This is a genomic window from Bartonella harrusi, assembly GCF_024297065.1.
GTDB lineage: Bacteria > Pseudomonadota > Alphaproteobacteria > Rhizobiales > Rhizobiaceae > Bartonella > Bartonella harrusi.
Genome location: NZ_CP101114.1, coordinates 345352 through 403022 on the forward strand (window position 1 = coordinate 345352; position 57671 = coordinate 403022).

At 37.3% G+C, this 57671-nt stretch carries 43 protein-coding genes, 1 tRNA gene and 3 pseudogenes (2 of these 47 only partly in view); 35 read left to right on the top strand and 12 right to left on the bottom strand.

What is annotated here, in order from left to right; all coding sequences use genetic code 11:
• Positions 1-156 carry the final stretch of an adenylosuccinate synthase gene (locus NMK50_RS01630; RefSeq protein WP_254770612.1) on the top strand. 1134 nt of this gene lie to the left of the window's left edge, so only the last 156 of its 1290 coding nucleotides appear in the window; its start codon lies beyond the left edge, outside the window; the stop codon is at positions 154-156.
• Between the two features lie 240 nt (positions 157-396).
• Positions 397-1824, top strand: a complete 1428-nt coding sequence (locus NMK50_RS01635; protein WP_254770613.1) for a hypothetical protein — start codon at positions 397-399, stop codon at positions 1822-1824.
• A 147-nt stretch (positions 1825-1971) separates the two neighbouring features.
• On the opposite strand, the gene rpoH is transcribed toward NMK50_RS01635, so the two are convergent.
• The 3 genes from rpoH to NMK50_RS01650 form a co-directional block, all read right to left on the bottom strand.
• On the bottom strand, positions 1972-2865 hold the full coding sequence (rpoH, locus tag NMK50_RS01640; RefSeq protein ID WP_254770614.1) for an RNA polymerase sigma factor RpoH: 894 nt from the start codon (positions 2863-2865) through the stop codon (positions 1972-1974).
• A gap of 162 nt (positions 2866-3027) precedes the next feature.
• The gene (locus tag NMK50_RS01645) at positions 3028-4026 is read right to left on the bottom strand and encodes an RluA family pseudouridine synthase (protein WP_254770615.1); all 999 of its coding nucleotides are present in this window, start codon (positions 4024-4026) and stop codon (positions 3028-3030) included.
• Between the two features lie 26 nt (positions 4027-4052).
• A complete protein-coding gene (locus NMK50_RS01650) occupies positions 4053-5483 on the bottom strand; it encodes an aldehyde dehydrogenase family protein (RefSeq protein WP_254770616.1) in 1431 nt (476 codons plus the stop codon).
• Positions 5484-5916: 433 nt separating this feature from the next.
• Between NMK50_RS01650 and NMK50_RS01655 the strand changes: the two genes are divergently transcribed.
• Positions 5917-8445 (top strand): DNA translocase FtsK, encoded by a 2529-nt coding sequence (locus NMK50_RS01655; RefSeq protein ID WP_254770617.1) that lies wholly within the window; start codon positions 5917-5919, stop codon positions 8443-8445.
• 1088 nt (positions 8446-9533) lie between these two features.
• Positions 9534-10913, top strand: coding sequence for a sensor histidine kinase (locus NMK50_RS01660; protein WP_254770618.1), 1380 nt, complete (start codon positions 9534-9536; stop codon positions 10911-10913).
• 2 nt (positions 10914-10915) lie between these two features.
• Here NMK50_RS01660 and mscL read toward each other — a convergent pair whose 3' ends face one another.
• Positions 10916-11329 carry a large conductance mechanosensitive channel protein MscL gene (gene mscL / locus NMK50_RS01665; protein WP_241438199.1) on the bottom strand — a complete coding sequence of 138 codons (414 nt, stop codon included), beginning with the start codon at positions 11327-11329 and terminating at the stop codon, positions 10916-10918.
• A 590-nt stretch (positions 11330-11919) separates the two neighbouring features.
• On the opposite strand from mscL, the gene NMK50_RS01670 reads away from it, so the two are divergent.
• The 9 genes and pseudogenes from NMK50_RS01670 (at position 11920) to edd (ending at position 23410) form a co-directional block, all read left to right on the top strand.
• Positions 11920-13005, top strand: a complete 1086-nt coding sequence (locus NMK50_RS01670) for a quinone-dependent dihydroorotate dehydrogenase (protein WP_254770619.1) — start codon at positions 11920-11922, stop codon at positions 13003-13005.
• A 136-nt stretch (positions 13006-13141) separates the two neighbouring features.
• Positions 13142-13218 (top strand) — tRNA-His (locus tag NMK50_RS01675).
• Between the two features lie 1523 nt (positions 13219-14741).
• A complete protein-coding gene (locus NMK50_RS01680) occupies positions 14742-15026 on the top strand; it encodes a hypothetical protein (RefSeq protein ID WP_254770620.1) in 285 nt (94 codons plus the stop codon).
• 670 nt (positions 15027-15696) lie between these two features.
• Positions 15697-16084: pseudogene (locus NMK50_RS01685) on the top strand (Arm DNA-binding domain-containing protein); the annotation flags it as partial.
• A 369-nt stretch (positions 16085-16453) separates the two neighbouring features.
• Complete coding sequence (locus tag NMK50_RS01690; protein WP_254770621.1) at positions 16454-17881, top strand: glutamine synthetase family protein; 1428 nt, start codon at positions 16454-16456, stop codon at positions 17879-17881.
• 11 nt (positions 17882-17892) lie between these two features.
• Entirely contained in the window at positions 17893-19176 is a 1284-nt protein-coding gene (locus NMK50_RS01695; protein WP_254770622.1) for an NAD(P)/FAD-dependent oxidoreductase, read from the top strand.
• A 118-nt stretch (positions 19177-19294) separates the two neighbouring features.
• The gene (gene zwf / locus NMK50_RS01700; RefSeq protein WP_254770623.1) at positions 19295-20770 is read left to right on the top strand and encodes a glucose-6-phosphate dehydrogenase; all 1476 of its coding nucleotides are present in this window, start codon (positions 19295-19297) and stop codon (positions 20768-20770) included.
• A gap of 10 nt (positions 20771-20780) precedes the next feature.
• Positions 20781-21518, top strand: a complete 738-nt coding sequence (gene pgl / locus NMK50_RS01705) for a 6-phosphogluconolactonase (RefSeq protein ID WP_254770624.1) — start codon at positions 20781-20783, stop codon at positions 21516-21518.
• 68 nt (positions 21519-21586) lie between these two features.
• Positions 21587-23410: a phosphogluconate dehydratase gene (gene edd, locus NMK50_RS01710; protein WP_254770625.1), complete on the top strand. Its 1824-nt coding sequence runs from the start codon at positions 21587-21589 to the stop codon at positions 23408-23410.
• 39 nt (positions 23411-23449) lie between these two features.
• On the opposite strand, the gene folD is transcribed toward edd, so the two are convergent.
• On the bottom strand, positions 23450-24349 hold the full coding sequence (folD, locus tag NMK50_RS01715; RefSeq protein WP_254770626.1) for a bifunctional methylenetetrahydrofolate dehydrogenase/methenyltetrahydrofolate cyclohydrolase FolD: 900 nt from the start codon (positions 24347-24349) through the stop codon (positions 23450-23452).
• Positions 24350-24668: 319 nt separating this feature from the next.
• Between folD and NMK50_RS01720 the strand changes: the two genes are divergently transcribed.
• Positions 24669-26549 carry an AsmA family protein gene (locus NMK50_RS01720; protein ID WP_254770627.1) on the top strand — a complete coding sequence of 627 codons (1881 nt, stop codon included), beginning with the start codon at positions 24669-24671 and terminating at the stop codon, positions 26547-26549.
• Between the two features lie 93 nt (positions 26550-26642).
• Here the strand turns inward: NMK50_RS01720 and NMK50_RS01725 are convergent, their stop codons facing one another.
• A complete protein-coding gene (locus NMK50_RS01725; RefSeq protein WP_254770628.1) occupies positions 26643-26786 on the bottom strand; it encodes a hypothetical protein in 144 nt (47 codons plus the stop codon).
• A gap of 226 nt (positions 26787-27012) precedes the next feature.
• Here NMK50_RS01725 and NMK50_RS01730 point away from each other — a divergent pair, with 226 nt between their 5' ends.
• Complete coding sequence (locus tag NMK50_RS01730) at positions 27013-27759, top strand: 16S rRNA (uracil(1498)-N(3))-methyltransferase (RefSeq protein WP_254770629.1); 747 nt, start codon at positions 27013-27015, stop codon at positions 27757-27759.
• Between the two features lie 68 nt (positions 27760-27827).
• A complete protein-coding gene (locus NMK50_RS01735; RefSeq protein ID WP_254770630.1) occupies positions 27828-29201 on the top strand; it encodes a glutamate--cysteine ligase in 1374 nt (457 codons plus the stop codon).
• Positions 29202-29277: 76 nt separating this feature from the next.
• Here NMK50_RS01735 and NMK50_RS10415 read toward each other — a convergent pair whose 3' ends face one another.
• Complete coding sequence (locus tag NMK50_RS10415; RefSeq protein WP_256481480.1) at positions 29278-29403, bottom strand: hypothetical protein; 126 nt, start codon at positions 29401-29403, stop codon at positions 29278-29280.
• A 1359-nt stretch (positions 29404-30762) separates the two neighbouring features.
• Between NMK50_RS10415 and NMK50_RS01740 the strand changes: the two genes are divergently transcribed.
• Both NMK50_RS01740 and NMK50_RS01745 read left to right on the top strand, forming a co-directional pair.
• Positions 30763-30981: a hypothetical protein gene (locus NMK50_RS01740; protein ID WP_254770631.1), complete on the top strand. Its 219-nt coding sequence runs from the start codon at positions 30763-30765 to the stop codon at positions 30979-30981.
• Between the two features lie 518 nt (positions 30982-31499).
• Entirely contained in the window at positions 31500-32855 is a 1356-nt protein-coding gene (locus NMK50_RS01745) for an L-cystine transporter (RefSeq protein WP_254770632.1), read from the top strand.
• Positions 32856-32869: 14 nt separating this feature from the next.
• Here NMK50_RS01745 and NMK50_RS01750 read toward each other — a convergent pair whose 3' ends face one another.
• Positions 32870-33754: a methyltransferase domain-containing protein gene (locus NMK50_RS01750; protein ID WP_254770633.1), complete on the bottom strand. Its 885-nt coding sequence runs from the start codon at positions 33752-33754 to the stop codon at positions 32870-32872.
• A gap of 187 nt (positions 33755-33941) precedes the next feature.
• On the opposite strand from NMK50_RS01750, the gene NMK50_RS01755 reads away from it, so the two are divergent.
• Complete coding sequence (locus tag NMK50_RS01755) at positions 33942-34727, top strand: ComF family protein (protein ID WP_254770634.1); 786 nt, start codon at positions 33942-33944, stop codon at positions 34725-34727.
• 44 nt (positions 34728-34771) lie between these two features.
• Positions 34772-35026, top strand: a complete 255-nt coding sequence (grxC, locus tag NMK50_RS01760; protein ID WP_254770635.1) for a glutaredoxin 3 — start codon at positions 34772-34774, stop codon at positions 35024-35026.
• A 19-nt stretch (positions 35027-35045) separates the two neighbouring features.
• Here grxC and ubiG read toward each other — a convergent pair whose 3' ends face one another.
• Entirely contained in the window at positions 35046-35789 is a 744-nt protein-coding gene (ubiG, locus tag NMK50_RS01765) for a bifunctional 2-polyprenyl-6-hydroxyphenol methylase/3-demethylubiquinol 3-O-methyltransferase UbiG (protein ID WP_254771151.1), read from the bottom strand.
• A 199-nt stretch (positions 35790-35988) separates the two neighbouring features.
• Here ubiG and NMK50_RS01770 point away from each other — a divergent pair, with 199 nt between their 5' ends.
• Together NMK50_RS01770 and NMK50_RS01775 are read left to right on the top strand one after the other, a co-directional pair.
• Positions 35989-37245, top strand: coding sequence for an aspartate kinase (locus tag NMK50_RS01770; protein ID WP_254770636.1), 1257 nt, complete (start codon positions 35989-35991; stop codon positions 37243-37245).
• Positions 37246-37547: 302 nt separating this feature from the next.
• The gene (locus tag NMK50_RS01775; protein ID WP_374112190.1) at positions 37548-37676 is read left to right on the top strand and encodes a hypothetical protein; all 129 of its coding nucleotides are present in this window, start codon (positions 37548-37550) and stop codon (positions 37674-37676) included.
• Positions 37677-38409: 733 nt separating this feature from the next.
• On the opposite strand, the gene nhaA is transcribed toward NMK50_RS01775, so the two are convergent.
• Both nhaA and NMK50_RS01785 read right to left on the bottom strand, forming a co-directional pair.
• Positions 38410-39768, bottom strand: coding sequence for a Na+/H+ antiporter NhaA (gene nhaA, locus NMK50_RS01780; protein ID WP_254770637.1), 1359 nt, complete (start codon positions 39766-39768; stop codon positions 38410-38412).
• Between the two features lie 150 nt (positions 39769-39918).
• Positions 39919-41610, bottom strand: coding sequence for an aq_1923 C-terminal domain (locus NMK50_RS01785; RefSeq protein WP_254770638.1), 1692 nt, complete (start codon positions 41608-41610; stop codon positions 39919-39921).
• Between the two features lie 371 nt (positions 41611-41981).
• Here NMK50_RS01785 and NMK50_RS01790 point away from each other — a divergent pair, with 371 nt between their 5' ends.
• The 10 genes and pseudogenes from NMK50_RS01790 (at position 41982) to NMK50_RS01835 (ending at position 52639) form a co-directional block, all read left to right on the top strand.
• Positions 41982-43754, top strand: a complete 1773-nt coding sequence (locus NMK50_RS01790; RefSeq protein ID WP_254770639.1) for an SLC13 family permease — start codon at positions 41982-41984, stop codon at positions 43752-43754.
• Between the two features lie 616 nt (positions 43755-44370).
• Positions 44371-45042: a tetratricopeptide repeat protein gene (locus tag NMK50_RS01795; protein ID WP_254770640.1), complete on the top strand. Its 672-nt coding sequence runs from the start codon at positions 44371-44373 to the stop codon at positions 45040-45042.
• A 4-nt stretch (positions 45043-45046) separates the two neighbouring features.
• A complete protein-coding gene (der, locus tag NMK50_RS01800) occupies positions 45047-46474 on the top strand; it encodes a ribosome biogenesis GTPase Der (protein ID WP_254770641.1) in 1428 nt (475 codons plus the stop codon).
• A 1115-nt stretch (positions 46475-47589) separates the two neighbouring features.
• Positions 47590-48020, top strand: a pseudogene (locus NMK50_RS01805) (integrase arm-type DNA-binding domain-containing protein); the annotation flags it as partial.
• Positions 48021-48173: 153 nt separating this feature from the next.
• Positions 48174-48599 carry an AtpZ/AtpI family protein gene (locus NMK50_RS01810; protein ID WP_254770642.1) on the top strand — a complete coding sequence of 142 codons (426 nt, stop codon included), beginning with the start codon at positions 48174-48176 and terminating at the stop codon, positions 48597-48599.
• A 7-nt stretch (positions 48600-48606) separates the two neighbouring features.
• Positions 48607-49365: a F0F1 ATP synthase subunit A gene (locus NMK50_RS01815; protein WP_254770643.1), complete on the top strand. Its 759-nt coding sequence runs from the start codon at positions 48607-48609 to the stop codon at positions 49363-49365.
• A 60-nt stretch (positions 49366-49425) separates the two neighbouring features.
• Positions 49426-49656, top strand: coding sequence for a F0F1 ATP synthase subunit C (locus NMK50_RS01820; protein ID WP_006589457.1), 231 nt, complete (start codon positions 49426-49428; stop codon positions 49654-49656).
• A gap of 126 nt (positions 49657-49782) precedes the next feature.
• Positions 49783-50348 (top strand): annotated as a pseudogene (locus NMK50_RS01825) (F0F1 ATP synthase subunit B).
• Positions 50349-50359: 11 nt separating this feature from the next.
• Positions 50360-50854: a F0F1 ATP synthase subunit B gene (locus tag NMK50_RS01830; protein WP_254770644.1), complete on the top strand. Its 495-nt coding sequence runs from the start codon at positions 50360-50362 to the stop codon at positions 50852-50854.
• A gap of 924 nt (positions 50855-51778) precedes the next feature.
• On the top strand, positions 51779-52639 hold the full coding sequence (locus tag NMK50_RS01835; RefSeq protein WP_254770645.1) for a phytoene/squalene synthase family protein: 861 nt from the start codon (positions 51779-51781) through the stop codon (positions 52637-52639).
• 642 nt (positions 52640-53281) lie between these two features.
• Here NMK50_RS01835 and NMK50_RS01840 read toward each other — a convergent pair.
• Positions 53282-55171: a peptidyl-prolyl cis-trans isomerase gene (locus tag NMK50_RS01840; protein ID WP_254770646.1), complete on the bottom strand. Its 1890-nt coding sequence runs from the start codon at positions 55169-55171 to the stop codon at positions 53282-53284.
• Between the two features lie 154 nt (positions 55172-55325).
• Here NMK50_RS01840 and tpiA point away from each other — a divergent pair, with 154 nt between their 5' ends.
• The 3 genes from tpiA to pyrG form a co-directional block, all read left to right on the top strand.
• Positions 55326-56090, top strand: coding sequence for a triose-phosphate isomerase (gene tpiA / locus NMK50_RS01845; RefSeq protein ID WP_254770647.1), 765 nt, complete (start codon positions 55326-55328; stop codon positions 56088-56090).
• 81 nt (positions 56091-56171) lie between these two features.
• Entirely contained in the window at positions 56172-56621 is a 450-nt protein-coding gene (gene secG, locus NMK50_RS01850) for a preprotein translocase subunit SecG (protein WP_254770648.1), read from the top strand.
• Positions 56622-56747: 126 nt separating this feature from the next.
• Positions 56748-57671, top strand: partial view of a CTP synthase gene (gene pyrG, locus NMK50_RS01855; protein ID WP_254770649.1) — the 5' portion only. It continues 705 nt past the right edge of the window; 924 of the gene's 1629 nt are visible here — the first part of the coding sequence; it begins with the start codon at positions 56748-56750; its stop codon lies off the right edge, out of view.

A 57671-nucleotide genomic window follows, 5' to 3' on the forward strand; every position in this document is an offset into this window, starting at 1 on the left:
GCAACAGCGCATGCATTAAGATGGGAAGATTTACCGGTTCAGGCTATCAAATATATACGCTATATTGAAAAACTAACCAATACACACGTGGCTTTATTATCTACGAGCCCTGAACGTGAAGATACAATCCTGATTACGGATCCTTTTGAAAAATAATTATTATTTTTTAATTGCTGTATAGAGTGTAGATTTCGCTCTGTGCTTTTCTATAAAGAAAGGCTTGAGAATGAATGAGAGAAAGAAACAGAAGAGCATTGTTTATTTTTCATATTCACTTTAGAAGATTATTATGAGTGTTGTACCATGTAAATGGCAATTAATTAAAAAAGCTAAAATAAAGGTATTTTGGGCCTGAGAGCTGGGGTTTTTCTCAGTTTGAGAAAGATTATAGAGGATATGGTAGATTTCGTTGGAATCTTAAAAAGGGCAATTAATGCGCAAAGTAATGTTACACTACAAGTGCGTAAGCGGATTTATGAGCGGGCTATTGAAACACTTGAACATCAGTTTGCAACAGCAAAAGTACCACAAGAAATAGCCGATGGGCAAAGGAAGATTTTACAGAGTGCTATTGCAACTGTTGAAGAGGAATATTTAGCTCTTGAAAAGAATTCACTTTCTTCAGTTATTGGATGGAATCCTACAAAGAGTGCTAAAGTTAATAAGTATACACAAAGTTCTATCTTACAGCGAGATAAAACATTTTCAGAGATGAAAACGGAAGAAAGACAGGTTTCTATTACAAGTGCAGGGGACAATAAAGCACTTGATAAGTCTTATGTATCAGTTACACCAGACGCAGAGCCTGTCAATATCGACACTTATTTAGCTTCTCAGCGTATTGATGACAATATATTAAAAGCTTCTCCTTTAGCTTCTGTTTCGAAAGGAGATAATCCGTACATTGTTTCACATATTTTTTCTCAGGCTTTGCGTCGTGCTAATCGATCGTCAATGCAAAAACGTATTGTGATAACTACTGCTGTTATTGCAAGTCTTGTCATCTTAACGATAGGTATCTATTTCGTTTGTATCCGTATGTTTGTCTTAGATGATCATCTGTTGTCTGAAGAAAATCAGCAAGTTTCTCATCCTTTACCAAAGGCATTTTCGGTTAATAAAAAGTTAACGAAACGTTTATTAGAGGACGGGAGAGAAGTTGATGTTGGTTTAAATCAAGCAGCCAATTCTTCTCATAAAGAAGGAAATTCAACAGTTGTTTCTAGGAGCTTGCAACCGTTTGAAAAACGAGGGGAAGCTATTTTTTATCAAGCGCGTACAAATTACGAGGCAGAAAAAGTGGCAACAGGGAGTGCTCATTGGACACTTATAAAGGAATCGCGTGAAAAGGAGGGGGAAGAGGAATCAACTATACAAGGTGATATAACAATTCCAGATGAAGGGTTATCATTACGATTAATTTTACGTCGTAATACCGATGTGTCTTTTCCTGCTGCGTATATTATGGATCTTATTTTTATTTCTTCTGATAAGTTTTCCGGTCAAGCGATAAGCAAAGTCCAAGCATTTACTTTTAAAGCAAGTGAGCAATCCATTGGACAGGCATTCACAAGAGCTATTGCCGCAAAGATTGACGATAATCTCTTTCTTGTTGCTTTAAGCGGCAATCAACCATTTCTTGAGCGAAATTTACAATTGATGCGAGAATTGGATTGGATACGTGTGGTATTAACTGATAAGAATGGACGTATAAGTGAATTAACCTTTACAAAAGGACAAATAGGGAAGTCTATTTTTAATGAAGTTATTGGACAATGGCTTACGCAACCAGATAAGCGAACAATTCTTGGTCAGGAAAAATAAAACATCGATATATTGGCAGACGAAAATGTTACGTCAAGACTTCCTTTCATCAAAACGGTTTTCGCTCTAATTTAACAATGTGGGGCAAACATACTCCTGTTGCCCCTTTTAAAGAATGCACAAATAAAATTGGATGTATATTTAACTTTAAAGGCTTTCTATTTGATTTTGGGATAAGACAGAAGCTTTGATAGCATTTTGTACTTTTTCAAATGCACGCATTTCAATTTGTCTTACCCGTTCTCGACTAATATTAAATTCACTAGAGAGTTCTTCTAATGTTAAAGGTTTATCGTTTAAACGACGTGCTTTGAATATACGCTTTTCACGTTCATTCAGATTATCCATAGCATTTACGAGCATAGAGCGACGATTTTCCAATTCACTTTGTTCTAGTAAAACCTGTTCCTGATTATTGGAGTCATCGACCAACCAATCTTGCCATTCACCATTTTCACCTTCTTTTGTGCGAAGGGGCGCATTGAGTGAAGTATCACCGCCAAGTCGACGATTCATTGAAATAACTTCATCTTCTGTGACATTTAATTTTGTTGCAATCTCTTTTACGTGTTCTGCATTAAGATCACCACTGTCAAGTGCTTGAAGTTTGCTCTTTAATTTACGAAGATTGAAAAACAGACGCTTTTGATTAGCCGTTGTCCCCATTTTTACCAAACTCCAAGAGCGCAATACATATTCTTGGATAGATGCTTTAATCCACCATATTGCATAGGTTGCAAGACGGAAACCACGTTCTGGATCGAAACGTTTAACAGCCTGCATAAGTCCAACATTGCCTTCTGAAATGACTTCGCCAATAGGCAATCCATAGCCTCGATAGCCCATTGCGATTTTGGCTACGAGACGTAAATGACTGGTTACCAACTTGTGTGCAGCTTTGAGATCATTATGTTCATGATAACGCTGAGCCAGCATATATTCTTCTGTGGGCTCAAGCATTGGAAAACGACGAACTTCCTCCAAGTAACGATTCAACCCTCCGTCACCTGTCGTTATGGATAGTAGATTTACGTGGGCCATAGAGCACCCTCCTTTTATATGAATTCCCTGATAAGGCAAATTCCATTTGCAGATATTATAAACATCCCTCTCACTTTTTATACTAGCATAATTTTTCATTTTATTCAAAAAGAGATTTGGATCGTCTAATTGTGAAATCCTGAACAGGTTAAAAGTTTCAATTTATCTTTTAAAATTCTTAATAAGTTCAGCCATATCTTGAGGAAGTGGTGAAGAAAAAGACATAATTTGACCTGTCGTGGGATGTTCAAAAGTAAGGCTAGCTGCATGAAGTGCTTGTCGGTTAAATTGATCGATTGCATTTTTAATAATGGGATTAAGCGTATTTGATTTTGTTTTAAAAGCATTTCCATAAACGGTATCACCTATAAGAGGATGGCCAATATAAGCCATATGAACACGAATTTGATGTGTGCGTCCAGTTTCCAGACGACATTCCAGAAGACTAGCAAAAGGTGTTGTATCTACGCAGGTTTGATATTTTTCAAGAAGAGAAAAATGTGTAACAGCATGACGTGCATGAGTGTTTTTGTGATGGATGACAGCTTGTTTTATCCGATTATGGGGGGAACGACCAAGGCATGCATCAATGGTCCAAACATTCCGACTAGGTCTGCCCCAAATCAAGGCTTGATAACGCCGATCTAATGCGCTGGTACGTCCATGGTCAGAAAATTGGCCACTGAGGCTTTTGTGAGCAAAGTCATTTTTAGCGACAACCATGACACCAGTTGTGTTTTTATCGAGACGATGAACAATACCAGGGCGCTTAAAACCGCCGATACCAGATAAACTATTCCCACAGTGATGGATAAGAGCATTCACCAATGTTCCGGTCCAATGACCATTGCCGGGATGAACAACAAGACCAGCAGGTTTATTAATGACAATAACGTGATCATCTTCAAAGAGAATGTCTAATGCAATGGCTTCACCGCTAGGTTCTGCATCACGAAGGAGTGGCATTGTGAGTTCGATAATTTGATGAGGTTTTAGTTTTGTTTTTGGCTCCTTTATGAGTTGACCATCAATTTTAAGATAGCCTTCACGGATAAGAGTTTGCAGGCGTGAACGTGACAGCGTATCGTGGTATTGTTGTGCAAGCCACTGATCAAGTCGTTTCCCAAGAGCACTCTCATCCGTTTTTCGCTGTGTTATCATACAATCCCTATTAAATTGTAATATCTTTACCAGTATGAAATTGCTTTGGTATCAAGAAACTCTTTAATTCCCCAGTGACCGCCCTCACGCGCACGTCCAGAAAATTTCACGCCTCCAAAGTAACTACCACTCGGTAATCCATATCTATTAACTTCTACCATACCAGACCGTATTTGTGCCGCGATACGGCGACATTTACTACGATCTTGTGATTGTATATAGTTTGTAAGGCCGTATTGTGTGTCATTAGCTAAAGCGATGGCTTCTTCTTCTGTTTTAAAGGGAATAATCGAGAGAACTGGACCAAAGATTTCTTCTTGAAAAATACGCATATGAGGTTTCACATCAGCAAAAACGGTTGGGCGTACATAATAACCGCGTTCCATTCCCATTGGTAAACCAATGCCGCCTGCAACAAGAGTTGCCCCTTCATCAATTCCAGATTGGATAAGATCTTGAATTTTATCGTATTGCTGTTTTGAAACGACTGGACCAATATGATTTCCTGCTTGATGGTTTGGTCCCACTTTTGTTTGTTCAGCAATATCTTTCGCCGTTTGAATGGCTTTTTCATAGAGGGCTTGTTCCACAAGCATACGTGTTGGTGCATTACAGCTTTGTCCACTGTTATAAAAGCAATGTCGTACACCACGTTGAACAGCCTCTGTATCAGCATCGGCAAAGACGATATTCGCTCCCTTACCTCCCAGTTCCAGACAAACCCGTTTTAAAGTATTGCTCGCATTTTTAGAAATATCTTTTCCTGCTCTCGTAGATCCGGTAAAACTGATCATTTCTAGCTCTGGATGAGCAGAAAGGTAAGAACCAACGTTGGCTCCATCACCATTGATTAAGTTAAAAACGCCAGCAGGCAAAGCAGCTTCATCTAAAATTTCAGCAAAGAGCATAGCGGAAAGAGGAGCAATTTCAGAGGGTTTTAAAACCATTGTACAGCCAGCCAAGAGAGCAGGTATAACTTTAAGAGTTACTTGATTCATGGGCCAATTCCATGGAGTAATCAATCCTACAACGCCGATAGGATCATAATGAAGAATTGCTTCTTCATTTCCTTCTACTAAAATCTCTTGAAATGAAAACTCTTTATAAGCTTTGATAAAGTTGCGAATATGGGAAGCGCCCGCTGCTGTCTGTGCATTGAGAGCCATATCAATCGGAGCTCCCATTTCCATTGAAATAATCTTTGCCATCTCTTCTGAGCGTTTTTCATAGATTTCTAAAATTTTTTCAACGAATTTAAGACGTTCACTAGGCTGAGATGTTTGCCAAGTTTGAAAAGCTCTTTTAGCCGCATTAATGGCTTTATCCGCATCTTTTTTGCTTCCAAGGCTAATAACAGCACAAGCTTCTTCTGTTGATGGATCAATGACATGAAAATCATGAGGAGTGCTTGGATCGTCCCATAGACTATTGATATAAAATTTCTTCTTATTCAACATGATGAGCTCCCTTTATTTCTCTGTATGTTATTAAATTTTATTCTATTTGAACCTTTTTAAACCAGAATAACAAGGGTAATTTTATTAAAAATAAGCAATTGATTTATTTTATAACAAAAAGGCATGAAGAATTAGAAAGAGTTCATATGAGAGTAACCGTTTATATTATTGTGCTTAAAAAGAGGCAGAAAAGAGAAGTACGGGCAATTTTTCGTAATTTTTTATCATAGAGTTTTTTTCACGAAAAATGACGTATAGCTGCATGAAATCATGATTTTGTAATTTATCCAATATTGATGGAAAAAATCTCTGTGAGAGAAATAACGACATTATTTTTTGTTAAAAAATGACAGTTAGCAAAAGGTTATTAACCTTCATATTATATTCTTTTTGAAGAATCCCTTTTTCCATTGCTATAAGTTTGTTGGATACCATGCATAATTTGAAAACAAAATCTCTTTCGACGTCTTCTTCTGATAAGAGTACACAAAGTGCATCAGAAGAGGATTTATCTACCAAGATTGCTGAGATATTTTCTTATCCGGAAGTATGGAAAAAGGCATTCACTCTCGGAAAAAACGTGCGTTTTACGCGAACACCAGAGGTTGAGATTTTACGTCGTCGTATAGAAACAGATCCAGTTTTTGCCAAGCAATTTCAAGCTTTTACAAAGAAAGAGCAAAAAAATCTTACAAATATTGTAGACAATAAAAACACAACAAGCCCCCACTCCACAAAGAGGGTTATTAATTCTCAATCGCTAGCAAATAAAGCGTCCGTTTGTTATGCAGCTGTTTTGAAAGAATTGTCACAGCAAGCTGTTTGTAAGCCGTTTGAGGAGGGAGAAGGCAAACAGACATTACAAGCAGAAAATGTGGTGCAAAAGATAAAGCCTGCTTTTCATCTTTCTGACGACGCATTTTTTGAGTGTGGATCCTTTATATTAGAACAGGTTGATGCTAAAATTTTAGGAGAGGATACAATATCGATTGATTGCATTAGTAATGAGATTATCCCCGATACAACTTCCACCTTTAATGAGTCTATTACTGCTCTTTATCGTGTTCTTGAATACCGTTTTCCGCAATTTTACGATTCCATTACATCAGAATTGCCAGCGGAGAAGATTCAGGGAATAGAGCAAATTTCTCATTTAAGGCATGCAAAGAATGATACTGTTAAAGAGAATCAAAAATGGCATTCTAAGCTTGTGGTTGAAGATTCTGCTGATAGGTTAAACAATATTGAAGCCCCTATAAAAAGACAAAGTACCAATGAGATTGTTGCCAATGAGATTGTTGATTGTACAACAGAAAGTCTTGCCAAAGATTCAAAAGACTTTTCTATAATGCAACCTAAAGGAAAAGTTTTTCGATCCGCTCGTGCATCATTATGCAACTATGATTCTGCTTTGACATCAAATATTCAATCTTTTGATGAAGGTACTTATGAATTTCCTCCGATAAATTTATTGCAGGAACCTGTTTTGCATGAAGAGACGCTGATATCGCAAGAAACATTAGAGCGTGGTGCTGGACTCTTGGAAAATGTTTTGGAAGATTTTGGTATTAAGGGTGAAGTTATCCATGTTCATCCAGGACCAGTGGTGACAATGTATGAATTTGAACCTGCCGCTGGTGTGAAATCATCACGGGTTATTAATCTTTCTGACGATATTGCACGTTCTATGTCTGCTATTTCTACACGCGTTGCTGTGATTCCTGGACGCAATGTTATTGGGATTGAGTTGCCAAATGCAGTTCGTGAAACTGTTTATTTACGAGAATTAATCCAAACAAGCTCTTTTCGTGAAAGCCAGTTTAAACTTGCTCTTGCTTTGGGGAAGGGGATTAATGGTGAACCTGTCATTGCAGAATTAGCAAAAATGCCTCATTTATTGGTTGCGGGAACAACGGGATCGGGAAAATCTGTTGCGATTAATACAATGATTTTATCAATTCTTTATCGCATGACTCCTCAACAATGCCGTTTGATCATGGTTGATCCTAAAATGTTAGAACTTTCTGTTTATGATGGTATTCCACATCTCTTAACGCCTGTTGTAACTGATCCCCAAAAAGCTGTAACAGCTTTAAAATGGGCGGTTCGTGAAATGGAAGAGCGTTACCGTAAAATGGCTAAATTAGGTGTACGCAATATTGATGGTTTTAATGCACGTGTTGCTCTTGCAGCACAAAAAGGCGAAACAATCATGTGCACTGTACAGTCAGGTTTTGATAAAGAAAGTGGGGAAATGCTTTATCATGAAGAAGCAATGGATCTAACACAACTTCCTTATATCGTTGTCATTGTTGATGAGATGGCTGATCTCATGATGGTAGCAGGGAAAGAAATTGAAAATGCCATTCAGCGTTTAGCACAAATGGCTCGTGCTGCAGGTATTCACCTTATTATGGCCACACAGCGTCCTTCTGTTGATGTTATTACAGGTACCATTAAAGCAAATTTTCCTACCCGCATTTCTTTTCAGGTAACATCAAAAATAGATAGTCGTACAATTTTAGGAGAACAAGGAGCTGAAACACTTTTGGGTCAAGGCGATATGCTTCATATGGCTGGTGGTGGGCGTATTGTACGTGTTCATGGTCCTTTTGTTTCTGACGAAGAAGTTGAATCCATTGTTGCGCATCTTAAAAGGCAAGGAAAACCTGAATATTTAGCAACAGTAACAGATGGTGAAGATGAAAATAAAGAGGATGGAGCGGCTGATTCAGTTTCTGGAATTTTGAGGGAAGAAAACCTTGGTGAAGATGGTGAAGAACTTTATATGCAAGCTGTAAAAATTGTTATGCGTGATAAAAAATGCTCGACATCTTATATTCAACGTCGGCTTGCAATCGGTTATAATAAGGCTGCTTCTCTTGTGGAACGTATGGAAGAAAGAGGTATTGTGGGAGCCGCTAATCATGTTGGAAAACGTGAAATTCTAGTTACTGAATAGAATAATAAGTAAGACATTTTAAAAATGCATAATTTTAAAATGTCTGATGATCGTTATTTAAATGGTTGATGCTTGTTTTATTTTATGAAAGCAGCTGTTATTTTGTGCTTATTTTCAAACGACGAAATATTAAAATATGAATGAGAAATGACAAAACAAAAGCAATATTTCTCGTATGAAGACGACTGATATGTAATATAAGACCATACAAAGAAGAGATGAAAATATTTTTTACATTTTTAGATTATCTGAAATGTAAAAAACTACATATGATTGAGAGAGGGCTTTGTGTTGTTTCTCTGAGTGTAGAGATCTTCTTTGATTCAGCGGAGATGGAGCGTATTTTTTGAGCTTTTTTTTATGTCCGCACAAAAGAAAAGAAGTTTTTTAGATCAAAGAAATGATCACAAGAGAGTGAAGAATACGAGAAGTGCAAGTTTCATTGCATTGGATGGTTTAAAGGCGTGTTATTGAATTTTCTGTAGTCTCTCTTAACATTATTGGTTGAGGGAAGGTCTTTATTATTGGAAATTTTTTGGGAAAATATTTCCCTTATTGCTAGCTTAGGTGAGATACGAATGTTCGTTACAATAATTGATGAACATGCAATAGTTTTGAAGGCTTCTTCTCTTTTTTCTTTTCATGGTGAAACGGTCAAAATTCTGCTACAGACGGTTGATAGTAAGGTGACAGTCAAAATATTTATTACATAGCAGGTGTATGTATACAGGTTGGTATTATTAGCTTAAAAATAAAATCAGTCATTTTTTGATTTTGTGCATAGCATGAACAGCAGATCAGTTGAAGAATAAACAGAAACTTTTTCATTTTATGCCGAAACATTTGCTAAAATGGTTTTGCTTGGAAAATGAATAAGAATGTTTAATTTAGAGATGTTTCTAAAGGATAGCCTAAAAGGGAGGCTTCTATTGGTCTAATTTTGGTAAGCTTACCAGTAGATTTAAGAATGAATGTTATCAAATATAGGCAGTTTGATTGAAGACGCTTTACTTTGGAGAGAATAGGCCGCTTAGTGGAGTGTTGATGATATCCAGAAAGGTTTAAATGTTGAATGATCTGCTGTGCCAATGTTTGATGAAAGAGTGTCGCTTGAGAGATTTCATGGCTTTGGTGTTTTAAAGATGCAAGAAAAAGAACAAGAGAAAAAAGATGAAAATTCGGATGCAAACAGATCAAGTCTTTCGGAAATAGAGTGTTCAGCTTTTCATGAAATTGCACAGCGATTGCGTGGAGAATTGCATTCATCTTTAGAATGTGAGCATTCTGATAAAAAAGCGATAGAGCTATTGCCAAATACACAGGATTTGTCGGAAAATACTATAGAACAAACGCTTATAAAAGAACCAGCAGTTGTTTTATCATTATTGGATACAGCGACTGATGGTATATTTTGGTTAGATGGACAGGGCTTCATTCAAGCGGTCAGTAGAACTGCTTTGACATTAACTGGCTATGAGATCAAAGAATTGCAGGCACAATCATTCTCATCATTACTGACTTTGCAAAGTCGCTCTTTGATTGAGGAGTATTTTAAATTAATCCGTGTGAAAGGAAAAAATCCGATTTTTAATCGTGGGGAGACAGTTGAGTTAGTAACGAAAAGTCAGAAAAATATAACGGTTTCTATAACGATTGTGCCTTTGGCACGGCAAGACAATTATGCTGTTATAGTGCATAATTTGCCACGAGCAATTCTATCAGTGGATATAAAAACAGAAGAGAATGAAAAGGTTGGAATTGTTCATGAAATGCGAACGCCTTTAAATGCTCTCATTGGTTTTGCAGAAATTATGAGAGAGGGGCGTTTTGGGACGATCGACAATGAACGGTATCGTGGGTATTTATGCGATATTATTGCATCTGGAAAACATATATTATCGCTGGTGAATCAGTTACTAGAATACTCAAAAAAAAATTATTCTGATTTAAATAAGCAGAATAAAAAACCTCTTATAACTGAAGCATTTGATGTGATAGCGTGTTTACGAACGAGTGTGGCTTTTCTTGAAACACAGGCTAATCATAATGGCATTATCATGCGTATTGCTGCTCCAGTTCATGTACCATTTATTGGTGTATCACAACAGACATTTCGGCAAATTATATGGAATCTTCTGTCTAATGCCATTCGTTTTACCCCATCGGGAGGGCAAATTATTGTTCACGTTTCTTATAGAAAAAAACAACGTGTAAAGATTTCAGTGAGTGATAACGGTATAGGAATGAGTGATGAAGAGATTATGCAGGCATTGCAACCGTATGGTCAGGTAAAGCGCAAAGACGGACGATCTGGTGATAGCGCCTTTAGGGGAACGGGTTTGGGACTTCCAATGTGCAAGGCAATGGTAGAAGAAAGTGGTGGTCAATTTTTGTTATTTTCAAAACCCAATCATGGAACAACTGTGGAAATGTTTTTTCCTGTGTTCCATGAGGAGAGTCAAGAATAAATTCATTTTTTCTTGGCTAAAAGATCTCTGATTTCTGATAGAAGCTGTTCTTCTAAAGACATTTTTTTTGAACTTTCCTCTTCTTCTTGTTTCCTGCGTATTTTATTCATACCTTTAACAAACAGGAAAAGGACCCAAGCGATAATAAGAAAATTGATCAGCAAAGTGATAAAGTTGCCGTAGCTAATGGTTGCTCCCGCTGCTTTAGCGGCACTTAATGTCGCTTGTTTTTCACCGGCAAGCTGGATAAACATGTTCGAAAAATCGATTCCGCCTGTAATAAGTCCAATGATTGGCATAAAAATATCATTGACAATTGAATTGACTAAGCTACCGAAGGCTCCCCCTATAATCACACCGATGGCAAGGTCAATCATATTACCTTTTAGGGCAAATTCTTTGAATTCTTTAAGCATTACATCTTCCCCTTCATATAAAAGACATATGATAATTTTAATTACCGCTTTTGATAAAAAAGAAAAGAGCGATTTTTATTTTCTTTCTAACCATTATATTACAAAAATTAAAATTCCTGCCCAAAAATATTTTGGCATATTAAAAAGTCTAAAATCTATTGCATGGGTCAGTCCTGTTTGGCTTTAAAATGAAGGGGATCTTCAGAGAGAGCAAAGTGATGGAACGCTTCTCGTAAAAAAGTTCTAACTCCTTTTTAAACAAAAGGAGGGAACCGTTTTTGATTGATAAAAATGTTATCAATTTTTTATGACAACATATTGAAAAAAAGAGATCTATTTTGCGGGATTCTTGTTTTTTACAGATTTAATATTTGAACAATTTTGAGAGAGTAAGAAAGTTTTTTCAAAGACCAAAAGGCTCTTTTTTGTTCAATGTACGCAAAAATAAATGTAATGGCGAAGGTATTATAAATTCTCTTGTCGTATGATAAACATTCTTGTTTAGATGATATGCTATCTTTATTGGCGATCTTTTGTGTTAAGAGTTTATATGAGGTGCAGCGGATGAGTTTTATTTTGGAGAAGGATTGATGAGTTTCTTTCGTTGTATTGGTCGTTCTGCTTTATTTATGTTAGACCCAGAATATGCACATCGTTTAGCGATTATGGGATTAAAAAGTGGGTTGAGCAGTTGTCAAAAGGTTTTTGATAAGCGTTTGTGTGTGACTGTTGCAGGTCTTGAATTTGAAAATTTTATCGGTCTTGCTGCGGGGTTTGATAAGAATGCAGAGGTTGTTGATGCTGTTTTTCGCTTAGGATTTGGTTTTACTGAAATTGGTACCGTTACACCAAAGCCCCAAGAGGGAAATCCTAAACCGCGGCTTTTTCGCTTAAAAGAAGATGAAGCGATTATTAATAGAATGGGTTTTAACAATGATGGGCATAAAATTGTTTATGGTAGACTTCGCACGTATAAAAAGACAGGCATTATAGGAATCAATATTGGCGCCAATAAGGATACGATTGATAAAATTAGCGATTATACTTCTGGAATTGCTCATTTTTATGATATTTCTGATTATTTTACGATTAATATTTCCTCGCCTAATACACCAGGTTTACGCGCTTTACAGGCTCGTGATAGTTTACATTTTTTGATAAATGCGATTTCACAGGCACGTGATGAACAAAAGAAAAAGCATGGATTTTCCGTTCCCATTTTTTTAAAAATTGCGCCTGATTTATCAGAAAAAGAATTGGATGATATCGCTGAAGAAATGAAGCTTTCTGATTTTGATGGTCTGATTGTTTCCAATACCACTCTTTCACGCCAAGGACTTAAAAATAGTCTACTAAGTGGTGAGGAGGGGGGGCTTTCTGGGCGTCCACTTTTTGAGCGCTCTACTATTGTGCTTGCAAAAATGCGTCAAAAATTAGGTAAGGAGATTGCAATCATTGGCGTTGGTGGTATAAAGGATGCACAAACGGCTTTGGAAAAAGTGAAAGCTGGTGCGGATTTGGTCCAGTTATACAGTGGAATGATTTATGAAGGACCTAGCCTTGTTATAGCGATTCTGAAAGAGATTGTGCAATTGATACAACAAGATGGGGTTGAAAATATAAAAGCTTATCGTGATCATCGTGTTGAACATTGGGCAAAGCATGCTCTTCCTTAGTAAAGGATTTTTTTTGATAAAAAATGCAGGATTTTTTCAAAGGGGCTTGCAAACTCTTTTGATCTTCCTTATGTCACACAAACAGAGAATAAGTGTTTATGAAATAGTAAACAGTTATGGTATATTTATTTTTTATGCGGTTGTAGCTCAGTTGGTTAGAGCGCTGGTTTGTGGCACCAGAGGTCGTAGGTTCAAATCCCACCAACCGTACCATTTATCTTGTTACAACTTTTCTCATTCTCATTTAGTGCGATTTTTGCTGTGGTTAGAAGCCGCAGTTATTGGCTTTTGTTGCGTTTGAGCCGTCACAGAGCAAAGACCTTGCGCGGGTGATTTTATGCGTTTTTTTCCAAAAATGACCAATTTGTCTAAAAGAGCGGAGACTTTTTTGCAGAAGGTCTCGGCTCATTTCCCCCTTTTTTTTCAATCTGTTATAAAAATAGCACTTTCTGAAGTTTGAATACACCTCATGGGGTGCAGATAAGAGACGAACCGACGAACTTTATTGAGAAGACACTAGAAGTCGCATATAACCAACTGTTTATTAAGCATAAATTTATCATTATGGCAGAATATAGCATCTTATCTTTATTCTAGCGTAGGGGAGCACCAATATGACGATTATAGCGGATGAGAAGAAGATAGAGGGCTTGAACCAAAGCCCACAAGAGCAAGACATAGATAAGTTAAAGGCCGCCTTTCCGCAATGTTTTAGGGAGGGCAAGCTGGATATAGATTAGCTTTTAAACCTATGCCGTGAATATATCGACAATGATTTTGAGAAGTTTAAGTTTGAATGGAAAAATGCATTGAAGCAGTTTATCTGGGAAATACCTATCAGTTGACCATTAAACAGGATACAGAGTGTGAACTAGGTGGCGTTTTATTCATACGGAAACTAAAAAAACGAAGCACTTGCGGTAAGTTTTCTATCAAATATAAAAGGAGGATGCACCATGTTTAACATAATAATCGCTTTTATTTTGTGGAGTATTTACTCTTGAAGTTATCAATGGAAACGTTTTAACTCTGGTCGAACGCTTTCTCGTCTTAACTGTGATTTTATTGCCCATTATTGCTGTGAATATTAAAATCGTCCGACAGGGACAACCTGTGATCATTACTAAAATTCTGACAGTGATTGTCTTGTTTGTTAATTGTTTCGCTGGATGGTCTACACTTTTACTGAACTACCCCACAGTTTTTTACTATCTGTCACTTGCTCTGGTTTCATTGATTAGCTTGCTGGTAAAGAAACCCTTTACCATTTTTTATTCCAGTGCTGGTGTTTTTGAAGAAAAACGCAAACATATCTTATTTTATCTCATCAATAAATATATTCCATAGATTCGGGTAATCATCTTTTTTGCCAATGCTCTTATAGCGGCTTTTTTTGCATGAATCCCCCAGCTTTGGTGGGGCACTATGGGTTTAATTTGTGCTGGTATTCTTTTTTCTAAATATCTTCCTCACATCATGCAATATTTTTATCGCGTCAAACATCATGGAGCGTAATATGTCATTATTTAACATTCTGACCGGAACTCCTTTATGGGCCTAGGTTTTGCTTATTTTTCTCATTACGAAGGGAATAAGCGCATTGAAAGATAGGGAAATGAAGGTTAACCGACTTTTTCTATTGCCGTTAATCTTTCTTTTTTTGGGCGGAAGCGATGTGATTAAAAAGCTGGCGTTCCTAGGCTGGTGAGCAATCTCAATGTTGGCGGGGCTGATAATTGGCTTTGGCGTTGGCTGGTTTTGCTCTGGCGTGCCGCTCCGCGTTTAAAAATCAAAGAGGGAACGAATTTAGTTATTTGGCCTGGTACGCCGTTGACGCTGATATTTATTCTTATCGCTTTTTTCATCAAATTCCATTGATTGTTTTTCTCAATGTTGAACATGATTTGAAATATGCATTTGATTTTAAACTTCTTTTTGGTTTTTTAAGTGGATTCACTGGTGGTGTGTTGTGGGGAGGCACATTAAATTTATATATAACATTTCGAAAGAATCCAAATTAATCCCTATACCATTAGCTGTGGATGCCTCCTATCAGAACTATCTCAATAGAAGCTTATTCCTAACAACAACGCTGCATATAAACGCAGTGTTGCCTCATAGTTTCAGATTTTTTTGTCCTAGCGCGTGAATGTGACGGAAGTGATATATCTGACTATGCCCCCTTTGGGAGCAGAGCGAGCCTAAAGGTTTAGAATGCTATGAGTTTAAGCTAGCTGGGCTTTGAGCAGATGGTTTATCGCTCATGGTAAATCATTTTGTTTCACGATTCAAAAAGAGGAGAGTGATGACCTCATTGGTGTAGGTGGGCAAGAAAACTCTTAGCTTAGCAATGTGTCAACGTTTGTAGAACTATGTTGTGGAACCCATACGCAAAGCGGTCGCTATGATGGCATGATGCTTTTGTCAAGCATTATGATATATGGTCGGGACCTGTGTTTAAGGGTGCAACTGTGGTCACTGTACGACCCTGTAGAATTGCGTCTGAGTATTTAGACAATGCATTGATTTATAAAGATAAACAATGTTTTTACAACTTGTGTCATCTTCCCAAATATTGTAAGATTCTCTCATCTCATCTCAAATCCTCTTATGTTGAACCAAGTGAAATTATGTTTGCACATCATAAGCGGGGTTGGTGTATGGGGTGAAAACTGTTTGGAAAGGAGCAAAATGCCTTTAATGAATCGTCTCAATACCAAGGGTTGTTGCAACATTGGGGGCTGGCAAAGAATATGATGGCGCTAGTTTGCACCTTCATAAGCGTAAAGATGGTGATGCTCAACGGCTTTTACGTTATATCATCCACGGGCGGCGCCGTGAAATGAGCTTGGGTAGTTTAAAAGATGTCTCTTTAAAACAAGCCCGTGAATGTGCAACCCAATGGTGTTCTGTTCTCCGTGAGGGCCGTGATCCCATTAAAGAACGTGACAAACAAAAGCGTGAGGCTATGCGTAATCTCCATTATCTAAAAGATATTGCTTTGGATGCTTTCGAAAGCCGTAAAGCTGAATTAAAAGGAGATGGTAAGGCTGGAGATTGGTTTTCACCTTTACGTCTTTAGGAGCTGCAGACTCCATACAGGCTATGCGTACAATATGTGAAGCATGCTTGCGCGATCAGTGTGTCATTATTGCGTTGTGCACGCAACCCTCTAGCTAGTACTTCATTGGTAAGGCTTTTTAAAACGCTGGTTGTAATTATCTGTGTGTTTTTAAAGAGAACGTTAGCACCGATGTATCGCGTGCAGTACCAATTTTTCCACTATATTTGATATGGTAAGCAGCTTATAATAGTCTCAAGGTCTCTTTTACCTTGATAGGATTTGTGGCATTCTTTAAAAATGAAGTTGATAGAGTTTTTTCATAACGTTCATGTATGGGGTAATACCTAATAGTGAGGCTTGAATGTTTTTTTGAGTTGGTGTGTTATGGCTGTAAAAAATGGTAAACAAATAAAAAATAAGGCTTCTAAACCTGTTTCTGGTTTTCTCAAAAATTTACGTGGTGTAGACAATTGGAATCAAGTTTCGCAGTGGCTTGCTTCTCGTAATGTCGAAGATATTGAATGTATTACACCTGATCAAGCAGGTGTACCGCGTGGCAAGATGATGCTTTCTAAAAAATTTACCTCAGAAACATCATTGGCATTGCCTTCAGCTGTTTTTGTTGCAACAATTTCAGGAGATTATCCTGAAGATGGTCATGGTTTTGAATATCCTAAAACAGATGGGGACCTGCGTCTTGAGCCTGATCTTTCTACGTTGAGCATTGTACCATGGGAAGAAGCTCCTACCGCACAAGTGATTTGTGATCTTGTCTATCAAAATGGGCAGGTTGTAGATTATACGCCACGAAATGTTTTGCGAACAGTGCTTAATCTTTATAAGGAAATGGGTTTAAAGCCGGTTGTTTCACCAGAAATTGAGTTTTATTTAGTACAGAAAAATCCTGATCCTGATTATCCTTTAGTTCCTCCAGTTGGCCGTTCTGGCCGTTCAATTGGTGGGGGGCAGGGGTATTCGATTGCGGGTGTCAATGAATTTGATGAGTTCATTGATGATATTTATCATTTTTCAGAAGCGCAGGGGCTGGAAATTGATACGCTCATTCATGAAGAAGGAGCTGGTCAGTTTGAAATTAATTTACGTCATGGTGATCCGATTGAATTAGCTGATCAAGTCTTTATGTTTAAACGCACAATTCGTGAAGCAGCACTTAAGCATGATATGTATGCCACTTTTATGGCCAAGCCTATTCAAGGGCAACCAGGTTCTGCTATGCATATTCACCAATCGGTTGTTGATAAAAAGACAGGTATGAATATTTTTACACAAGAAGATGGTGAGGAAAGTGTTTTTTTTCGTCATTTTATTGGTGGATTACAAAAACATATGGCGGGGGGACTTGTAATGCTTGCACCTTATGTGAACTCTTATCGGCGTCTCATGCCTGATGTTTCCGCACCTGTTAATTTGCGATGGGGGTATGATAATCGTACCACAGCTTTTCGTGTCCCTCGCTCTGCTCCACAGGGACGGCGCGTTGAGAATAGACTTCCTTCATCAGATGCTAATCCTTATTTAGCTCTTGCAGTCTCTTTGGCTTGCGGTCTTATTGGATTACAGCAAAAGCTTGAACCTGATGAACCAACAACAAGTAATGTGAATGCTGATAGCATTGAATTACCACGTGGTCTCATTGAGGCAGTTAATTTATTTGAACAAAATACGGCAATACGTGCCATTCTAGGAGATGTATTTGTCAGTACCTATGCTGCAATCAAACGACAAGAGTTTGAAACTTTTATGGAAGTCATCAGTCCGTGGGAGCGCGAATATCTCTTGCTTAATGTTTGAGGTTTATCACGATGATTGATTATAATCCGATTTCTCCAGGAATTTCTTGGTATGAGGATACTTTAGAGGAGCGTCCCTCTTATCCGTTTTTTGACGGTCAGATACAGTGTGATGTGGTTATTATCGGAGGTGGGTTTACTGGGCTTTCAGCGGCCTATCATTTGGCTAAGGCTGGAGTGCATGTTGCTTTGTTTGAAGCTTCACGGTTTGGTGATGGTGCTTCAGGGCGCAATGGTGGGCAGTTGGGAACTGGGCTAAGACAATGGGTAGAATCATTAGAGAAAAAATATGGTTTTGAGCGAAGTAAGACATTATTTGATTTAGCTGAAGAAGCCAAAAGAGATGTTCTATCTTGGTGTGCAATATCCGATTGTCAGTGTGATTTTATGGCAGGGCATCTCTCTGTTACCCATAAAAAACGCGAATTAGCATCTTATCAACGGCATATTGAAGTGATGCAGCGTTATGGCTATTCCGGTCTCACTTTTATGGACAGGGATGAAACAATTAAACGACTTGGTTCTTCTTTTTACCATGGTGGTATTTATGATGCGGAGACTGGTCATATCAATCCTTTAAAGCTCGTTATTGGGTTGGCCAAAAACGCCAAAAATGCTGGTGCTACACTTTATGAGAAGACACAAGTAACTGCGATAGAGCGCAATGGTAGCCATTATAGAGTGATAACAGAACGGGGGAATATAAGGACTGAGCATGTTTTATTAGCAACGAATGCGTATAAACTTGGGCTTCAGCATTTTGTTGAGAAAAATATTTTCTCTATTCGCTCTTATATTGGAGCAACAGAACCTTTATCAAAAGAGTGCCCTATTCTTCAGGGGGGCGAATCGGTAGATGATTCTCGCTTTATGATTCGTTATTTTCGCAAAACTACTGATAATCGCTTATTATTCGGTGGGGTAGAAAGTTACGATAGTCAATATCCTGCAAATTTAGATAAACGCATAAGACGGCAGATTTTTGAAATTTATCCTCATTTACACTCTCTAAATCTAACCCATCATTGGGGGGCAACGGTTGCTATCACGGTTGAACGTATGCCTTATGTTCGTCAACTTTTTCATGGGATCACTTATTGTGGTGGTTATTCGGGGCATGGGGTTATACTTGCTCCTTTTATAGGAAAATTATATTCTGAATGGTTAACAGGTAAACGTGAGCGTTTTGCATTTTTTCAAGATTTAAAGATTTCACCTTTTCCAGGTGGAAAAATTTTACGTTACCCGCTGGTGTTTTTAGCAATGCACTGGTTTTCTTTGATGGATCATTTTTAACTGAGCACTGTTTGAAATAACGAAAATTAATAGCTTATTTAATATCTATCTGTTTTAATGATTGGAATTTCTATAAATTTTAAAAACTGTTATATGAACAAGGAAGAGAGACAAGTTCATGGTGAGTAAAATTATTCCAGTCTCTCCCTTTGACTGTATTGTTTTTGGCGGCAATGGCGATTTAACATCACGCAAGCTTATACCTGCTCTTTACCATTGTCAGTGTGTTGGGCAATTGAGTGATCCGACGCGTATTATTGGGGTTTCACGCTCTTCATTAAGTCGTGAAGAATATCAAAATTTTGTTTGTGCTGCCCTAGAGAAACATGTTCAACCAAAAGATCTCAACCAAATTGAAGTGGACCGTTTTCTTGAACGCTTAACCTATGTTTCTGTTGATATTACATCAAATCGGGGATGGAAAGATCTTTCTCTTGTTCTGTCAAAAGATCCTGCTGATATTCGGGCCTTTTATTTAGCGGTTGGTTCACCACTTTTTGGTGATATTGCTGTGAGATTAGGGCAAAATGATTTAATAACGCAGCAAACACGGATCATTATTGAAAAACCTATTGGTCGTGATGCAAAAACAGCAGCTGAACTCAATGATATTTTTGCAAGAGTATTTGATGAAGATCAAATCTTTCGTATTGATCATTATCTTGGCAAGGAGACAGTGCAAAATTTAATGGCCTTGCGGTTTGTGAATACACTTTATGAACCGTTATGGAATTCCAATTATATTGACCATGTTCAAATAACGGTTGCTGAATCGTTAGGATTGGAAAGGCGTGCAGAATATTACGAAAGTGCAGGTGCGCTACGCGATATGGTCCAAAACCATATGCTACAATTGCTCTGTTTGGTTGCTATGGAAATACCCTTTACCAATAGGGCAAATGCTGTACGTGATGAAAAACTGAAAGTTTTGCATTCTTTAACGCCTCTTGATGTTCATAATGTAGGGCAATATACTGTACGTGGGCAATATCTTTCTGGTCTCTTAAATGGTCTCTCTGTAAGATCTTATTGTGATGATTTGGGAAAAAAAGTCAGTGAGAGCGAAACATTTGTGGCGCTGAAGGTTAAGATTAATAATTGGCGTTGGGCAGATACACCTTTTTATTTACGAACAGGTAAGCGCATGTCCACGCGGATGTCTGAAATTGTTATAGTTTTTAAATCCATCCCGCATAATATTTTTGAAGCGAATGCAGATGAGATTTTTTCTAACCGGCTTGTTATTCGTCTCCAGCCTGATGAGGGGGTCAAGCAATGGTTGATGATTAAAGATCCAGATCCCAGTGGTATGCGATTTCGTCATATTCCATTGGACATGCGTTTTGCATCTGCGTTTTCTCAGCGTAATCCTGATGCATATGAACGCCTCTTAATGGATGTGATTCGTGGAGATCAAACTCTGTTTATGCGTCGTGATGAAGTTGAGGCGGCTTGGCGTTGGATTGATCCTATTCTTGAGGGATGGCAAGCAATAAAGCAGCCGATTCATGGATATAGAGCTGGTTCATGGGGGCCATCTGCTTCAACATTTTTGATGGAACGTGATGGGCGTATATGGAACAATTTAGTTTAGAGCAATAAGTGTGTATAGAATGAATATTGATCGTTTAAATTTTGAAACACCCACGGATTTAGCGTTAGCATTGGCTGATCGTGTTGCAGCAGAGCTTAGTATTGCTGTTCTTGAACGCAAACGCGCGATTTTAGCAGTCTCTGGTGGTAAAACACCGGAACTATTTTTTCATTATTTATCAAAAGCTGATATTGATTGGCAAAATATTATCATCACGTTAGTCGATGAACGCTTTGTTCCCACGCATGATGAGCGTTCAAATGAACATATGGTACGCTGTCATTTGCTACAAAACTTTGCTTCTAAAGCACATTTTGTAGGACTTTATCATAAAGCAATTACTGTTGAACTTGCTGCTTTTTCGGCTGCTAGTCGTATTAATACTTTGCCTAGACCCTTTGATGTTATTGTTTTAGGAATGGGAAGTGATGGGCATACAGCGTCCTTTTTTTCTGATGCCGATCGTTTGAGGCAAGCGCTTGATCTTCACACTCAGGCACTTGTTTTACCACTTCATGCAAAAAGTGCTCTGGAGCCAAGACTTACACTGACTTTGCCAGTCATCATGCAATCTCGTTGCATACTTCTTCATTTTGAAGGCTTTCAGAAACGCGATTGTTTTGAAGTCGTTTGTCAAGAGGGCTCTGAAATGGAAATGCCTGTTCGTGCGGTTTTACGCAATGCGCATCACCTTGTTCAGGTTTATTGGTCTCCGGGTGAAAATGAAATAAGTGAAGCGGAAACATGATACAAAGAGAAATGATACGCAATTTCTGCGTTAAAAGTGGGAAGCGTAAATGAAAGGGGGAAATAAAGATGGCATTTTCCAAGACAATTGCTACGGTTACACGAAGGATTTATGAACGTTCTCTTCCAACGCGAGATATTTATTTAGATCGTATTGCTCAGGCGCAAGAAAAGCGTCCTAAGAGAAGTTTTTTGGGATGTGCTAATCAAGCGCACGGTTTTGCGGCTTGTGGTCAAAGAGACAAAGAGCGTTTGAAGCATAATATTGTTGGCAATATTGGTATTATTACTGCGTATAATGATATGCTTTCAGCACATCAACCTTTTGAATCTTTTCCTCACTTAATTAAAGAGGCTGCTCGTATGTTTGGTGGTGTAGCACAAGTCGCAGGTGGTGTTCCTGCGATGTGTGATGGTATAACACAAGGAAATACGGGGATGGAGCTTTCTCTTTTTTCACGTGATGTCATTGCAATGGCGACGGCTATAAGTTTATCACATGATATGTTTGATGCGGCTCTGTATCTTGGGGTGTGCGATAAGATCGTACCTGGTTTAGTGATTGGAGCGCTAACATTTGGTCATTTACCAGGAATTTTTGTTCCAGCAGGTCCCATGACAAGTGGTCAAGGCAATGATGAAAAAGCAAAGATACGCCAGCTTTATGCAGAAAATAAGATAGATCGTCAAACATTACTAGAATCAGAAGCTCGGTCTTATCATGGACCTGGCACATGTACATTTTATGGGACTGCTAACTCAAATCAGGCGATACTGGAGATGATGGGGCTCCATATGCCGGGAAGCTCTTTCATCAATGCCAATACACCGTTGCGTGATGCTTTAACACGAGAAGCTACGCAGCGCGTACTTGAAATGACCGCACTTGGCAATAGTTATAAACCACTTGGTATGATAGTCGATGAGCGTTCTTTCGTAAATGCTATTGTAGGATTAAATGCGACAGGAGGGTCTACCAATCATGCTATTCATTTAATTGCTATGGCTGCTGCTTGTGGTATTCAATTAACATGGCGTGATATTGCAGAAGTTTCATCAGTGGTGCCTCTTTTAGTACGAATCTATCCTAATGGTTTGGCTGATATAAATCATTTTCATGCTGCTGGTGGAATGGGATTTGTTATTCGAGAACTCATTGAGGCAGGGTTAGTGCATGAAGATGTTTGTACAGTTTTTGGTAAAGATCTCAATGCTTATGCAATCGAAGCAAAGCTTGGCACTGATGGTAGTGTGGTGCGTGAGCCTGCTCTCAATGAAAGTGGGAATGATAAGATATTGGTGGGGTGGAAAAAACCGTTTCAAGCTGATGGCGGTATTCGCCTTTTATCGGGAGATTTAGGCACAGCGATTATTAAAGTATCCTCTGTTCGATCTGAGCATTGGCGCATTGAAGCTCCCGTCTTTGTCTTTAATGATCAAGAGAGACTACAAGAGGCTTTTAAATCTGGTGCATTAAATGACAAAGACTTTATCGCTGTTATTCGCTATCAAGGACCAAAAGCAAATGGGATGCCAGAGCTTCATAAATTAACGACAATTTTAGGTCTTTTACAAGATCGAGGCCAAAAGGTCGCATTGGTAACGGATGGACGTATGTCAGGTGCATCAGGAAAAATTCCTGCTGCAATTCATGTAACACCAGAAGCGTTGGATAATGGTCCCATTGCGCGTTTGCAAGATGGCGATATCGTTTGTCTTGATGCTCATGTGGGTAAATTAACTATTTTGCAAGATTTATCAAAATTTAATGCACGAACAATCATCTCTCCTGACCTTTCAAAAAATGAATATGGTGTTGGGCGTGAGCTTTTTCATCTTTTTCGCCAATCAGTTAATCGTGCAGATCAAGGGGCATCTGCCCTTATGGCGTGAGTAAAATGATATTTTTATAGTGAAGATACACCAAACTTCTTAGAATTTTGGTACAGGAAGATTATGAGCTCGAGCGGCAGCTTTAAGCGTATTAACCATGAGCATGGCAATCGTCATAGGTCCAACCCCTCCTGGAACAGGTGTGATTGCGGCAGCCTTGCCTTTTACTTCTTCAAAATCGACATCACCAACAAGGCGCGTTTTATTTTCACCTTTTTCGGGAGCCGCAATGCGATTAATACCAACATCAATAATAATCGCACCATTTTTAACCCAATCTTTTTTAACCATTTGTGGGCGACCTACCGCTGCTACTAAAATATCGGCACTACGACATACATCATCAAGATCACGGGTACGGCTGTGAGCAATTGTCACAGTAGCATTGGCTGCTGTTAAAAGAGAGGCCATAGGTTTTCCAACAATATTAGAGCGCCCAATGACAACAGCATCAAGACCAGATAAATCCTGTCCACATTGTTGTTCAATCATCATCATGGCACCAGCTGGTGTACAGGGAATGATAGCATCTTCAAGGTCATTAGCGGCAAGTTTTCCTACATTGATATAATGAAAGCCATCAACATCTTTTTGGAACGCAATGGCTTGTGTTATACGATTTGTATTAATATGAGGCGGCAAGGGAAGTTGTACTAAAATACCGTGGATTTTAGGATTAGAATTTAAGACAGCTATGCGTTGGAGGAGTTCTTGTTCTTGCGTTTCTTTTGAAACCATATGTTTGATTGAAAAAAAACCACATTCTTCGGCTTTTTTACTTTTCGATGCAACATACACCTGGCTTGCAGGGTCATCTCCGACAATGACAACAGCGATACCAGGTTGTATATTATAATTGTTGCGGAGTTTTTCTGTTTCAGCTTTCACTTTTACAATAATCTCTTCAGCAAGCTTTTTTCCATCGATAATATTATTCATTGAGAGAGATCCTTTCGGTAGAGAGCTGTTTCTTTTGTAAAGCATTTGCTGACAATACAATAGTGTTTAATAGCAATATTCATATGAGAGTGGTAAAAATAGTTTGATAATATTACGTATTTTATAATTTTTGAAAGTCTTAAAGATAATTGTTTTGTTAGGAAGCAGCAATATTGCTGTTCCAATAAACTTTGGATAAGAACAAGAATAATGAAATTATTAAATGAGATATAACGGATTTTAGAATGATAAGAATTTTTTAACGATCATTTAAGTTTGCTTTTAATCTGTTATAGGGGCGAAAATATAGAGGAATATTGTGCGCGCCAGAATAATAAAATTTTTGATCGGTTTTTTTGTTGCAATTATTTTTTTGTTTGGAACTGGTATTCTCATTTTACCTTATCTTGTGTCAACAGATACGATTCGCATTCGTTTGTCACAAGAGTTGAGTGCGTGGACGGGTTATAATGTGCAATTACGTGATCCACCACGGTTGAATCTTTTTCCTTACCCTAAAGCGTTTCTTTCCGGTGTTACTTTAACAGCAAAAATGAATAATGTTGCTCCATTGATGGAAGCAGAATCAATAGAAGTTGATCTTTCCTTGGTAGAACTTCTTTGGGGACATGTTTCCTTTTCAGAGACGCGAATTGTGCGCCCCCAATTCGTTATGGAAAAGCCTATTAAAACAGTTGTGGATTTTTTTGATAGATTTTCGCGGTCACAAGGTGCATTAGGATTAGCGATACGCAATGCTCGTGAAATATTGAAGCATAATCCTGATCATCCAGATATAGAGCATCTTTTAAAGCAACCTTTTGGACGGATTGTAATCGAAAATGGCATATTCGTTTATCATGATAGCATTTCTGGTGTACCAGAAAAAATAACAGGATTAAATGCAACTTTAGACTGGCCCGAATCGACGCAGGAAGTACAGTTTCACGCAGATGCGCGTTGGCGCGGAGAGTTTACAAAATTATCAATTGATGCCGATCAAGCATTATTGCTTTTAGCAGGAGGGAAAAGCAAAGTTAAGGCAAGTCTCAATTCTGTACGTGGTGGTATAACTTTTATAGGGCAGGTACGATTATCTGAATATTACATTTTTGATGGAAAAGTATCGATGCGTTCTCCAGGGTGGAACCAAACATTAGTATGGATTGGAGGCAATCAATTTTGGGGATATGGATTAAACGCACCTATTGTATGGGAGTCTCATTTTTTAGCGCAGCCAATGCACATTCAAATGAATAATGTTACCTTTACAATGGGAACAGCAAATGCACGTGGTGCTTTAGAAGTTGATTTTCAGGACGATGTACCAATTGTTATTGGATCTTTAGCATTTGATAACCTAGACTTTAACATTTTTGGATCTATGTCTTCTTCAGTTAAAGAGCAGAACGCCTTGCTTGATACGACAGTTTTTGATCGTATTGGGGTGGATCTCCGGCTTTCTTCGCCACAAGCAAAAGTAGGAAATATTGCGTTTACGAATTTAGCTGCTGCTATGCAAATAAGAAAAGGGCATGGCATTTTTGATCTTGGACATGCAAATGTTTTTGGTGGATCTCTTCAAAGCAATATTGAAATTGTATCGGATGATAAAAAAGTTCAACTTGAAGGACGTGCTTCTGGAACTTCCATTGATATAAAAACTGCTTCAGAAGCTTTGGGAATAACGCCCTTTGCACAGAGTAAAGCAAACTTTACCATGACGGTACGAACACTTGCCAATTCTTGGTCAGAAATTTTTGCGAAAATGCAGGGTGAATTAACACTGAAACTGTCTTCTGGTCGATTATTAGGATATGATTTGAATGATTTACAGATAAGGCTTTCAGAAAAGGAACAATTTCCTTTAACAAAGAGCGATGTTCTTGCAACAACTTTTGCTTTCTGGAATATTCAAACAATTTTTTCAAATGCTACAATAAAGATAACAGAATCACTGATGCATACGGCAGACTGGAATTTATCCATCTGGGGAATAATTCCTTCTGCTATTATGCAAGATCAACAGAATGGATTTACATTACAAGCACAATTGCGAAAAAGCCATAGCTCAGAAACGCTCTGTAGAGATATCCAATGCCTTACGAACAGTCTTATGCGGCCCTTTACTTTTTCTTTGAGCTCTAATGGACAGGAAGGTGGTAATTTTTGGGTAAAGAAAAATATCGATACAGATTGATCATTATTTTCATTTTGCATTGGCAAGAATTTTAGAAAATAGCTAAAAAATTATCATCTTTTTATGAAATTTTAAGAGTAAACGAGCCATTGCTTATTGAAGCTCAGCAGAAATTCCGTAGCCATCTTTGGTGATTGTATGTTTCCCATCTGCTCCAACAGAGCCAATTCCTACAGTAATAAGAATAAAAGCCAAAAGGGCAGTAATAGTAATAATTGTTGCTTTTTTAGCAGACATACTTTTTCTCCATTCATGCAATCAATGACTGAATGCAATGCTAAATAGTGTATTTTTATAAAATTGTAGAGAGTAGAATCAATTAGTATTCCATTTGTTCCCGCTCTTATCTCATAAAGATAAAAAACTCCATAATTCTTTATATGTGATAGTTCTATAGATATATTTTTTTCTTTTTGTTATATATTTTTCCCGATCATTATAGTTAGATTTGGCACAATTTTTAATGCGTATAAATTATAAACTGAAAAGATTATTTATTCGTCAGCCACTTATTTTGAATGAAGAAATAAAGATAGAGGGAGCGCAAGCTTCTTATCTCATACATGTTTTGCGGATGAAAGAAGGAGCCGAAATTTTACTTTTTAATGGACAGGATGGCGAGTGGCTTGCTAAACTCATCGTTGTTAAGAAAAAAAGTGTTGTGGTTCAGCTTCTCCATCAAGAAAGATTACAAACGACGCATTCGAATTGCATTTATTGCTTTGCTCCACTCAAAAATGCACGTTTGGATTATATGGTTCAGAAAGCTGTTGAAATGGGGGTATCGGTTTTGCAACCTGTTATGACGCATCACACACAGGTTACACGTATCAATATGGCGCGTATGGAAGCGAATATTATTGAAGCTTCTGAACAGTGTGGTATTTTATCTTTGCCTAAATGCGTCTCTCCTGTTTTGTTAACAGAATTTTTAGCAGGTTGGGATGAGACTCATCCTTTATTCTTTTGCGATGAAGCACACAAATCACATAATCCATTATATTTTTTAAAAAAGTATAAAACGATTACAACGTTTGGTATTCTCATTGGACCAGAAGGTGGGTTTAGTGAAGAAGAACGGAACTTATTAAAAAAGTGTCCTTTTGTGATTCCGATATCTTTAGGACCGCGTATTTTGCGCGCTGACACCGCTGCTGTTGCTGCTTTGGCTCTTCTTAATGCTAGTGTGGGGGATTGGTCAATTCATTGAGAAGTTTGTAAAATCATTCTAATCAGCTTATTTAAAATGATAGAACTCATGATAGGATAAAATAAGTTATGGCGCTTGATATAACTGATGAAAGTGAAATTTATAACTTAGATTCCCTGGTTAGCTATTTCCAGGGGGGGTGTAAAGCAGAAAATGATTGGCGTATTGGTACAGAACATGAAAAATTTCCATTCTATAGAGATGGTTTCCGTCCTGTTCCATATAATGGTACAAGAGGAATCCGTGCACTTCTAGAAGGAATGCAAGAAGTTTTAGGATGGACACCCATTTTAGATGAGGGAAATATTATAGGACTCGTAGGGTCGGTTAATCAAGGTGCCATTTCTTTAGAACCTGGGGGGCAGTTTGAATTATCTGGTGCACCGTTGGAAACAATTGGTCATACTTATTGCGAGGTTATGGAGCATTTAACGCTTCTCAAGAAGATTTCAGAGCCATTGGGTATTGGTTTTCTCGGTATGGGTGCGAGCCCAAAATGGACATTAGCTGAAACGCCGCGGATGCCCAAGTCACGTTATCAAATTATGACCGATTATATGCCGAAAGTTGGCACAAGTGGCCTTGATATGATGTATCGCACATCAACCGTTCAGGTTAATCTTGATTTTTCTTCTGAAAGTGATATGCGGCGAAAAATGCAAGTGTCAATAAAATTACAATCCATTGCAACAGCATTATTTGCTAGTTCACCTTTTACAGAGGGGAGTCCGAATGGTTTTTTATCTTGGCGCTCTGAAATTTGGTGCGATACTGATAATCAGAGGTCCGGAGTTCTCCCCTTTGTATTTTCTGAGCGTTTTGGTTTTGCAGATTATGTTGAATGGGCACTTGATGTACCAATGTATTTTGTCGTGCGTGATGGCCGTTACTATGATTGTACACATATAACTTTTCGTCAGTTTATGAAGGGGGCATTAAAGGGAAAAGTTGCAAATTCAATACCCAATATGGGAGATTGGATTAATCATCTATCAACTTTGTTTCCCGAAGTACGCTTAAAACGATTTTTAGAAATGAGGGGTGCTGATTGTGGTTCTTGGCAGCATATTTGTGCGTTGTCTGCTTTTTGGGTTGGGATTCTTTATGACAGTGAAGCACTGAATGAAGCAGAAGCTTTAACAAAAGATTGGTGTTTTGAAGAAGTTTTAGATATGCGTAACCGTGTTCCTAAAGAAGGGTTAAGGACACCTTTTCGTCGCACCATGATTTTAGAAATCGCTCGTCAAGTCGTTGCTATTTCGCGCAAGGGGTTAAAAAATCGCAGACAGTGTGATGCTGACGGTCTAGACGAAACAAATTTTCTGGTTCCCTTAGAAGAGGTAATTGCGTTGGGTCAAACAGATGCGGATAGGTTGTTATCTCTGTATCATTCTATTTGGAATGGAGCTGTGGAACCTGTATTTTTAGAATGCGCCTATTAAATTTTTAAACAAAAAATACCACTTTTCATTTTCGAATAAGTGCGTATGGTTTTTGCTGCTCATTTACAAAATTTCTTTAGAGAGCTATCTTATTTCCCATCATAATCTCTTGATACTCTTTATGAAGGGGATAATGCAATCCAGCACCATACTCTTTACCAGCCCCCAAGGTTGCAATAGCCCTTGCATTTAAACGATTCATGAAAGGCATTTTTATTTCTTTCCTAAAGGTTTTTCATCCACACCATAATCCCATTTGTGATGTGCAAGGCGAGGGTTTGACCCAACATAAACAGGTTTGAAATGAGAGAATCTTAGGATATTCCATTCAAAATGCAATAAAATAAATTATCATTATAAATCAATTTGTTATTTGCGTACTTATCAGTGCGTTTATCTTTATTTATGCAAGAAAAAAGATCAATATCATCATGATTTTCATAATTTAAGTGATATTCATTTTACATTAAGAGGATTTATGAGAAGAACATTTGTTTTTTTTAAATGGTTTTACATATGCCCATTCTGCTTGTGATGCACGCACAAACACTCTTTGTTGTTTACGAGAGATATTATACTGTTTTCATTTTTTTAATGGTAATGACATTTGCTCTTATTCCTCCTTTCATATCCGTGATATGGTATATCTGTATAGCAAGAGCGTAAACAGGAGCTATCTTTTAAAAATGCGTTATAGAATGATGGGTTATTATTTCTCTTACATTTTTACTTTGCTCATTTTGGTTAACGCCAATGGGAAAATCTTATTTTCTGATGTATTCAAACATCGAGTTGTGAAAATTTTTTAAGTTTTTACGAGGGAAAAATTCCTTCTAAATTATTCCAATTGGTTTCGTATTTGATTATATTAACTTGAAAAAGTTTAAGTTTTATTTGTTCACTTTAGCTCTGATATTTCTTTATTTTCTTGCCAAAAATCGGCAATTCGTCCATAAAAAGAAAGTTGTTACACTGATGTATGAAAATATCTAATTTGGAATGATCACTTTGTAATTCTACTAAGTTATCCGCAAAACTGCTTGGTGCTCTATTTTGTAGAGGGAACAGGCTTTATTTTTCTCTTGAGAGTTTTTAATATACTCTTCAGTTGGCTTTGCCTTCTTGTTGCGCTCTGGTTTTTGTGGTTTTTAGATACATATAACAAATAATAAATCTTATGGTATGGATTTAGATTTTCTATTTAAGTGTATTCAAAGCAGATGCATATATGAAGATAAAGCTTTAATATTATTAAACTCTGTATCCTTTCGCATTTTAGCATGATGTTATAAATTTGAAAAATTTTCGTATTTATGTTTTTTTGGTTTAGAAGAGCTATTTTGTAATAGTCAATAAAAAAGAAGTCTTTATCAAAAAACCTGGAAGATTTTGTAAAGATCATTTTAATAAGATAAAACGTCTTAAAAAGAAACGGTGATCAAAGCGTTTGAGGATGTCGGGAATAAAATTGGCAAAAATCGTTTAATTGGCTGTCGTATTTTTAGAAAAACAAGCTATGCAATTATTTTAGCATTCTATTTATTATTTTTGCAAGGATTCTATGACTCAAAAGAGCAAAACAGAACGCCATTGGGTTGCACATTCACGGGCTTTTTTAAAGAGATATTTCTTAAAGCATCCCAGCCCATTTCACGACGGCGCCTGTGAATGGTATAACAATAAAGCCATTGAACATCACCATCTTTACGGTTATGAAGGCGCAAGCCGCCCCATCACACTATTTGCCAGCCCTCAATGTTGCGCAGCCCTTGGTATTTAGACGATTCATAAAAGGCGTTTTTACCCCTTTCTTTAGAGTTTTTACCCACACACCAGCTTCGCTTATGACGTACAAATAAATGATAATGATTGATTCAAAATAAGAGAATCTTACAATATTCGGGAGACACATTCAACGTGCAAAACGATGAATTATTGTTATAAATTAAAGCGTTATAGTAAGAAAGAGTGCTTGCGTTATTCAAATGATAATGCATATTGAAATTGTTTTTTGTGATTGAAATTCAATGGCAGCATGTTGATATTTTGATTCCTTATTAGAAATATTTCTCTTGAGAATAAGATTTTATAAATAATTGGAAAATGAACGCATCATTTAATTTTTTATTTCCTTTAAATCGCTATTAATAGACAAAAAATTCTCTCCTAGCCTATAAATTAAAAATAATGATTTTGTAAAAGCGTTGTAAGATTTATATTTTATATTCAAATAGCATACATTGATTTTGAGCTATACGTATTATTCAATCTCAAGCATAACAATAGTGAGCATAAACAATGGCATTTAATTTTTTCATCAATTTATTTCTATTTGTTATTCTCTTGTTATCGATTGCTCAAAGTAACAGAATGAAATGGAGCCTTTCATTACGTGTTATGCTGGGGCTTATTCTTGGCATGGTTTTTGGAAGTGCTTTACAGATTATTTATGGAGAAGGTGAAGCCACTTTGTTGAAATCCGTTGAGTGGTTTAACATTGTTGGTAATGGCTATATCTTATTGCTACAAATGATTGTTATGCCATTGATTTTTGTCTCTATCGTTTCAGCCGTTGCTCAGTTGCATTCTGTCTATGCTGTTGGAAAAATGAGTATAATGACCATTTCAATATTGCTTTTCACAACGGCTCTTTCAGCGTTGGTCGGCATTTTTGTGGTTAATTTCTTTGGATTAACAGCGAATGGTTTGTTACATGAAGGGCAAGATATTTCTGCTCTTTTGGGAGAACGTATTTCGCAACTTGGAGATATGAATATTCCGAAGATGATTTTATCCTTGATTCCTAAAAATCCATTTGCTGAATTAAGCGGAGCCAAGCGTACATCAATTATCAGTATCGTTATTTTTGCATCCTTTTTGGGAGCTGCGGTTCTTCTTTTAAAGAAAGATGATTCAGAAAAAGGGGAACAAGCGCTTTTATTTATTCAAGTAGCACAAGCGTGGGTTACGCGGTTAGTCCGTATAGTAATTTCTTTGACACCTTATGGTATTTTTGCGCTTATGACGAAGGTCGGAGCGACTTCACGCGTTACGGACATTTTAGATTTATTGATTTTTATTATAGCTTCCTATGTTAGTATTATTTTTATGTTTGGAATTCATAGTGTGTTGCTTGTCATATCAGGAATTAATCCATTTCGTTTTTTCAAAAAGGTTTTGCCTGTCTTGACATTTGCTTTTAGCAGCCGTTCAAGTGCGGCAAGTATTCCTTTAAATATTGAGGCGCAAACGCAATGGATTGGTGTTCCGCAATCAATTGCGAGTTTTGCGGCTTCTTTTGGAGCAACGATTGGGCAAAATGGTTGTGCAGGTATTTATCCAGCGATGCTTGCAACCATGATAGCACCCTCTGTGGGGATTAATCCCCTTGATCCTACTTGGGTTGCTACTCTTGTTGGTGTTGTAACGTTGAGTTCTATTGGTGTTGCGGGTGTTGGTGGTGGTGCTATTTTTGCTGCATTGATCGTATTGCCAATAATGGGGCTACCTGTTTCTTTGGTTGCTGTACTTATGTCTATCGAACCCTTAATTGATATGGGGCGTACAGCTCTCAATGTAAGTGATTCAATGTTGGCTGGAACGATGACGAGTCAAATGTTACGGGTAACGGATAAAAACATCTTTGAAAAATAATTGTCATGTAAAATCTAAGGTTTCGGAGACTTTTTCCCTAAAACATCTGCAAGAGATATTTGTGCCGAACCAGGCTGGATAGGCTTTTGCTGATTTGGGTGAGGACTCCAGCCAGAGAGCCAGATGAAAGAAAACTGCGCGCGAATGCGTCCATCGGGATCACTAAATCGTTGTGCATAAATTTCAGCTGCGCGAAGAAAAAAGCGTTTAGATACAGGCCTTCGTGAGCGATTGATAAGCGCATTTTGCATTCCCATCGCTTTAAGATCATGCATAAGATCAAACATTGTATTGTAGCGTATAGTAATATTTTCAATATCTGCAACAGGGAGTGCAAAACCAACACGCTGTAAAAGAGCACCGACCTCACGAATATCGGCAAAAGGATAAATTCGAGGACTTGCGCCGCCATAGATTTCAATTTCAGCTTGGAGGAGACATTCACGTAATTCTACGAGTGTGCCAGCTCCAACCATAACAGCTAGGAATAAGCCGTCTTGTTTTAAAATATTTTTGATCTGGCTCAAAACACCAGGGGTATCATTGGTCAATTGTAATGAAAGAATTGAAACGATAAGGTCACAATAGTTTTGGGGAAAGTTTAGAAATTCTCGAGGACGCAAATGAAACTTTTTGTCACGACTTTGATAAAGTATATCGGTTTCAACGCGTTCTACGGAATGAACTTTTTTAGAGTACAGTAAAGTTTGCGCTACCAGATCTGTATGGCTGTGTAAATCTAGCGCTAATAGAAAGAAACGATCAACAGTACTGAGACGTTTATAAAGATCCTCGGCCATGTAGGACAATAAAAAGTCACATCCTTCTTTTGCTTTTTTGAAAGCACGTTTTCGGAATTGCTCAATACGATCATGATCAAAAATTAAAGGATGCGACATATTGTTAAAGACTTTCACTCTATTATTAAAAGTATATTTTACAAAGGTTCATTTTGCGCAAGATCTGTCAAGCTTATGAAGTGAAAGAAAAACAAATTTATAAAAAGTAAGAGTTTTTAAAGGAATTAAAATTAAAAAAGAGAAAAGATTTTTTCATACAGGGAAGCTGTAAAAGCCTGAATTAATAATGTTATGCTTTCAAGGAACGGCTTTAAATAGCGGAAATATATTAAGCAAGTTGATTGAATGCTTGCTAACAATTTTGTATCCGCCGATTTGTCCTGGATGTAAGCGAAGCGTTTCTGCTTATGGTACGATTTGCTCTGAGTGTTGGAAAGGTCTTCAGTTTATCACAAAACCTTATTGTCCTGTTATGGGAATTCCTTTTGTTTGTGATATGGGGGAAGGTTTTCTCAGTGGTGAAGCTCTCAAAAGTCCTCTTCCTTTTTCGCGTGTTCGCTCGGCTATTGTTCATAAAGGAGTAGCGCAGGCGTTGGTAACGCGATTGAAATATAGTGATCATATAGAATTAGCGTCTTTTATGGCCAATTGGATGATATCTGCTGGGCGCGAGATTATTAATGATTGTGATGTTATTATTTCCATTCCCTTGCATTTTCGTCGTTTTTTGAAACGACGTTATAATCAATCTGCAGAGCTTGCTCGTTATATTGCAATGGCGCAGAAAAAAGTTTTTAAGCCCGGCTGGCTTGTCCGTTGTCGACATACCCGTCCGCAGGTGAATTTATCTGCGAGAGAGCGAAAAATAAATGTATTGAATGCTTTTGAGGTGCCACATAAAGTTAAAAAATATTTAAAGGGACGTTCTATTTTGTTGATTGATGATGTTTTCACAACAGGCGCGACTGTTACAGCAGCGGCTGTAACATTAAAACGCGCAGGTGCACGACAGGTTGATGTGTTAACATTTTCGCGTGTCCTAAAAGAAGCCTCTATACTTCCTAGTTCTTGAAAGAAACTTAAAATTAACTTAGAAAAAAACATGGGAGAATAACTATGAAACAGATAACAATTTATACACGTCCTAACTGTCCTTACTGCACGAGGGCACGTGATTTGCTTGATAGAAAAGGAGTAAAATATACAGATATTGATGCTTCAACATCTCTTCGCGAAGAAATGGTACAGCGAGCAAATGGGCGCAACACATTTCCACAAATCTTTATAGGTGATTATCATGTCGGTGGTTGTGATGACCTTTACGCCTTAGAAGATGAAGGAAAGCTCAATTCTTTGTTACAAGAGATGTAGGAATGATAAATTATTTTACCTAAGACTTTTGTGCAAGAAGCATATAGTTAACGTCCATGTTTTTTGATCGATTCCAGCTGTCGTTTAATGGATTGTAAATAATACCAATTTTATCGATAACAGTAAGAGAATTTTTTGATAAAAGATTATTAAGTTCCTGAGGCTTTAGGAACTTTTTATAGTCATGGGTTCCTTTCGGAAGCCAATGTAAAATATATTCAGCACCTATAATCGCTAGTCCCCATGCTTTCCATGTACGATTGAGTGTTGAAACAAACATCAGCCCTTGTGGCTTAAGCATTTTTGCTGTAGCTGCCATAAAGAGGTTAACATCAGCGACATGCTCAACAACCTCCATATTAAGGATGATATCAAATTTCTCTCCTTGATTGGCTAATGTTTCTGCAGTCGTGGTACGGTAGTCAATAGAAAGGCCACTTTGGGTTGCGTGGATTTTTGCAACTTCAATGTTGGTTTGTGCCGCATCAGCTCCTACGACCATAGCACCAAGACGTGCCATTGGTTCACATAACAAACCACCTCCACAGCCAATATCAAGAATTCTCAAATTTTCAAAGGGCATAAATGAAACAGGATCACGATGAAATTCTAAACAGATTTTTTCTCTAATGTAAGCAAGACGTGTTGGATTGAACTGATGAAGTGGACGAAACTTTCCTTGTGGATTCCACCATTCCGCAGAAATACGTGAAAAATGATCAATTTCATTTTGATCGATGGTGGTATGCATTTCATTCTTTATCATGTCGTTCTCTTTTTCCTTTTTCATGATCAAGTCAAATAGATTTTATTATAAAGTCAAGAGAAAATAACATAAACATAACTGAACTTGCACAAATGATAGATATTCTATATGTGAAAAGATGGTTTGTTGATACGAGAGTAAGTTCTTATTTTTACAGTCGTTTGGGATAAGAAATATAAAGGTAAGAGTGTTATTGATGGCGCGGATTGTCATGAAATTTGGCGGAACATCTGTAGCAGACATTGAATGTATTCACAATGTTGCACGGCATGTTAAAAGAGAAGTAGATGCTGGTAATGAGGTTGCCGTTGTTGTATCCGCGATGGCTGGAAAAACCAATGAGCTTGTTCAATGGACATGTGATGCTTCACCAAGACATAAAGATGCTTTTGAATATGATGTCGTTGTTGCTTCTGGTGAGCAGGTAACAGCAGGTTTGTTGGCTCTTGCACTCCAAGAAATGGGCATCAATGCGCGTTCATGGCTTGGTTGGCAAATCCCTATTCATACGGATAGCGCACATAGTCGTGCACGCATTACAGATATTGATGGTTCTTTTTTGATAGAACGTTTTCAGAAAGGTCAGGTAGCTGTTATTGCGGGTTTTCAAGGGCTAGCTCCGGATAATCGGATTTCTACTTTAGGGCGTGGCGGATCAGATACGAGCGCTGTTGCTATAGCGGCAGCTATACAAGCGGATCGCTGTGATATTTATACAGATGTGGATGGCGTTTATACAACCGATCCACGAATAGAACCTAAGGCACGTCGTTTACCAAAAGTTGCTTTTGAAGAAATGTTAGAAATGGCTTCTCTTGGGGCAAAAGTTTTACAGGTTCGTTCTGTTGAATTGGCAATGGTTCATAAAGTTCGTACCTTTGTGCGTTCAAGTTTTGAGGATCCTGATGCATTAGGCATGGGGGATTCAATAAATTCTTCTGGAACACTGATTTGCGATGAGGATGAAATTGTGGAACAACAAAATGTTACTGGTATTGCTTTTGCTAAGGATGAAGCACAAGTCTCTCTCCGTAGACTTTCAGATCGCCCAGGGATCTCCGCAGCAATTTTTGGACCTTTAGCCGAAGCGCGCATTAATGTCGATATGATTGTACAAAATATTTCTGAAGATGGTTCAAAAACCGATATGACTTTTACTGTACCGTCAGCAGATGTAGAGAAGGCGGTCGCCCTTCTTAAGAAAAACCATAAAGAAATTGGATTCGATGTTATCCAATTTGAAAGCGATCTTGCCAAGGTATCTGTTATTGGTATTGGCATGCGCAGCCATGCAGGTGTTGCGGCTACAGCATTTCATGCTTTGGCTGAAAAAGGTATTAATATTCAAGCAATTACAACTTCAGAGATTAAGATTTCTATTTTAATTGACAGTGCTTATACTGAGCTTGCAGTGAGAACACTACATGCTGTTTATGGGCTTGATAAGGGCTAAACATTCTTTAGCTTTAAAAAGATTTCTCAGTAATCTGAAGTATTCATGTATGAAGAGAGTTCTAGGTTTCTCCCTAACTGTTTAGGAGGAGAGAGTTGTTTCTCGTTCAAATAAGCGCATAGGAATTTTTGTGCATGTTGAGATCAGTGATAGAATCATCAGACTTGATTTTATAAGATTATTGATGAAATTACGCAAAATGGAGTTGATGAGATATTCTCCATTGGGATTTTGTTTTTCTCCATAATGATGATCAACGCTTATCAGGGTATGAAGATGATGTCCGTTTTATGAAGTGGATCATGTTTTTTGTCTTTATGTTTGCTATCGATTTTGCCCGCCTTATGGATGCGCTCGATAATATTCACGCATTTCAAAAGATCGATAAGCAAAAGTTAGACACTTCAAAAAGAACTCTTGATTTACAATAATTGAAAGAAATGTTAGAAAATCCTATTCCCATACATTTATTTATGCATTCCGAATCTTAAAAAAGAATATAAAAATCAATAAGCTATATGTATAAAAAAGAAGGTTATTATTCATCGATGAGAGTGAATAAAAATTTAGAGTGAAGGTTTATGCCATAATGACTCGTAAAAAGTATCTTCAATTTAGGAAAAACACAAAAGCCTTCTTTTTCCTTAAATATATCAACTTAAGGTTTTTGGTTTGTTTTCTCTTTAGCCTTAGAGACGAAGCCATTTACATCAAATAGAATAAATTTTTTTGATAATTTCCAATAAACCAAGCGATGCGCATTTTGTTATAAAAACCATAGATTGCACAGTTATAGGAATAATGCGTTGAGATATTTGAAATCTATCTCGTTTTCTACAAAGGTTTGCAATCAACCATCTATTTTGTATTTTTTTGTAGATTATCTCGACAGATATCATCCTTTTTCATTAATTCGTTAAGCTTTCAATGTTGGAAATGAGATAAAGACGCATTCCTGTTATGAAAATCACAGGTCATTTTTTATGAAATTTTTTGAGAGAGTTTACCAGTAAAGTGAAAGAATTTCCAAAGAGGATAAGATTTCTCTTTTGTTTAGTGGTAGAGCAGTAAAGTAAGGGAGAACTTTTCTCCTTATACGTTTCCACGGTTATACTAAATCAAAACCGCTTAAAGTTATGATAAACAGCACTGTTCTTTGAATGATTAAGAACTACGAAGATTCTTTTTATTGCGCTTGATGTAAATAACTCCATATCCAAGGCCAACAAGAGCAGATAAACCAGATCCACAAAGGACACCAATTTTTGCGGAATCAAGTAAGGTAATCTCTTTAAAAGCAAGCATTGAAACAAAGATAGACATTGTAAAGCCAATTCCTGCCAAAAATCCAATGAGCAAAACACCTGCCCAACTCATTTGGGGAGGCAGGCGACATAGTCCTGTTTTTACTGCTAAATAACTAGCAATAATAATCCCCAAAGGTTTACCTAAAAAGAGACCAATAACAACGCCGAAGACGATCAAGAATGATTCATAAGAAGAAAGGTCAAAATTTTCAAAACTAACACCAGCATTTGCAAAGGCAAAAATTGGCATAACACCATACGCAACCCATGGATGTAATATTTTCTGCACACGTATTACTGGTGCAATCATATCGCGTTGCCCTTTGCGCATTTTTTTCAATGCAGTTGAGATATGATGCAAATCTGTTTTGACATTTTTTTCTTGAAGAATTTGCATCGCGTTGCTTAGCATGGTGAGTGGTGCTACTAAAGTTCTGGTAGGAAAAACGGGAGTCATCATACCTAAGATTACACCAGCAAGTGAGGGGTGAACACCTGTTATCATTAAGCCCCACCAGATGATTGCACCAGGCAGAACATAAAGCCATGCTGAAGCAAGACCAATCCATTGAAAAAATAACACTAAAGCAATCCCTGCTGAGGCAATAATCAGTCCACTAGGATCAATATTTGTAGAATAGAAGAAAGCAATAATGAGAACAGCAATAATATCATCAATAATTGCTAGAGATAAGAGAATAATATGAAGGTTAGAAGGAATATTTTTTCCAAGAAGAGCTAGAATGCCTAGAGCAAAGGCAATATCTGTTGCTGTTGGTACAGCCCAACCATGTGTATGCCCCCCATTAAAGTTAAAAATGAGATAAATAATTGCAGGGAGACAAACACCACCTATTGCGGCAACAATTGGCAAAATTGCTTGTTTCAAATCAGCGAGAGCACCTTCATGAATTTCACGCCGAATTTCCATTCCTGCAACAAGAAAGAAAATAGTCATGAGAGCATCATTAACCCAGAAATGCAAATCCCATGAGAGGGTAAAATGGCCGAAGTTGAAGCCAAAAGGAGTATGCCAGAAAGATTCATAGAGAGAAGCATATTGAGAATTAGCAAAAACGAGTGCAGCAGCGGCAGCTAATAAAAGAACCACACCGCTGAGAGCTTCAATATGGAGAAAACGCTCAAGGGCTGAAAGTGCTTGATTTGTGACACGAGAAGCACGATTAGGCAAGCGATTTGAAGATAAATCAGACATGAACAACTCCAAATATCGACAATTTTTAAATATAATTTTTTTATGTAAACTAAGCTATAGAATGTTGCTTTTATCATAGAAAAGAAAAAAAAGGAATAAAGTTCTTAACTTTATAGAGAAGTTTATTATGTCCAAAAATGAACAACCTTTTTAAGGTGATGCTTCATTCTTGATAGTAAGATCTACTTTGTTCAAAGCTGTAGATAAATCATTTTGTAGTGCCTTTTCAAGGTCAGTTATTGTGAGACCTTTGTTGTCTTTTGCTTTAATTTTGATGGTCAATGTTTGAGGATTTTTAGCAAAGTCACCAAAAGACTTTGAAATATCTTCAGCTTTATCATAATCTTTTAGAAATATTTTTGGACTTTGTGTCATTATCAGATAGAAATCGTCATAGAGTTCTTTTTTGAGATCGTATTTGCTGTCATTTAGTTTTTGTGCAAGATAAGAAAAAAGCTTATCGATAAAACCAGCATCCGTATAGCGGAAATCAATTTGATTAATTCCAAGTCCTTGAGAAGCAGCAATCATTGTATTTTTCTGACCAGAAAAGAACGTTTTATCAACATCAATAACTTTAGCTGATATTTTTCCAGAACCAATATCTTTGATGTTAAAAGACATAGTATTAAGAAAAATCATACGCTTTTCCTCATCGTAGGCAACATCAAGTTTTCCTGAAACATCAAAGCGTTCAAGGTTCATTTTTTTGAAGAAATCTAAATCTTTTTCTTCTATTTTTTTAGGTAAAATTGAAAAGTTATTGAGAGAAAGAAGAATTTTTTTTGGTATAGGCTGTTTCCACAAACTGGGTTTGAATTGAAATGATTGAAGTGTTGCTTTCAATTGTGGGGTATCAATTGTGGCATTATCAATTTGGGCATCAGCTGAAGTAATGGCGAGCAATGTATTTAGAAGAATATCATTTCGTATTGTTTTTTCAGTGACCTGATTATTCTCCTTTTTTGCTTTAAGATAAGCTTTGATCAATTTTTCAGGTGTCTGTTCAAGTGGCTTCATTTTTAGACCAGATGTTTTAAATTGGCCAAGAGAGAAAGAAGTGCTTTTTTCTGTTTCTTTAACAAGATTGACTATGATATTATTAAGAGAAATAGGGCCGGTAACGGTTTTTTCTTGAGTGAAAGCGTTGTTTTTTCCAAAAACGATAGAATAAGCATAATTAATGTCAATGTCATGCGCTTTTATGGTATCGCTTTTGGCCGTAAGGTGCATTTGTTCAGCATTATTTTCGGCTATTGTTGTAAGGTCCATGTTTTTAATGCTAACAGAACGAATATAACCATTTTTAAAACCAGAAAGCTGAAAATTTTTAACTTCAACTGTTTGGGTTAATTTATTTTTATTTTCTATAGAAAACTGTATATTTGGAGCAACAATTGACGTAAGTTCAATACGCATAATTGATTGCAAAAGACGTGATGTAATCGCGGTATCTTTTTCTTTTAATGATACACTGTTAAGAGAGATTTGAGGAATTTGTACGTGAATATTATTATGTTTTAAATCAACATTGTACAGTGTGAAAGTCCCAGGAATAAAGGAAATAGGAGGGCGAGCAGAAAGAGCACCAATTTTAAGTGATGTGCCAGTAGGGGTAGGGAGTGTAACATTTGTCAAATTGACTTTTCCAAGGATACTGACTTCAGATGTTTCTGCTTTTATAGAACGGTGGGCGAGTTCTCGTCTCACAAAACTGTCAAGATAGGGTTTTACCATATAAAAACCACCAACAACTATAATTGCCAAGATAGCAACAAATCCAATAATACAAGTGAGCCAGTATGTGAGATTACTTCTATATCCGTTATTAAGATTGTCCATCAGTTCTTCTTTCACTTTTATAACTCTCTCATGAGAGCAGAGAGAGATTTCTTTAAGCAACGATAAAGATTAAGATATAGCATATATCCGTTTCAACAGTTATCTATTATCTCTTTTTACCCACTATTGACCTGTAGAGTTATTTCCATCTTTTTTGCAATACGCTTTTACTAACTTTTACCAATTTTCTTTGCTTGCAGCATTTTATAAAAAGCATTTAAATAATAAAGGGAAGGGAAAAGTAGATGCTATTTATAATTTTTTATCGCTTTGAGATGCTCTAAAGTGTATTCATAGCTGCTTTCGTCTTTTTGCTGTTTATAGGAAAACAGTTAAAACATATTATAGTCTAATGGGGAGAGATGGGTATTATGACAGAAAATCAAATAATGGCTTTTTCTATCATTGGTCTCATGATGGTGGTTTTTATTTGGGATCGATTCCGTTATGATCTTATCGCTATTTGCACATTACTGGTTTCTTGCATCGTTGGCCTTGTCAGTCCGAAGGAGGCCTTTAGTGGTTTTAGCAATGATATTGTTATTATTGTGGGGAGTGTATTTGTTGTCAGTACCGCTGTATCACGCTCTGGTATAATGGAGTTTATTATACAGCGCATATGGCCAGATGTAAAATCAGTGCGCCTTCAATTGGCTTTTTTGGTTATTTCTGTCGTATTTTTATCAATGTTTGTTAAAAACATTGGTGCTTTGGCTATCATGCTTCCTATTGCTTTTCAATTTGCGCGTCGTTCTCAGGTTTCACCTTCTGTCTTTTTGATGCCTATGGCATTTGGTTCTTTGCTTGGTGGACTTATGACCCAGATAGGGACTTCTCCTAATGTTGTTATTTCAGCTATGCAAGAACGTTTAACGGGTGTTTCTTTTACCATGTTTGATTTTACACCAGTTGGTGCAGCTGTTGCTACTGTTGGTGTACTCTATTTGGTCTTTTTTTCTTGGCGTTTACCAGTACGTGTGCGTTCAGGTGTATCGTTTGATGATGCAATTGATATTCGTAACTATGTTTCAGAAGTCCATATTCCAGCAAATTCACCAATTGTGGGAAAAACGATTGTTGATCTCGTAAAACCATCAGGTGGTGATGTTATGGTACTTCAAGTTATCAGAAACAAAGTGTCTATTTCACCATTGCCAGATTTTGTTCTGTCTGAAAACGATATTATTTTGCTAGAAGGTTCGCATACAGGGTTGGATAGCGTAATGAATTCTGCTCGTTTGGAATTTTTCTCTGGTCGCCTCATTCCCACGAATGATAAGGACAGCGATGTTGATATTATTGAGGCCGTTGTCACGCATAATTCACCTCTTATTGGTATTAGTGCAAAAGACTTCTCACTGTTTGATCGCTATGTTGTAAATTTGCTTGCCTTAAGTCGTCAACATGAAAGAGTGCGGGGGAGGCTTGGAGATATTGTTTTCCATCTTGGAGATGTGGTCGTCTTACAGGGCCAAGATACGGTTCTGCCAAATTTATTACGAGAACTGAAATGTTTGCCATTAGCCAAGCGTAATATTGTATTTGGTAATTTACGGCATGGTTTTGTCTCGTTAGCCATTCTTTTTATAGCAATTATTTTGACAGCTTTTCATATTGTTCCAGTTGCCTTTTCTTTTTTTTCAGCAGCTGCTGCTATGGTTATCTTTCGCGTTTTGCCAGCGCGTGACTTGTATCAAGCATTAGATGGTCAAATATTGGTTTTATTAGCAACTCTTATTCCTGTGAGTGAAGCGCTAGAGAAGACAGGATGTACCGATCTTATAGGTCAATGGCTCAGCCAATTAGCGGTATTTTTCCCACCATCTGGTGCATTAGCGCTTATGCTGGTTACAGCCATGTTGGTAACACCATTTTTGAATAATGCAGCGACAGTTATGATGGTCGCCCCAATCGCATCAAGTTTTGCTCATTCCCTCCATTATAAGCCTGAAGCTTTTCTGATGGCTGTTGCAATTGGTGCGGGATGTGAATTTCTCACACCCATTGGGCATCAAAGTAATATGCTTGTAATGGCACCAGGAGGATATCGTTTTAGTGATTATCCACGTTTTGGAGCGCCGTTGGCAGTGTTGATAGTCATAGTTGCTGTTCCAATGCTCATGTGGGTTTGGCCATTACAATAGAGTATTTTAGAAATCATAAGTTTTAGTTACAAAAGGTCGTCGATTCGATAAAAATCAATTAAAAAAGATATTTTGTGCAAAGAGGTGTGTTTGCAGTTTTGATTGTAAATAGAGTTTTATCGTAACGTTTCAGCATTTTTTTATTTTGGATAACAAGGCTTGTTTATTTGATTCTAGGTATTTTCAATTATAAAAATGTGGTCATATCTTTTTGTTAAAAATTTTCTAATAGATTGATTTTTCATAACCATTCTACAATAGCGGGTTTGGAAAATATGATGAAAATATTATTTTTAAGGTTTTTAGAAGTAATTCTGGTATATAGAACGAGGAACTAAGAAGGGGCTACAAATAGCTTTTAAGATTATAGAAAAATTTGCATAGTGAATATGAGGGCTATGATGACTTTTTTACAAGAAAGGCTGTAAAAACTTTAATATAAATAAAAAGGCAGTTATATCATTTTTGATTGATGCAGTTGCAAAAGTCCAACCGATTTTTATACAGATGTAAGATTAATAAGTTAGAAATTTTAAGTTTTTTAGTCCATGCGGGCTACCATCTTTTTTCATTTATGCGTACAAGCATAGAAAGTAATTTTTTCAAGGTATATTATATGTCATATGATAGTTTTATTGCTGAAGTTAATGCAGAGGTTCGTCAGGAAAGAGCTCTTGCTTTTTGGAGGCGTTATGGTTTTTCAGTGATTGCTGCAATCATTGTTTTCATTCTGATGATCGTGACTTATCAAATTTATCATCATGAGCAAATAAAAAAAGCTGGTCATATTGGTGATGCATTTTTAAAAAGCCTTGAACTTGCTGATACGGGTCATTTTGATGAAGCGATGAAGCAATTAGAAAATGTTAAAGCCTCTCATTTTGGTGGCTATCCTTTTCTAGCGCGTTTGCGTGAAGCGTCTTTATTTATGGAACAAGGTGATGTCATTAAATCGGTGGAGGTGTTTGATTCTGTTGCAGAGGATAAAGCAGCACCGCAAATTTTGCGAAAAGTTGCAAAAATTCGAGCCGCTTATATATTGGTTGATAGGGGGAGCTTTGATGATGTCAAAAAGCGTGTCGAAGAGATGGCAAATGATATTGATCCTATGCGTATGTCGGCAAGAGAGGTATTAGGCTTAGCAGCCTATAAAGCAAATAAAATGGATGAGGCTGTTGCTTATTTTCGAAAAAATTCTGAAGAAGAGGCAGTAGGATTAAAAATAAAAGATCGGGCTCGAATGATGCTTGAGCTGATACAAGCTGAGGGCAAGGCAAATAAGGAATGAGTTTATGAGCCTTACCATTGCTATAGTTGGCCGCCCCAATGTTGGGAAGTCAACGCTCTTTAATCGTTTGGTTGGGCAAAAGTTGGCTTTGGTTGATGATAAGCCAGGTGTGACGCGTGATCGACGTATTCATGCGGCAAAGCTTCAAGATCTGCGTTTTGATGTAATTGATACGGCTGGGTTAGAAGAAGCGGGTGATCATACACTTGAAGGTCGTATGCGTTCTCATACAAAAGCTGCGATTGATGAAGCAGATCTTATTTTATTTGTGTTTGATGTGAAGAGTGGAATAACACCGAGTGATTTAAATTTTGCTTCATTGGTTCGTAAATCAGGCAAACCGATTGTGCTTGTTGCAAATAAGTCTGAATCAAAGACAGCAACAGGAGGGGAATATGAAGCATGGTCATTAGGTTTGGGTGAGCCTTGTCTGATATCTGCTGAGCATGGTTTGGGTCTTACAGATCTTCGTGATGCAATTATAGATGCTGTTGGGAGCACGCGCGCTTTTGAAAACAACAATGAAGAAGCATATATTGCTGTGCAGCCTGTGTTTGTTGGCGATGATAGAGATGATTTAGAGGAGGAAGGATTTGTTTACGATGAAAGCAAATCCATTCGTATCGCAATTGCGGGGCGTCCAAATACAGGAAAATCAACCCTCATCAATAGCATGTTGCAAAAAGATCGGTTGTTAACAGGTCCTGAAGCGGGGCTTACACGCGATTCTATTTCTGTAGATTGGGAATGGCGTGGTCGCCATATTAAACTTTTTGATACTGCGGGTTTGCGTCGAAAATCAAAAGTCCAAGAAAAATTAGAAAAACTTTCCGTTGCGGATACTTTACGTGCAATTCGTTTTGCAGAGGTGGTCGTAATCGTTTTTGATGCAACGGTACCTTTTGAAAAACAGGATTTACAAATTGCTGATCTTGTGATTCGGGAAGGGCGTGTTCCCCTTATTGCTTTTAATAAATGGGATCTTATTGAAAATAGCCAGGAAACATTGATTGATTTGCATGAGAAATGTAGCCGCCTTCTTCCTCAGGTTCGTGGTTTAAGAGCTGTCCCTTTATCGGGTCAATATGGTCAAGGGATTGATAAACTCATGGAAAATATCACGATGATGCATTGTGTGTGGAATCGCCGTATTTCTACAGGAAAATTAAATAAATGGCTTGAGACTGTCGTTGCGCATCATCCACCACCTGCAATTTCAGGTCGCCGTCTTAAGGTTAAATATATAACACAAGTTAAGACACGTCCTCCTGGATTTGTGATTTCTTGTTCACGGACAAAGGGAATGCCTCAATCATATTTACGTTATCTTTCTAATGGATTACGTGATACGTTTGATATGCTTGGTGTGCCAATTCGCATATCATTACGCGCCTCTGATAATCCTTTTGTACCACGTTTAAAAAAGAAATAATTCTTTTCTCTTTTTAAAGCGAATGAAGCCTGTATTTATGATAAAATAAGTTTTTCCATAAGCATTTTTCTAAATTTTTACATTTTAATATAGAAAATATGTTCATTATTATCAGAAGATAAGGACATTGCTTTTAAGAAAAGAGGAATGTTTTTTATTAAGCAATGTATTGATTTCCAAAAAAGTTTATCATTACATTGAAGGATAAGCCGATTTTCTTAAGACTCTCTTATTTATTGCAAATTTTCTTAATCAAAAGCAAAAGATTCATTGCATCATAGGCTGCGAGGGCAATCAGCACACAGATTAAAACTGATTAAAAAAGGAGACACTCCTTTTAATAAGGCATCCCAATGCTGAGAAAGTATAACAAATGTAAGCAGGAGAAAGGAATATGGAGCTAAAAAAAACATTTCGGTATTTATAATTGTGAGATAAAAATTTTAATAGCAGTTTATTGAAACAAAAACATTTTTTGTACGATTAATCTTAAATCATAAGGACGAAAACTCAGGAAGTTGATGACAGAAATACAAAATATTGGATTCTTTGTGTTTAAGATCTTGTTTCCATAAATTTATTTGCATAACGTCTATCAATGATAGTTCTATGTTGAGCATTAAAAAGAGAGAGGTTTTACCGATACTATTTTTAAATTTTATCATGTGAAAATTTGACAATGGATGAAGGGTACAAGATTTAATTTTTCAAAGAATATTTTATCAATTGTTTCTAAAGTTATGACATCAAATATCATTTTCTAAAAGTAAGAAGGAACATATGCGGCTGCTTATAATGATGGCAATGCATTGGTTTATAACGATAATTTATTGTTTTGCATGTTGAATGAGACCTCCGAATATTGTAAGATTCTCTCATCTCTCATCTCTCATCTCTCATCTCTCATCTCTCATCTCTCATCTCTCATCTCTCATCTCTCATCTCTCATCTCTCATCTCTCATCTCTCATCTCTCATCTCTCATCTCTCATCTCTCATCTCTCATCTCTCATCTCTCATCTCTCATCCTCTTATGTTGAGTCATTAAAAACGATGTTTCTGCACATTATAAGCGGGGCTGTCCGTGTGGGTAAAAACCGTTTAGAAAGGAGAAAAATGCCTTTTATAAATCATCTAAATACCAAGGATCGTCGCAACATTGGGAACCGGTAAAGAGTATAATGGTGCCGGCTTGTACCTTCATAAGTGTAAAGATGGTGACGTTCAATGGCTTTTACGCTATACCATTCACGGGTGCCGTCGTGAAATGGGCTTGGGGGCTTTAAGAGATGTCTCTTTAAAACAAGCCTGTGAATTGGCAACACAATAGCGTTCTATTCTTTATGAAGAGCGTGATCCCATGAAAGAAAATGATAAACAAAAACGTGAGGCAATGCGTAATCTCCATTATTTAAAAGATATTGCTTTGGATGTTTTTGAAAGCCGTAAAGCAGAATTAAAAAATGATGGTAAATGATGGTGAGTGGTTTGCAACTTTAAGACTTCATATTTTGCCTAAATTAGGTTGTATGCCGGTTTCAGAGATGTAAAGGTGTTTGAGTGATAAGATTCATAAAACTGATATGCGATAAAGTGTGATAGTTTTTTTTTAGCGTCTTGACGAACAAATTTGAGAACAATATGATGCGTACGGTTTTGTGAGACAACCTTATACTTTCTTTTGGATTAAGGAGCCAAACATGGTGAAGGGCAGTGAACCAAGTGTACCGCTGCAGGAATCTGAAGGAAAGAAACAGGAGGAATGCTTTCAGTTAGAGGATTTAGAGTGTCGTAGGGAAAACTTAGCAAGAGCTTTGATGCATAAAAGAGCATTAAAAGAGCGAAAGGGTGATAAGGAGGGAGAAGAGTCACAAGGAAAGATAGCCCAGGCCGTTAAGCTTTCCAGTGATTTTTTAGCGAGTGTTATTGTAGGTGCTGTTTTGGGGTTAGGTTTTGATAAATTAGCAGGTTCATTGCCATGGGGGTTGGTATTTTTTCTTTTTCTTGGATTTGCTGCAGGTATATTGAGTATTCTTCGGTCTGTGGGGTATGTTGCTTCCAGTCCATTAAGGCAGAAAGGCGTATTACGCCAAGATAAAGGGGCCGATAAAAGGCCCGATAAATGAGGTTGAAGTGACATCGCACGCTCCAGATCCTATTCATCAATTTGAAATTTCACGGTTGATTAAGATTTCCATAGGAAATATAGATTTTTCTTTTACGAATGTATCGTTTTTTATAGTAGCTACAGTTTTTGTAACTTCGTTTTTTCTCTTTTTTTCATCATCAAGTCGTGGATTAGTTCCAACGCGAATGCAGTCTGTTTCAGAAATGGCGTATGAGTTTGTAGCGTCGACTCTGCGAGAATCCTCTGGTGTACAGGGAATGCAATTTTTTCCTTTAGTTTTTTCCCTATTTACTTTTATTTTAGTTGCGAATTTTATTGGTCTTTTTCCTTACTTTTATACGATTACCTCTCAGATCATGATCACTTTTTCGTTGGCTATGTTGGTGATTTTAACGGTGATAGGTTATGGTTTTTATAAGCATGGAATCGGTTTTTTGAAACTGTTTGTTCCCAGTGGTGTGCCTGTTGTGGTTTTACCTCTTGTGACGATGATTGAGGTTATTTCTTTTCTTTCTCGTCCTATCAGCCTTTCGCTGCGTCTTTTTGCAAATATGCTTGCGGGTCATATTACCCTTAAAGTATTTTCTGGTTTCATTGTTTCAATGATTGGGGTAGGAATCGTAGGGATTGGTGGTTCAATTTTGCCACTTATTATGACTGTAGCGATTACTGCTCTTGAATTTTTGGTAGCATTTCTTCAAGCTTACGTCTTTACAGTTTTAACATGTATGTATCTTAATGATGCAGTTCATCCAGGACATTAATAGAACTGGCGGTTTTCCGTCGAATGGTGCGGTTTCGCTTTAAATTTAAAGGAGAATAATATGGAATTAGTGCTTGCAGCAAAATATATTGGCGCTGGGCTTGCTTGCTTTGGTATGGCGGGGACAGCTTTGGGCCTTGGAAATATTTTTGGTAGCTATCTTTCTGGTGCATTACGCAATCCATCAGCAGCAGATAGTCAGTTTGGTCGTCTCGTCTTTGGTTTTGCTGTGACAGAAGCTTTGGGTATTTTTTCATTGCTTATTGCTTTATTGCTTCTTTTTGCGGTTTAATTACTATAAAGAGGGTGTACCTATTTTCTCATGAGAGGCAGGTATGCCCTTTATTTCTTAACGAAAAAAATGTGAGCGAGTTGTTATCGGTTGTGGGGGGGATTAAGTTGTTGAAGGATGGAGAAGATGTTTATTTCCAGCGTTTATGCACAAACTACTGAAAAGCCGATAGAACATATCAAGAATGTAACAGAGCATGCCGATCGTGTGTTTCCGCCTTTTGATTTTGTGCATTTTGGTTCGCATTTTTTTGGTTAGCAATTTCTTTTGGTCTTTTTTATCTTTTTATTTCTCGTGTCATTGTTCCTCGTATCGGTGGTGTTATTGAAACACGTCGAGATCGCATTGCGTCTGATTTAGATCAGGCGATGCGTATGAAGCAGGAAGCAGATATTGTCATTGAAACCTATGAGCGGAAATTAGCAGAGGCTCGTTTTCAGGCTCATGTCATAGCGCAAGCGGCTAGTGAAGAATTAAAAGAGAAGGTTGAGTTTGAACGCAAGGAAATTGAAAAAATTTTAGAGAAAAAACTAGCCGATGCTGAAAAACAAATAATAAAAATTCGAGATAAGGCTATGCAAAATGTTGGTTCTATTGCTGAAGAGTTAGTTCTTGAAATTGTGAAGAAGTTGGCAGATGTTAATGTCAATAAAGAGACTGTTCGTTCAGTTGTTAAAGTTGCAGATTACTGAAGGATATAAAAATGACTGATACTTTTTGGGCTTTTGTGGGGTTGCTTCTTTTTTTTGCTCTTTTGGTTTATTTTAAAGTTCCGCAGATGGCTATACGCCATCTTGATGTGCGAGCAAAGCGTATAAAAGATGAACTTGATGAAGCTCTTCGTCTTCGCGAGGAGGCTCAAGAGATGCTCGCTGAGTATCAGCGCAAACATGTGGAAGCAGAAAAGGATGCACAAGAGATTATTGCAGCAGCTAAGCATGAAGTTGCAGCTATTATTGCAGAGGCTCATACGAAAGCCGAAGAATATGTAAAGAATCGTAATAAATTGGTGGAGCAAAAAATTGCTCAAGCAGAAGCTGATGCAATACGTATGGTTTCCTCATCTGCTATCGATTTGGCGATTTCCACTGCTCGTATACTTATTGCAAAAGAGTTAGATTCTCATAAAGCCGATGAACTCATTAAGGAGTCTTTTTGTGAAGAAACTCTTACTAAAATGAAAACATCTCTTAATTAAAAAAAGCTAAACTGTTCAAAGAACTTGCTCTTTATAAGAGAGATTCCTTTTAGGAGAGGGACTCTTCTGCAAGATAGGGTTATTTTGCCTTTTTCCTTTTTGTCGCGCGCGACTCATTTGCGTGTTTATTTAGAAAGGTATTTTAAAAGTTTCTAGGTGATTTTTTCTATTGTCTGTGAAGAGCATAACGGTCACCTTATTCAACATCATCGTCTTTACATTTATGAAGTAACAACAAGCATCATCATGATGTTGGTTTGCCTTCAGTGTTTCGACAGTTCTAGCATTAAGACGATTTATAAAAAGCAGTTCTTACCTTTTTCTCAACAATTTTTTATCTAGGCGCTCATTCTTCTTGTAACGTGCAAAGGGGGGATGATTGGTTCAGCATACACAGATTTGCAGTGAAGGAATTTTACGATATTCAGGATTCTCATTGAATATGCAAAAGGATGAATGATTATTATAAACAATATCTTGCATATTTTCGTTTTCGCTTTGCACGTGACGTTCGTGATGATATTCTATATATGCCAATATTAAAAGGCAAACCGTTTTCTTCATTTACATATAAAAATATGATAAAAATAAGATCTGATGCAATATATTCTAAAGTGATGATTATCTGGCTTTTATTTCAGAAGAAATGCTAGCGTAACCGACAAGATTTTTTGCGCGTTTCTCTATTTATGAATTTTCATTCTCATTGGTAGATTATAACTTCAAGTCACTTTTTTAGAAGTAAAAATATGAGTGCGTTAGGTTTTGTTAAAAAAATACCTAGAAAAGCAACCTTAATTTGTAATACATTGGTGTGTTTGCAAATTTTATTCTCTTCTTTGTATTTTCTCATCTATTCATTTTTAACTATGAATCAAAAGAGAATGTTAATTCTTAAAAAAGGAAGTTAAGAGGTGTCATAGAATGATAAATTTTCTTCCTTATTGTTTTGATATTTTGCGTGCTACTGATCGTGATCGCTATATATCGGTTTTGTTTTCTCCTAAAGAAAAGCGTAGAGCATTGGCTGCTCTTTACGCTTTTAATGTAGAAGTTGCTCGTATTCGTGAAACTGTGCAAGATCCCCTTATAGGTGAGATACGATTACGTTGGTGGTATGATTCTATTGCTAATGGTGAAATGCAAGAGAATACAAATAATCCGATTTTAAATGATTTATTGACAGCAATAACTCTTTTTAATTTACCTAAGACAGCTTTTTTACGTTACTGTGATGCGCAGATTTTAGATCTTTACCACAATCCAATAGAAACACTTCATGATCTTGAATCCTATTGTTGTGAAACAGCAAATATCATTTTACAACTTTCTTGTCAGATATTAGACCCTGATACGGCACAGGATTTTACAGATATCTGTAAATATGGCGGTCTTGCTCAAGGCTTAAGTGGTGTGTTGCGTCTTTTATCATTTATGCAATCACGATATCAATATTATTTACCTACTGATATGCTAAAGGCTGTAGGAGTGGATAGGAAAGATTTAGAAGACAATCGTGCAAATGACAAACAAAAATGCTTTATTGTTGAAGCTATGGTAGCGGTATCGCAAAGTCATTATGCCAAGTTTTACGAATATTCTAGTACTTTGCCTAGAATACTTAAACCAGCATTTCTTCCATTGGCAATTATACCAGCATCTCTTAAAAAAGCGGTACAATTGGGAGCCGGAGTTTTTCAAGAAAGTGCAGCTTTATCATTGATTCGTCGTTATTGGTTAATAACGAAAGCGGCCATAAGCGGTAATTTTCCAAGGATATTATAAGAATAAAAGCGTTTTATCAGGGACAGAAGAATAAAGCTAAATGCGTTGGGAATAATTGCAATGACTCGTGGGAAAGTAAGTGCTTGTGAGTTGAGCACGCAATATTATAAAGTAAACCCCTTTTAGGAAATACTACGAATGCATTGATAAGGACGATCGAACGGTTAACATTGGATTTGGTAAGAAGGTATCATGTACTCCTTTTGTTTTGTGCCGTGTGATCAAATGATTTCGAGAATATAAAATGTAAGATCAAGTTTTGAAATACATAGGCTGGTTCTCTGGTGATATTGAGAGGTTTAGTAGATAATGTATCATCTTCTTGTAGAATATGATTTCTATTTTATAAAAGAAACCTCTCTAGTCTACAGGGAAATATTTAGCTGTAGGCAAATCATAAGACTACAATAGATGTTTGTTATCACGACAATATTTATAGTCTCAGCTTTATGGGGAGCATTTTATTTTATTACAAAACAGTTTTCCAGTTTAGCTCTATTCTTTTCCTATAGACCAGAAAATTTGCAAAGAATCTTATCATTTATAGAGTTTTTACTTATCCCGATACTAAGAAAAAAGACATCCCTTTCGTTTTTCCATTATAGAAGAAATCTTAAAGACCACAAATCAGTTACAGAATTTTTACGGGAAAGTGTTAAAGATCTGATTATAAAGAGTGCTGTTAATTTCCAAAGGATGTTCTTCATGAGCAACTTGCAGCATTTCTAGTCTTAGATCTTCTCTTATTACACTATCTATCTTGGTACGGATATCGGGTGAAAGGGTATGAGGGGTGATGTCTGTAGGCATGGTTATGGTCTTTATTTGATAAACAATACGTTTTGTCGCAACTGGGCCTTTTACGATACCATAATGACCTTTCGGACCAGAAAATAATGCTCTAACGCCTTCAACATCAAAGATTCCAGATGAATCTTGTCGATGTATGGTTTGTGTTGTTTGTTTTTTAACACCAAGTGTACGGGCAAGAGAAATAAAACTTTTTCCTTCAGCGAGTTGTTTGAGAGCATTTTGAGCTTTTTCATCAAGAAGTCGCTGAATTTCCTCATTTTTCCATTGAGAAAGTGCCTCTTGCTTAGCTTCTTCAAGTGTTCTATCGCGTTCTGGAATAATTTTATCGACCTTATACCAGAGATATCCGCCTTTTTGAAGGGTAAGAGGATCAAGATCGACACCTTCATTTGCTTGATAGAACGCATTCAATAAAATATCTTTCTGAGGGAGATCTGTGAGTGTTTTGCCCTCAACTGTTTTACCTGTCCTATCAAGAGTTATTGTACGCAGAGGTAATTTATATTGGTCAGCAAGTTCTTTGAGAGAAGCTCCCTCAAAACGGGCGTTTTCAATTGCTGTATAATTGTTACGTATAACATCCACAGCACGATTTTGAGCGAGTGTTTGGCGAATATTTTCTTCCACCTTTTCGAAGGGCATTGGAGCTGAAGGTTCAATATCTGTTAAACGAATGATAACAGGACCTTGTAAATCATTGATGACAGCACTGACTTGTCCTTGTTTGAGTTCAAAGATTTCAGATGCAAGATGACTAGGAAGTTCGCTTTCTGTCAGAGGTCCTTTTTTTATGTCATTGAGAGTCTTATTTTCCGCTTTAACCAGCTCATCAAAACTCAAGCCACCGGCTATTTTTTTTGCTGCATTATCGGCAGCTTCACGTGTAAAGAATCGCAATTCTTCGATGGTGCGTTTTTCAGGATTCATAAAACGCGAGGTATTTTGTGTATAATAAACTCTCGCTTCATCTGCTGAAATATCTTCGGGTTTTACAATCTCATCTGCAGTCATAGATAACAAAGAAACAGTACGGTACTCTGGAGCACGAAGTTCACTTTTATGTGCTTCAAACCATTTTTGCAGGGTTTCTTGATCGGGATCAGGATTTACTTCCTTCTCTTTAAGATCAATAATGAGATAATCAGCGATACGGGCTTCTTTTTGATAAAGAGCAAATGCTTTATAAAACAGATCTGGTGTCTTTATTCCGGATAGTAAAGCGGAAATAAGTTGGTTACGCTTTTCTTTTTGGGCATAATAATCAAGAAAATTGTTTTCGTTGATTTGTAGATGCTGAAGATAGTTACGAAGCAAATTGTGATCAAAGGCTCCATTCATTTGAAACATATTATCAGCACCAAGAATACGAGCTATTGCATCTTTTGAGAGACTAATTTTCATTTTACGCGCTTGTTCATCAAACAGGACATTTTGTTGTAATTGATTAAAAACAAAAGCGGGGATTTTATATTGCTGCATTTCGCTTGGTGTAAACATTCGTCCAAAATGAGATGCGAGTGCTAAACGTGCGCTTTGATCGGCAAGTGCGAGGCGATAACCATCAACAGTTATTGTGGACTTTCCAGAAGTCATCAGGTCTCTTTCACCCTTTGTGCGTAACTGTGGTATTCCCCATAAAAGGATGAAGCATAAGAGCAAAATAGCAAGAAAAATCTTGGCAACCCAAGAGTTTGTAGCATTTCTCATGATGTCAAGCATTGTTCAATTCCATTTTTCGCATGCGTTATTATCAAAGCAGTAATGGAATTTGCAATAAAGATACGAAAGATGCAAGCTTAAAGACTTGCTTTCACTTTATAATTTGATACCTATGAGATGAAGTATATGTTGTGATAATTTCTGAGGTGAAAATATGTCTCCAAATATTCGGCCTTTTATTGCTGGAAATTGGAAAATGAATGGAACCGGTGAATCGCTTGGAGAATTGCGTGCCATTGCTGCTGGTGTGAGCTCTGATTTAGGCCGTTTATTGGAGGCGCTTATTTGTGTTCCAGCAACACTTTTATCGCGAGCTTCTGATACGTTAGGTGGTGAGAACTTCCTTTTAGGAGGGCAAAATTGTCATTTTGATGATCATGGCCCTTATACTGGAGATATTTCAGCTTTTATGCTTAAAGAAGCAGGGGCGAGCCATGTCATTATTGGCCATTCAGAGCGTCGTACATTTTATCAAGAAAATGATGCAATTGTTTGTGCTAAAGTGCAAGCAGCATGGCGAGCAGATCTTGTTGCTCTTGTTTGTATTGGTGAAACATTAGAGGAGCGAAAAAGTCATAAAGTATTGGATGTGCTCACGTGGCAGCTTGAAAGGTCTTTGCCAGATGGCGCAACAGCAGAAAATATGATTATTGCTTACGAACCAGTATGGGCTATAGGAACAGGCAATACGGCGACTTCAGCAGATGTAGCAGAAGTGCATCATTTTATTCGTAATAAGATATGTTCTCGTTTTGGTGATGAAGGAAGTAAGATGCGTTTGCTTTATGGTGGATCAGTAAAACCATCCAATGCATTTGAGCTATTGAGTACTGATCATGTTAATGGGGCTCTGATAGGTGGAGCAAGCTTGAAAGCAACGGATTTTTTAACTATTTGCGATGTTTATCGTAAATTATAACAAAGGAATCTTGGTTTTCCCTTGGAATATGTGTTATTTCTGTGTAAAGAGCCGTGAAGAGTTATTTAAAGAGCAGGGTTTATGCAAACAGTACTTATTGTTATCCATTTTTTGGTTGTTATTACTTTAGTTGGTGTGATCTTAATTCAGCCTTCGGAAGGCGGTGGGCTTGGTGCAAGTAGTGGTTCTGGATTGATGAAAACGCGTGGGACAAAAAATCCACTAACACGTTTGACCGCTGTTTTAGCTGGGTGTTTTTTTGCAGTGTCCATTGGACTTACTGTTGTGGGGAGCATATCAAACTCGAGTTCTGATATTCTCAAGCGTATTCCGGTTAACTCAGAACAAAATACAAATAAAGAGACTGAAGGGGGTCCCTCATCTGATGGTAAAGCTCAACCTTCTATTCTTGAACAGCTAGGGGGTGATTCAACTTCCCCTCAGGAACAGAAAAAATCTACAGTTCCTGAAGTTGAAAATCCAGTTCCTGAAGTTCGAGAAAATCCAGTTCCAGATAACAGTGTAAAATAATTTTACAAAAATAGGGATTTTAAAAAAGGTGATTTTTTCACCTTTTTTATTTTATAGAAGAAAAGTTGTTTCTTTTTGCATTTTTTGCTGGAAAAATTATTATAAACTGCTTATCATCATAAGCCCATGGCACGTTATGTTTTTATTACTGGTGGTGTGGTTTCCTCTCTTGGAAAAGGCATTGCAGCGGCGGCATTAGCTGCACTATTGCAGGCTCGTGGATATCGGGTACGGCTTCGCAAACTTGATCCTTATTTAAATGTTGATCCAGGGACGATGTCTCCTTATCAACATGGTGAGGTTTTTGTAACCGATGATGGTGCAGAGACGGATCTTGATCTTGGTCATTATGAGCGTTTTACTGGGTGTTCTGCGAATAGCCAAGACAATATTACGACAGGGCGTATTTATCAAAATATCATTGAACGAGAACGACGTGGTGATTATTTGGGGGCAACAGTCCAAGTAATTCCTCATGTTACCGATGAAATTAAAAAGTTCATTACTACCGGACATGAAGAATTTGATTTTGTGTTGTGTGAAATAGGTGGAACGGTTGGTGATATTGAAGCTATGCCTTTTCTAGAAGCGATTCGTCAGCTTCATAATGAATTACCAAGACAAAATGTTGTTTATGTACATCTGACATTAATGCCTTATATTCCTTCGGCGGGTGAATTAAAAACCAAACCAACACAACATTCCGTTAAAGAGTTGCAAGCAATTGGGATTGTGCCCAATATTTTGTTGGTGCGTGCAGATCGACCTATTCCGGAAACAGAGCGGAGCAAATTATCACTTTTTTGTAATGTTCACTCAAATGCAGTGATTCAGGCATTGGATATGCCAACGATTTATGATGTTCCTATAGCATATCACAAAGAGGGGTTAGATTCAGCCGTTCTTTCCGCTTTTGGAATGCATGCGACTCCTAAACCACAAATGAACCATTGGGAAGATATTACACATCGAATTCACCATCCTGAAGGAGAAGTGGTCATTGCTGTTGTTGGAAAATATACCGGATTGAAGGATGCTTATAAATCTCTC

Coding starts and splice junctions, on each gene's coding strand:
- NMK50_RS01635 (WP_254770613.1), top strand. CDS start 397: ATGGTAGATTTCGTTGGAATCTTAAAAAGGGCAATTAATGCGCAAAGT.
- rpoH (WP_254770614.1), bottom strand. CDS start 2,865: ATGGCCCACGTAAATCTACTATCCATAACGACAGGTGACGGAGGGTTG.
- NMK50_RS01645 (WP_254770615.1), bottom strand. CDS start 4,026: ATGATAACACAGCGAAAAACGGATGAGAGTGCTCTTGGGAAACGACTT.
- NMK50_RS01650 (WP_254770616.1), bottom strand. CDS start 5,483: ATGTTGAATAAGAAGAAATTTTATATCAATAGTCTATGGGACGATCCA.
- NMK50_RS01655 (WP_254770617.1), top strand. CDS start 5,917: ATGCATAATTTGAAAACAAAATCTCTTTCGACGTCTTCTTCTGATAAG.
- NMK50_RS01660 (WP_254770618.1), top strand. CDS start 9,534: ATGTTTGATGAAAGAGTGTCGCTTGAGAGATTTCATGGCTTTGGTGTT.
- mscL (WP_241438199.1), bottom strand. CDS start 11,329: ATGCTTAAAGAATTCAAAGAATTTGCCCTAAAAGGTAATATGATTGAC.
- NMK50_RS01670 (WP_254770619.1), top strand. CDS start 11,920: ATGAGTTTCTTTCGTTGTATTGGTCGTTCTGCTTTATTTATGTTAGAC.
- NMK50_RS01690 (WP_254770621.1), top strand. CDS start 16,454: ATGGCTGTAAAAAATGGTAAACAAATAAAAAATAAGGCTTCTAAACCT.
- NMK50_RS01695 (WP_254770622.1), top strand. CDS start 17,893: ATGATTGATTATAATCCGATTTCTCCAGGAATTTCTTGGTATGAGGAT.
- zwf (WP_254770623.1), top strand. CDS start 19,295: ATGGTGAGTAAAATTATTCCAGTCTCTCCCTTTGACTGTATTGTTTTT.
- edd (WP_254770625.1), top strand. CDS start 21,587: ATGGCATTTTCCAAGACAATTGCTACGGTTACACGAAGGATTTATGAA.
- folD (WP_254770626.1), bottom strand. CDS start 24,349: ATGAATAATATTATCGATGGAAAAAAGCTTGCTGAAGAGATTATTGTA.
- NMK50_RS01725 (WP_254770628.1), bottom strand. CDS start 26,786: ATGTCTGCTAAAAAAGCAACAATTATTACTATTACTGCCCTTTTGGCT.
- NMK50_RS01730 (WP_254770629.1), top strand. CDS start 27,013: ATGCGTATAAATTATAAACTGAAAAGATTATTTATTCGTCAGCCACTT.
- NMK50_RS01735 (WP_254770630.1), top strand. CDS start 27,828: ATGGCGCTTGATATAACTGATGAAAGTGAAATTTATAACTTAGATTCC.
- NMK50_RS10415 (WP_256481480.1), bottom strand. CDS start 29,403: ATGAATCGTTTAAATGCAAGGGCTATTGCAACCTTGGGGGCTGGTAAA.
- NMK50_RS01740 (WP_254770631.1), top strand. CDS start 30,763: ATGACTCAAAAGAGCAAAACAGAACGCCATTGGGTTGCACATTCACGG.
- NMK50_RS01745 (WP_254770632.1), top strand. CDS start 31,500: ATGGCATTTAATTTTTTCATCAATTTATTTCTATTTGTTATTCTCTTG.
- NMK50_RS01750 (WP_254770633.1), bottom strand. CDS start 33,754: ATGTCGCATCCTTTAATTTTTGATCATGATCGTATTGAGCAATTCCGA.
- NMK50_RS01755 (WP_254770634.1), top strand. CDS start 33,942: ATGTTATGCTTTCAAGGAACGGCTTTAAATAGCGGAAATATATTAAGC.
- grxC (WP_254770635.1), top strand. CDS start 34,772: ATGAAACAGATAACAATTTATACACGTCCTAACTGTCCTTACTGCACG.
- NMK50_RS01770 (WP_254770636.1), top strand. CDS start 35,989: ATGGCGCGGATTGTCATGAAATTTGGCGGAACATCTGTAGCAGACATT.
- NMK50_RS01775 (WP_374112190.1), top strand. CDS start 37,548: ATGTTTTTTGTCTTTATGTTTGCTATCGATTTTGCCCGCCTTATGGAT.
- nhaA (WP_254770637.1), bottom strand. CDS start 39,768: ATGTCTGATTTATCTTCAAATCGCTTGCCTAATCGTGCTTCTCGTGTC.
- NMK50_RS01785 (WP_254770638.1), bottom strand. CDS start 41,610: ATGGACAATCTTAATAACGGATATAGAAGTAATCTCACATACTGGCTC.
- NMK50_RS01790 (WP_254770639.1), top strand. CDS start 41,982: ATGACAGAAAATCAAATAATGGCTTTTTCTATCATTGGTCTCATGATG.
- NMK50_RS01795 (WP_254770640.1), top strand. CDS start 44,371: ATGTCATATGATAGTTTTATTGCTGAAGTTAATGCAGAGGTTCGTCAG.
- der (WP_254770641.1), top strand. CDS start 45,047: ATGAGCCTTACCATTGCTATAGTTGGCCGCCCCAATGTTGGGAAGTCA.
- NMK50_RS01810 (WP_254770642.1), top strand. CDS start 48,174: ATGGTGAAGGGCAGTGAACCAAGTGTACCGCTGCAGGAATCTGAAGGA.
- NMK50_RS01820 (WP_006589457.1), top strand. CDS start 49,426: ATGGAATTAGTGCTTGCAGCAAAATATATTGGCGCTGGGCTTGCTTGC.
- NMK50_RS01830 (WP_254770644.1), top strand. CDS start 50,360: ATGACTGATACTTTTTGGGCTTTTGTGGGGTTGCTTCTTTTTTTTGCT.
- NMK50_RS01835 (WP_254770645.1), top strand. CDS start 51,779: ATGATAAATTTTCTTCCTTATTGTTTTGATATTTTGCGTGCTACTGAT.
- NMK50_RS01840 (WP_254770646.1), bottom strand. CDS start 55,171: ATGCTTGACATCATGAGAAATGCTACAAACTCTTGGGTTGCCAAGATT.
- tpiA (WP_254770647.1), top strand. CDS start 55,326: ATGTCTCCAAATATTCGGCCTTTTATTGCTGGAAATTGGAAAATGAAT.
- secG (WP_254770648.1), top strand. CDS start 56,172: ATGCAAACAGTACTTATTGTTATCCATTTTTTGGTTGTTATTACTTTA.